56 protein-coding genes (1 of these 56 cut by a window edge) are annotated in these 55,183 nt (G+C 72.6%); 28 read left to right on the plus strand and 28 right to left on the minus strand.

Translation table 11 applies throughout. The features are described from left to right. Positions 1 to 608: 608 nt before the first annotated feature. Positions 609 to 1,184, minus strand: coding sequence for a peroxiredoxin-like family protein (locus O4J56_RS02660; RefSeq protein WP_270683438.1), 576 nt, complete (start codon positions 1,182 to 1,184; stop codon positions 609 to 611). Between the two features lie 73 nt (positions 1,185 to 1,257). Between O4J56_RS02660 and O4J56_RS02665 the strand changes: the two genes are divergently transcribed. Next, positions 1,258 to 1,926, plus strand: a complete 669-nt coding sequence (locus O4J56_RS02665; RefSeq protein WP_270683439.1) for a TetR/AcrR family transcriptional regulator — start codon at positions 1,258 to 1,260, stop codon at positions 1,924 to 1,926. Between the two features lie 461 nt (positions 1,927 to 2,387). Here O4J56_RS02665 and O4J56_RS02670 read toward each other — a convergent pair whose 3' ends face one another. Both O4J56_RS02670 and O4J56_RS02675 read right to left on the minus strand, forming a co-directional pair. After that, entirely contained in the window at positions 2,388 to 3,263 is an 876-nt protein-coding gene (locus tag O4J56_RS02670) for a prolyl oligopeptidase family serine peptidase (RefSeq protein ID WP_270683440.1), read from the minus strand. Between the two features lie 83 nt (positions 3,264 to 3,346). After that, positions 3,347 to 3,913 carry a TetR/AcrR family transcriptional regulator gene (locus O4J56_RS02675; protein WP_270683555.1) on the minus strand — a complete coding sequence of 189 codons (567 nt, stop codon included), beginning with the start codon at positions 3,911 to 3,913 and terminating at the stop codon, positions 3,347 to 3,349. A gap of 232 nt (positions 3,914 to 4,145) precedes the next feature. On the opposite strand from O4J56_RS02675, the gene O4J56_RS02680 reads away from it, so the two are divergent. Together O4J56_RS02680 and O4J56_RS02685 are read left to right on the plus strand one after the other, a co-directional pair. Then, complete coding sequence (locus O4J56_RS02680) at positions 4,146 to 5,612, plus strand: GH1 family beta-glucosidase (RefSeq protein WP_270683441.1); 1,467 nt, start codon at positions 4,146 to 4,148, stop codon at positions 5,610 to 5,612. Next, a complete protein-coding gene (locus O4J56_RS02685; RefSeq protein WP_270683442.1) occupies positions 5,609 to 7,063 on the plus strand; it encodes an aldehyde dehydrogenase (NADP(+)) in 1,455 nt (484 codons plus the stop codon). Before O4J56_RS02680 ends, O4J56_RS02685 begins: the two co-directional genes overlap by 4 nt. Before the next feature lie 130 nt (positions 7,064 to 7,193). Here the strand turns inward: O4J56_RS02685 and O4J56_RS02690 are convergent, their stop codons facing one another. The 6 genes from O4J56_RS02690 to O4J56_RS02715 all read right to left on the minus strand — a co-directional run bounded on the left by O4J56_RS02690 (position 7,194) and on the right by O4J56_RS02715 (position 12,203). Next, positions 7,194 to 7,919 carry a helix-turn-helix domain-containing protein gene (locus tag O4J56_RS02690; protein WP_270683443.1) on the minus strand — a complete coding sequence of 242 codons (726 nt, stop codon included), beginning with the start codon at positions 7,917 to 7,919 and terminating at the stop codon, positions 7,194 to 7,196. Between the two features lie 95 nt (positions 7,920 to 8,014). Further along, on the minus strand, positions 8,015 to 8,632 hold the full coding sequence (locus tag O4J56_RS02695) for a stage II sporulation protein M (protein WP_270683444.1): 618 nt from the start codon (positions 8,630 to 8,632) through the stop codon (positions 8,015 to 8,017). A gap of 295 nt (positions 8,633 to 8,927) precedes the next feature. Next, positions 8,928 to 10,559 (minus strand): ASCH domain-containing protein, encoded by a 1,632-nt coding sequence (locus O4J56_RS02700; RefSeq protein ID WP_270683445.1) that lies wholly within the window; start codon positions 10,557 to 10,559, stop codon positions 8,928 to 8,930. Further along, complete coding sequence (locus tag O4J56_RS02705; protein WP_270683446.1) at positions 10,519 to 10,995, minus strand: hypothetical protein; 477 nt, start codon at positions 10,993 to 10,995, stop codon at positions 10,519 to 10,521. The genes O4J56_RS02700 and O4J56_RS02705 overlap by 41 nt, the downstream gene beginning before the upstream one ends. Next, positions 10,992 to 11,474 (minus strand): hypothetical protein, encoded by a 483-nt coding sequence (locus O4J56_RS02710; RefSeq protein ID WP_270683447.1) that lies wholly within the window; start codon positions 11,472 to 11,474, stop codon positions 10,992 to 10,994. The genes O4J56_RS02705 and O4J56_RS02710 overlap by 4 nt, the downstream gene beginning before the upstream one ends. A 213-nt stretch (positions 11,475 to 11,687) precedes the next feature. Continuing rightward, positions 11,688 to 12,203 carry an ATP-binding protein gene (locus O4J56_RS02715; RefSeq protein ID WP_270683448.1) on the minus strand — a complete coding sequence of 172 codons (516 nt, stop codon included), beginning with the start codon at positions 12,201 to 12,203 and terminating at the stop codon, positions 11,688 to 11,690. A 175-nt stretch (positions 12,204 to 12,378) separates the two neighbouring features. On the opposite strand from O4J56_RS02715, the gene O4J56_RS02720 reads away from it, so the two are divergent. Both O4J56_RS02720 and O4J56_RS02725 read left to right on the plus strand, forming a co-directional pair. Further along, the gene (locus tag O4J56_RS02720) at positions 12,379 to 13,218 is read left to right on the plus strand and encodes a helix-turn-helix domain-containing protein (protein ID WP_270683449.1); all 840 of its coding nucleotides are present in this window, start codon (positions 12,379 to 12,381) and stop codon (positions 13,216 to 13,218) included. A gap of 9 nt (positions 13,219 to 13,227) precedes the next feature. Then, positions 13,228 to 13,410 carry a DUF397 domain-containing protein gene (locus tag O4J56_RS02725; RefSeq protein ID WP_270683450.1) on the plus strand — a complete coding sequence of 61 codons (183 nt, stop codon included), beginning with the start codon at positions 13,228 to 13,230 and terminating at the stop codon, positions 13,408 to 13,410. Between the two features lie 71 nt (positions 13,411 to 13,481). Here the strand turns inward: O4J56_RS02725 and O4J56_RS02730 are convergent, their stop codons facing one another. Continuing rightward, positions 13,482 to 13,682: a DUF397 domain-containing protein gene (locus O4J56_RS02730; RefSeq protein ID WP_270683451.1), complete on the minus strand. Its 201-nt coding sequence runs from the start codon at positions 13,680 to 13,682 to the stop codon at positions 13,482 to 13,484. Further along, positions 13,679 to 14,242: a DUF6879 family protein gene (locus O4J56_RS02735; RefSeq protein ID WP_270683556.1), complete on the minus strand. Its 564-nt coding sequence runs from the start codon at positions 14,240 to 14,242 to the stop codon at positions 13,679 to 13,681. Before O4J56_RS02735 ends, O4J56_RS02730 begins: the two co-directional genes overlap by 4 nt. A 134-nt stretch (positions 14,243 to 14,376) precedes the next feature. Here O4J56_RS02735 and O4J56_RS02740 point away from each other — a divergent pair, with 134 nt between their 5' ends. From O4J56_RS02740 to O4J56_RS02770, 7 genes are all read left to right on the plus strand, one after another. After that, a complete protein-coding gene (locus O4J56_RS02740; protein ID WP_270683452.1) occupies positions 14,377 to 15,222 on the plus strand; it encodes a helix-turn-helix domain-containing protein in 846 nt (281 codons plus the stop codon). 172 nt (positions 15,223 to 15,394) lie between these two features. Next, positions 15,395 to 15,535: a lasso RiPP family leader peptide-containing protein gene (locus tag O4J56_RS02745; protein WP_270683453.1), complete on the plus strand. Its 141-nt coding sequence runs from the start codon at positions 15,395 to 15,397 to the stop codon at positions 15,533 to 15,535. A 177-nt stretch (positions 15,536 to 15,712) separates the two neighbouring features. After that, the gene (locus O4J56_RS02750) at positions 15,713 to 17,383 is read left to right on the plus strand and encodes an albusnodin/ikarugamycin family macrolactam cyclase (protein WP_270683454.1); all 1,671 of its coding nucleotides are present in this window, start codon (positions 15,713 to 15,715) and stop codon (positions 17,381 to 17,383) included. 44 nt (positions 17,384 to 17,427) lie between these two features. After that, positions 17,428 to 17,652: a PqqD family protein gene (locus O4J56_RS02755; protein ID WP_270683455.1), complete on the plus strand. Its 225-nt coding sequence runs from the start codon at positions 17,428 to 17,430 to the stop codon at positions 17,650 to 17,652. Between the two features lie 59 nt (positions 17,653 to 17,711). Beyond that, positions 17,712 to 18,065 (plus strand): lasso peptide biosynthesis B2 protein, encoded by a 354-nt coding sequence (locus O4J56_RS02760; RefSeq protein WP_270683456.1) that lies wholly within the window; start codon positions 17,712 to 17,714, stop codon positions 18,063 to 18,065. Positions 18,066 to 18,084: 19 nt separating this feature from the next. Continuing rightward, the gene (locus tag O4J56_RS02765; protein ID WP_270683457.1) at positions 18,085 to 19,098 is read left to right on the plus strand and encodes a protein-L-isoaspartate O-methyltransferase family protein; all 1,014 of its coding nucleotides are present in this window, start codon (positions 18,085 to 18,087) and stop codon (positions 19,096 to 19,098) included. A 149-nt stretch (positions 19,099 to 19,247) separates the two neighbouring features. Then, complete coding sequence (locus O4J56_RS02770; RefSeq protein WP_408639073.1) at positions 19,248 to 20,438, plus strand: DUF418 domain-containing protein; 1,191 nt, start codon at positions 19,248 to 19,250, stop codon at positions 20,436 to 20,438. 69 nt (positions 20,439 to 20,507) lie between these two features. Here O4J56_RS02770 and O4J56_RS02775 read toward each other — a convergent pair whose 3' ends face one another. Then, the gene (locus O4J56_RS02775; RefSeq protein WP_270683458.1) at positions 20,508 to 21,929 is read right to left on the minus strand and encodes an MFS transporter; all 1,422 of its coding nucleotides are present in this window, start codon (positions 21,927 to 21,929) and stop codon (positions 20,508 to 20,510) included. Between the two features lie 406 nt (positions 21,930 to 22,335). On the opposite strand from O4J56_RS02775, the gene O4J56_RS02780 reads away from it, so the two are divergent. Continuing rightward, the gene (locus tag O4J56_RS02780) at positions 22,336 to 22,767 is read left to right on the plus strand and encodes a YjdF family protein (RefSeq protein WP_270683459.1); all 432 of its coding nucleotides are present in this window, start codon (positions 22,336 to 22,338) and stop codon (positions 22,765 to 22,767) included. Positions 22,768 to 22,772: 5 nt separating this feature from the next. On the opposite strand, the gene O4J56_RS02785 is transcribed toward O4J56_RS02780, so the two are convergent. Further along, the gene (locus O4J56_RS02785) at positions 22,773 to 23,261 is read right to left on the minus strand and encodes a GNAT family N-acetyltransferase (RefSeq protein WP_270683460.1); all 489 of its coding nucleotides are present in this window, start codon (positions 23,259 to 23,261) and stop codon (positions 22,773 to 22,775) included. A 103-nt stretch (positions 23,262 to 23,364) separates the two neighbouring features. On the opposite strand from O4J56_RS02785, the gene O4J56_RS02790 reads away from it, so the two are divergent. Beyond that, positions 23,365 to 24,240, plus strand: coding sequence for a LysR substrate-binding domain-containing protein (locus O4J56_RS02790; protein ID WP_270683461.1), 876 nt, complete (start codon positions 23,365 to 23,367; stop codon positions 24,238 to 24,240). A gap of 5 nt (positions 24,241 to 24,245) precedes the next feature. On the opposite strand, the gene O4J56_RS02795 is transcribed toward O4J56_RS02790, so the two are convergent. The 5 genes from O4J56_RS02795 to O4J56_RS02815 form a co-directional block, all read right to left on the minus strand. Then, a complete protein-coding gene (locus O4J56_RS02795) occupies positions 24,246 to 25,646 on the minus strand; it encodes a GntP family permease (RefSeq protein WP_270683462.1) in 1,401 nt (466 codons plus the stop codon). Between the two features lie 129 nt (positions 25,647 to 25,775). After that, entirely contained in the window at positions 25,776 to 26,633 is an 858-nt protein-coding gene (locus O4J56_RS02800) for a fumarylacetoacetate hydrolase family protein (RefSeq protein ID WP_270683463.1), read from the minus strand. Positions 26,634 to 26,667: 34 nt separating this feature from the next. Then, positions 26,668 to 27,840 carry an L-rhamnonate dehydratase gene (rhmD, locus tag O4J56_RS02805; protein WP_270683464.1) on the minus strand — a complete coding sequence of 391 codons (1,173 nt, stop codon included), beginning with the start codon at positions 27,838 to 27,840 and terminating at the stop codon, positions 26,668 to 26,670. Positions 27,841 to 27,842: 2 nt separating this feature from the next. Beyond that, the gene (locus O4J56_RS02810; protein ID WP_270683465.1) at positions 27,843 to 28,874 is read right to left on the minus strand and encodes a zinc-dependent alcohol dehydrogenase; all 1,032 of its coding nucleotides are present in this window, start codon (positions 28,872 to 28,874) and stop codon (positions 27,843 to 27,845) included. Between the two features lie 112 nt (positions 28,875 to 28,986). After that, entirely contained in the window at positions 28,987 to 29,775 is a 789-nt protein-coding gene (locus O4J56_RS02815) for an IclR family transcriptional regulator (RefSeq protein ID WP_270683466.1), read from the minus strand. 163 nt (positions 29,776 to 29,938) lie between these two features. Here O4J56_RS02815 and O4J56_RS02820 point away from each other — a divergent pair, with 163 nt between their 5' ends. Beyond that, a complete protein-coding gene (locus O4J56_RS02820) occupies positions 29,939 to 30,586 on the plus strand; it encodes a dihydrofolate reductase family protein (RefSeq protein WP_270683467.1) in 648 nt (215 codons plus the stop codon). Here the strand turns inward: O4J56_RS02820 and O4J56_RS02825 are convergent. Further along, positions 30,558 to 31,436: an MBL fold metallo-hydrolase gene (locus tag O4J56_RS02825; RefSeq protein ID WP_270683468.1), complete on the minus strand. Its 879-nt coding sequence runs from the start codon at positions 31,434 to 31,436 to the stop codon at positions 30,558 to 30,560. The genes O4J56_RS02820 and O4J56_RS02825 overlap by 29 nt on opposite strands. A gap of 360 nt (positions 31,437 to 31,796) precedes the next feature. Between O4J56_RS02825 and O4J56_RS02830 the strand changes: the two genes are divergently transcribed. After that, positions 31,797 to 32,741, plus strand: a complete 945-nt coding sequence (locus O4J56_RS02830) for a fatty acid desaturase family protein (protein WP_270683558.1) — start codon at positions 31,797 to 31,799, stop codon at positions 32,739 to 32,741. Positions 32,742 to 32,796: 55 nt separating this feature from the next. On the opposite strand, the gene O4J56_RS02835 is transcribed toward O4J56_RS02830, so the two are convergent. Further along, positions 32,797 to 33,390 (minus strand): dihydrofolate reductase family protein, encoded by a 594-nt coding sequence (locus tag O4J56_RS02835; protein WP_270683469.1) that lies wholly within the window; start codon positions 33,388 to 33,390, stop codon positions 32,797 to 32,799. 269 nt (positions 33,391 to 33,659) lie between these two features. Between O4J56_RS02835 and add the strand changes: the two genes are divergently transcribed. After that, positions 33,660 to 34,718 (plus strand): adenosine deaminase, encoded by a 1,059-nt coding sequence (add, locus tag O4J56_RS02840; protein WP_270683470.1) that lies wholly within the window; start codon positions 33,660 to 33,662, stop codon positions 34,716 to 34,718. Between the two features lie 11 nt (positions 34,719 to 34,729). On the opposite strand, the gene O4J56_RS02845 is transcribed toward add, so the two are convergent. Continuing rightward, positions 34,730 to 35,800 carry a CapA family protein gene (locus O4J56_RS02845; RefSeq protein ID WP_270683471.1) on the minus strand — a complete coding sequence of 357 codons (1,071 nt, stop codon included), beginning with the start codon at positions 35,798 to 35,800 and terminating at the stop codon, positions 34,730 to 34,732. 359 nt (positions 35,801 to 36,159) lie between these two features. On the opposite strand from O4J56_RS02845, the gene O4J56_RS02850 reads away from it, so the two are divergent. Beyond that, positions 36,160 to 37,608 (plus strand): catalase, encoded by a 1,449-nt coding sequence (locus O4J56_RS02850; protein WP_270683472.1) that lies wholly within the window; start codon positions 36,160 to 36,162, stop codon positions 37,606 to 37,608. A 114-nt stretch (positions 37,609 to 37,722) separates the two neighbouring features. On the opposite strand, the gene O4J56_RS02855 is transcribed toward O4J56_RS02850, so the two are convergent. Next, positions 37,723 to 38,382, minus strand: coding sequence for a TetR/AcrR family transcriptional regulator (locus O4J56_RS02855; protein ID WP_270683473.1), 660 nt, complete (start codon positions 38,380 to 38,382; stop codon positions 37,723 to 37,725). Between the two features lie 137 nt (positions 38,383 to 38,519). Here O4J56_RS02855 and O4J56_RS02860 point away from each other — a divergent pair, with 137 nt between their 5' ends. The 5 genes from O4J56_RS02860 (at position 38,520) to O4J56_RS02880 (ending at position 43,250) form a co-directional block, all read left to right on the plus strand. Beyond that, complete coding sequence (locus O4J56_RS02860) at positions 38,520 to 39,113, plus strand: NADPH-dependent FMN reductase (protein WP_270683474.1); 594 nt, start codon at positions 38,520 to 38,522, stop codon at positions 39,111 to 39,113. A 60-nt stretch (positions 39,114 to 39,173) separates the two neighbouring features. Then, positions 39,174 to 39,500 carry a VOC family protein gene (locus tag O4J56_RS02865; protein WP_270683475.1) on the plus strand — a complete coding sequence of 109 codons (327 nt, stop codon included), beginning with the start codon at positions 39,174 to 39,176 and terminating at the stop codon, positions 39,498 to 39,500. 47 nt (positions 39,501 to 39,547) lie between these two features. After that, positions 39,548 to 40,783 (plus strand): MFS transporter, encoded by a 1,236-nt coding sequence (locus O4J56_RS02870; protein ID WP_270683476.1) that lies wholly within the window; start codon positions 39,548 to 39,550, stop codon positions 40,781 to 40,783. Between the two features lie 470 nt (positions 40,784 to 41,253). Beyond that, positions 41,254 to 42,378, plus strand: coding sequence for a chaplin (locus tag O4J56_RS02875; protein WP_270683477.1), 1,125 nt, complete (start codon positions 41,254 to 41,256; stop codon positions 42,376 to 42,378). A gap of 74 nt (positions 42,379 to 42,452) precedes the next feature. Then, a complete protein-coding gene (locus O4J56_RS02880) occupies positions 42,453 to 43,250 on the plus strand; it encodes an SURF1 family cytochrome oxidase biogenesis protein (RefSeq protein WP_333563779.1) in 798 nt (265 codons plus the stop codon). 213 nt (positions 43,251 to 43,463) lie between these two features. Here the strand turns inward: O4J56_RS02880 and O4J56_RS02885 are convergent, their stop codons facing one another. From O4J56_RS02885 to O4J56_RS02900, 4 genes are all read right to left on the minus strand, one after another. Next, positions 43,464 to 44,888, minus strand: a complete 1,425-nt coding sequence (locus tag O4J56_RS02885; RefSeq protein WP_270683478.1) for an MFS transporter — start codon at positions 44,886 to 44,888, stop codon at positions 43,464 to 43,466. Beyond that, entirely contained in the window at positions 44,885 to 45,544 is a 660-nt protein-coding gene (locus tag O4J56_RS02890) for a DsbA family oxidoreductase (RefSeq protein ID WP_270683479.1), read from the minus strand. Before O4J56_RS02890 ends, O4J56_RS02885 begins: the two co-directional genes overlap by 4 nt. Continuing rightward, positions 45,541 to 46,491, minus strand: coding sequence for a quinone oxidoreductase family protein (locus O4J56_RS02895; RefSeq protein ID WP_270683480.1), 951 nt, complete (start codon positions 46,489 to 46,491; stop codon positions 45,541 to 45,543). The genes O4J56_RS02890 and O4J56_RS02895 overlap by 4 nt, the downstream gene beginning before the upstream one ends. A 138-nt stretch (positions 46,492 to 46,629) precedes the next feature. Beyond that, positions 46,630 to 49,374, minus strand: a complete 2,745-nt coding sequence (locus O4J56_RS02900) for an AAA family ATPase (RefSeq protein ID WP_270683481.1) — start codon at positions 49,372 to 49,374, stop codon at positions 46,630 to 46,632. A 119-nt stretch (positions 49,375 to 49,493) separates the two neighbouring features. Between O4J56_RS02900 and O4J56_RS02905 the strand changes: the two genes are divergently transcribed. Genes O4J56_RS02905 through O4J56_RS02925 form a run of 5 tightly spaced genes read left to right on the plus strand, consistent with a single transcriptional unit; the run spans position 49,494 to position 54,065 of the window. Continuing rightward, positions 49,494 to 50,102 (plus strand): TetR/AcrR family transcriptional regulator, encoded by a 609-nt coding sequence (locus O4J56_RS02905; protein WP_270683482.1) that lies wholly within the window; start codon positions 49,494 to 49,496, stop codon positions 50,100 to 50,102. A 4-nt stretch (positions 50,103 to 50,106) separates the two neighbouring features. Continuing rightward, complete coding sequence (locus O4J56_RS02910) at positions 50,107 to 52,461, plus strand: excinuclease ABC subunit UvrA (RefSeq protein WP_270683483.1); 2,355 nt, start codon at positions 50,107 to 50,109, stop codon at positions 52,459 to 52,461. A 24-nt stretch (positions 52,462 to 52,485) separates the two neighbouring features. Further along, positions 52,486 to 53,298, plus strand: a complete 813-nt coding sequence (locus O4J56_RS02915) for a class I SAM-dependent methyltransferase (RefSeq protein ID WP_270683484.1) — start codon at positions 52,486 to 52,488, stop codon at positions 53,296 to 53,298. Between the two features lie 17 nt (positions 53,299 to 53,315). Further along, complete coding sequence (locus O4J56_RS02920) at positions 53,316 to 53,765, plus strand: GNAT family N-acetyltransferase (RefSeq protein ID WP_270683485.1); 450 nt, start codon at positions 53,316 to 53,318, stop codon at positions 53,763 to 53,765. Between the two features lie 48 nt (positions 53,766 to 53,813). Next, positions 53,814 to 54,065 (plus strand): Smr/MutS family protein, encoded by a 252-nt coding sequence (locus O4J56_RS02925; RefSeq protein ID WP_270683486.1) that lies wholly within the window; start codon positions 53,814 to 53,816, stop codon positions 54,063 to 54,065. 34 nt (positions 54,066 to 54,099) lie between these two features. On the opposite strand, the gene O4J56_RS02930 is transcribed toward O4J56_RS02925, so the two are convergent. Next, entirely contained in the window at positions 54,100 to 54,330 is a 231-nt protein-coding gene (locus tag O4J56_RS02930; RefSeq protein WP_270683487.1) for a hypothetical protein, read from the minus strand. 77 nt (positions 54,331 to 54,407) lie between these two features. Continuing rightward, positions 54,408 to 55,183, minus strand: the 3' portion of a protein-coding gene (locus O4J56_RS02935; protein ID WP_270683488.1) for an alpha/beta fold hydrolase. The gene runs 82 nt beyond the window's last position; the window shows 776 of its 858 coding nt (coding positions 83–858); its start codon lies beyond the right edge, outside the window; the stop codon is at positions 54,408 to 54,410.

Below are 55,183 nucleotides of genomic sequence, written 5' to 3' on the forward strand. Positions count from 1 at the left end.
GGGCTTATCGTGTCCGTTTTAACCCCGGGTTCCCCGAGATCATCGCGGAGGGGCCTCCCGGGCGGCGTATACCGGGCATAACGGGCAGTGGGAGAGGGGTGCGGGCATCCTGTGTCGTGAAATCGACGCTTTTGGGCTGATCAGGCGTCGGTTTCACGACGCAAGATGGACCGGGGCCGCCCGAAGGCCCGGGAGCGCGCCCCCCTGCCCGCCGATCGGCGAACGGGGCCGGGGAACCGCCCCGCTCGGTCCGTCGCCGCCTCCTCCGCCACGCTCTGGCGGCCTGCCGCCCGGCCGGGGCCTTGAGCGGGGGACCTGCTGTGCCGTTGCTGCTCATGACGGCGACCGCCCGCACGCGCCGCGGCCGACAACGCTGCAGGTGGGGCCGCCTACCTTCGTCGTCGCCGCCTCCTTCCTGATACCCCGCCGACCTGGCGGACGGCCGGCATCCGTGAGCGGGGGACCTGCCCGGCCGTCCACCTGCACCGGGAGGGGCCTGCCACCCGGCAAGCAGGGCCGGGGAACCGCCCTGCTCGGGCCGTCGCCGCCCCATCGGGTCGGGTGGGCCAGGGCGGACCAGGAGGGCTTCCGCTCGGATGTCCTGGTGTTCAGGGCTTGGGAACCCGGGCGAGCACTTCGTCGACCGACCACTGGTCATTGGCGTGGGCGCCGTACTTCGCCGCCAGGATCCGTCCGTCCGGGGCGATGAGGAAGTCGGCGGGCAGGCCCAGCTTGCCGCCCGGCGGGCGGCGCTCCGGTGTGGGCCAGGGGCGCTTCTGTAGCAGCAGCCGGACGGCGCGGAAGACCCCGCGTGCGATCCCCGGCCAGGCACCCGGCGAGAGCAGTGAGCGCGGGCCCGCCTCCACGCCGTAAGCCTGGTAGAGCCCCATCCCGGGGTCGGCCACGAGGTCGAACGGGGCGTTCTCGGCGTACTCGCGCAGGCCGTCGGCGGTCGAGTGGAACACGGCGACCGCGCGCACCCCCGCCGCCTCGATGTCGGCGTGGCGGCGGGCGAACGAGTGCAGGTGCAGGTGGCAGATCGGGCACCCGGCGAACCGGCGGAACTGCAGGTGGACGATGCGGTCGGGGTCGGGGAGCGACAGGCGTTCGCCGGTGGCGGTGGTCGGCGCTGCCTCGGGGGCGGTGTCGCCGACCTCTAAGCGGGCGGTACGGGAGGCGGTCATGGGGAGGGTCCTCACGTAGGAGTATCGCGTACGCCAACGAACGTATGCGCGTACCTTGTACGCTGTCAACGCCATGCCACGACCACGCTCCCTCACCGAGGACCGGATCGCCGACGCCGCCCTCGCCGTCCTGGACCGGGACGGCACCGACGGCCTGAAGATGCGCGCCGTCGCCGCCGAGCTCGGCATGGGCACGATGTCGCTCTACCGCTACGTCAGCGGGCGCGAGCGGCTGGAGGGCCTGGTGGTCGACCGGATGCTCGCCGCCGTGGACACCGGCACCGGGGAGCTGGAGCGGTGGACCGACCGCGTCCTGGCCCTGGCCGAGCGCGTGCGGTGGGTGGTCCAGGCCCACCCGGCGGCCGTCCCGCTGCTGCTTGGGCGGCGGCACTCCGCTCCGGCGTCGCTGCGCTGGGGCGAGGCGGTGCTGGAGGTCCTCGCCGAGGCGGGGTTTGGGCCCCGCCACCGCGCGTTCGCCTTCCGCGCGATCCTCGGGCAGGTGATGGGGGCGCTGCAGGCCGAGCACTTCGGCCCGCTGATCGGCGAGGGGACCGAGGCGCTGGCCGCCCTGCCCCGCGAGAGCCACCCCTACCTGGCGGAGACGGCGGCCGCGGCCCGCGGCCTCACCGCCGAAGAGGAGTTCCGCAGGTGTGTGGGCCTGCTGCTGGAAGCCCTCGACCGGGAGGCCCGAGAGGACCGGGAAGGCGCCGACGGGAGCCGCCCGGGCACCCGCGGCAGGTAGGGGACGAGGCCGGATCGGCGGATCGTCGGCGACGGCACGGCAGGTACCCCGTTCACACTCCCCGGCCGGGTGGCCGTCCGCCAGGGGACGAGGGAGAAGGCGGCGACGGGGAAGGTCCGCGGCCCTTGCGGCACCGCTGCGGCGTTCGGCGAGGAGCTTGACCGTCATCCATGTCGCGCCCGGGTTAGTACCCGGCGCGGGTCGTGGACCGCATCGTCGCCGTCTCGTAGGCGAAGCCCGCCGCCTCGGCCTCGGCCTTGTTCAGGCCGGTCCTCGCCACCTCCAGGTCGCACCCCACCCCGAGGAGGCGGGTACCCCGCTTCGGGGCCCCGGCCGGGCGGCTGTCCGCCGGAATGCGGGGGCGGGGGCGGTGACGGCAGGGGGGAGCGGAGCCGGGCGTCCTGGTCGGTGAACGCCGCATCGCCGGGCTGACGCCCGCCGCCTCGCGGCCGCTCCCGGGGCTACTGCTCCGACAGGTGCCGGTGGAACCACTCCGTCAGCGCCCGGTCGGCCAGGACGCCGCCCGGGGTGGGCGGGCCGGGCTGGAGGCCGGGCTCGGGGCCCAGAGTGTGGGCGAGGTCGGGGACGACCGCGTGCCGCACCCGCTCAGGGCCGGTGTAGGGGGCAAGGGCGCTACAGAGCCCGCGGCCGTGGTCCGGCGGGACCACCTCGTCCTGGCCGCCGCTCACCACCAGGACCGGGGGGACCTGCCTGCGGGCCGCCATGTCGGAGACGCGGCCGGCGACGTCCAGCCGGACCGCCGCGTCGCGGGCCTCCTCGGTCCAGACGTAAGGGGCTCCGGTGCGGCGCTCGCGGGCGGCGATCACCCGCTGCGGCGCGGTCACCGGGTTGACCAGGCCCACCGCGGCCACGGGGAGGTCGGACTCGGCCAGCGCCAGCATCGCCGCCGCGCCGCCCGCGCCCACCCCCATCAGCCCGACCGGGCCGTCGACCACGGGGAAGCGCGCGGCGAGCTCCGCGGCGGCCGCGTGCAGCTCGTTCCCGGCCTGCTCCACCACCGGCGCGTACAGGTGCAGGAGGTAGTCGGCGCGCCCCAGCTCGTTGACGGCGGCGACGCCGCCCTCGGGCAGGCGGGCGCCGAACATCGGCAGGCCCAGGTAGACGCGCCACGCCGGGAGTGAGGCCATCGGCAGCGTCCCGGCCAGGGCGGTCTCACCGCGCGGCGGCTCGAACGCGTGCAGCGCCAGCACCAGAGGGGCGCGCGGCCCACCGATCGCGGGCGGGACCGCGAGGAACGGCACCCCGGCCGCGGTGCCCGCCACCGGGCCCGGGGCCGGTTCGGCCGCGGGTGATACTGCGGTTTCGGTGTGCGTCAACGAGGGCTCCTCCCGTCGGTCTGCGCCGCCCCGTGTCCTCGGCGCCGGTGCACCGCGGACCCCGGCCCCGCCTCCGCCCCGGCTCAGGCGAAGTGCCGGCCCAGGTAGCACCGGAGCATCAGCTTGGCTTCGGAGATCAGGTCGGGGTCCCCGTCGGGGTCGGCGCGGAAGGCCAGTTTGAGCACCGCGTCGGCGGCCTCCACGGCGACGGTGACGGCGCGGTCCAGGCGCTCGCTCTCCTCGGCCCCGGCCACGGTGGTGAGCAGCTCGCGCAGGCGGGCGGCGATCACGCCGTTGTTGTCGGAGGAGGTGTCGAGCAGGCGCACGTCCACGATGTCGCCGAAGTGCAGGCTGCGGAAGCCCGGGACGCTGCGGTGCATGTCCAGGTACTCGTCGATGATGACATCGACGGCCTCGCTCCAGTGATCGAACCCCCCGTTCTTCAGGCGGTCGGCCACGCGGTGGCTGAACATGTCGAGGTAGCGCAGGACCAGCGCTTGGGTGATGGCCTTCTTGTCCGGGAAGAACTGGTAGACCGATCCGATGGCGACGCCCGCGCGTTCGGCGATGCGCGTGGTGGACAGTCCGCTGTACCCGCCCTCGTCCAGGAGTTCGGCGCAGGCGTCCAGCATCCGCTGGACGCGCGCCATGCTGCGCTGCTGGGCGGGCCGCCGGCGCAGCGGAGCGTGCGCGAGCGCGGGCTCGACGGCGATGGAACTGCGGGAAGTAGTCATCACATCCTTATGATGCCTTTCCGGAATCAAATGGTTCCCGTAATATTCCGGGTTCGTGCCCTGCGAATGCTGAGGCGGCGAATTGGCCGAATCCGGCCGCCGAGGAGGGGTGTGCTCGCCCGTGGCGGCTGGTAGAGGGGGTGGTCCGGTGCAGGCAGGCGTTCCCGGTGGGGTGCCCGTGTTCCCGCCCGGCTTCCTCTGGGGCGTCGCGACCTCCGCCCACCAGGTCGAGGGCGGCGCCGACGCGCGCGGCCGGTCGGTCTGGGACGCCTTCGCCGCCGAGCCCGGCAGGATCCGCGACGGCGCGACCGGTGCCGTGGCGTGCGACCACTACCACCGCTGCGACGAGGACACGGAGCTGTTGCGGGCGCTCGGGGTAAGCGCTTACCGACTGTCGCTCTCCTGGCCCCGGATCCAGCCCGACGGGCGCGGCCGGATCGACGCCGCGGGGCTGGACTTCTACGATCGGCTCGTCGACGGCCTCCTCGCCGCCGGCATCGAGCCGGTCCCCACGCTCTACCACTGGGACCTGCCGCTTGCCCTGGAGGAGCAGGGCGGATGGCTCGCCAGGGAGACGGCCGACCGCTTCGCCGACTACGCGCAGGCGGCGGTCGACCGCCTCGGGGACCGGGTGGGGCGGTGGATCACGCTCAACGAGCCGTTCGTGCACATGGCCTTCGGGTACGCGTTCGGTGTGCACGCTCCCGGCAAGGCCCTGATGACCGGCGCACTGCCCGCCGGACACCACCAGCTCCTCGCGCATGCGCGCGCGGCGGCGGTCCTGCGCGAGGCCGGCCGCACGGTGCTGCTGACCAACAACCTGACGCCGGTCGAACCGCTCCGGGAAGGCGAGGACGCGGGCGCGGACGCGGACCGAGAGGCGGCGCGCGCCTACGACGCCCTGCACAACCGCATGTTCCTCGACCCGCTCCTGCTGGGGGAGTATCCCGACCTGGGCGCCTACTCGCCCACCGGCCGTTCACCGCTGGACGGGGCGGTGCTGCCCGGCGACCTCGACGAGATCCACGGGTCGGCGGACGCGCTCGGGGTGAACTACTACAACCCGACCGTCGTCGCGGCCCCCGAGCCGGGCGACGGGCTACCGTTCGCCCTGCCGCCCTACACCGACCGCCACCCCGGCACGCCGACCACCGCCTTCGGCTGGCCGGTCGTCCCCCGAGGGCTGTACGACCTGCTCACCGGCCTGCGCCGCCGGTACGGCGACCGGCTGCCCCCGCTCTACATCACCGAGAACGGCTGCTCCCGCGACGACGCCCCGGACGCGTCGGGCCGCGTCGCCGACCCCGAGCGCTGCGCCTACATGGAGGGCCACCTGCGCGCGCTCGCCGATGCCGTCGCCGACGGGGTCGACGTGCGGGGCTACTTCGCGTGGTCGCTCATGGACAACTTCGAGTGGGCCGAGGGCTATACGCAGCGCTTCGGCCTCGTCCACGTCGACTTCGACACGGGACGGCGGACGCCCAAGGATTCCTACGCCTGGTACCGGGCGTGGATCGAGGGCCGACGGGGCAGCGACAGCACCGACACCCATTCCGGCACCCACACCGAAACCGAGCAGAGCAACCCGACCCCGACACGAAGGAATCAGCCATGACGGGGATGCCCGAGGACACCACCGAGGCGGAGCTCGACCGCGTGATGGAGGCGGCGGCCGAGGCCGCCCCCGACTTCGCGGCGATGCGCCCGGCCGACCGCGCCGCCGTGCTGCGGGCGGCCGCCGACGCCCTCGACGGGGCGGCCGAGGAGCTGGTGCCCATCGCCATGGAGGAGAGCCGCCTGCCCGAGGCGCGCTGCCGCAACGAGCTCGGGCGCACCACCTTCCAGCTGCGCTTCTTCGCCGACCACATCGAGGAGGGGCGGTACCTGGAGGCGTCCATCGACCGGCCCGACGGGCAGTGGGGCATGGGGCCGCGGCCGGACGTGCGGCGGATGCTGGTGCCGCTGGGGCCGGTCGTCGTGTTCGGCGCGAGCAACTTCCCGTTCGCCTTCAGCACCGCCGGCGGGGACACCGCGTCGGCGCTGGCGGCCGGGTGCCCCGTCGTCGTCAAGGCGCACCCCGGGCACCCGCGCCTGGCGCGCCGCACGGGTGAGGTCGTCGCCGACGCGCTGACCAAGGCGGGCGTGCCTGAGGGCGTCTTCGCGGTCGTCTACGGGCAGGAGACGGGGCGCAGGGCGGTGCTGCACCCGCGGGCGCGCGCGGTCGGCTTCACGGGGTCGATCCCGGGTGGGCGGGCGCTGTTCGACCTGGCGGCGTCGCGGCCCGACCCGATCCCCTTCTACGGGGAACTGGGCAGCGTCAACCCGGTGTTCGTGACGCGCGCGGCCATGACGGCGCGCGGCGGGGAGATCCTTGAGGGCTACGCCGGGTCGTTCACCATGGGCGCGGGGCAGTTCTGCACCAAGCCGGGCGTGCTGCTGGTGCCGAGCGACGCCGACGTGTCGCCCCTGGTGGACGACGTGCGCGGGCGCGCGGCGGCGGAGCTGCTGAACGACCGGGTGGAGTCGGGGTTCAGCTCCGGGCTGGAGCGGCTGAGCGGGCGCTCGGACGTGGAGGTCCTGGTGGAGGGGGCGCAGCGGGGGGACGGGTGGACGCCGTCGCTGCTGCGGACCGACATCGATGCGCTGCTGGCCGACCCGGAAGGGCTGCTGGAGGAGTGCTTCGGCCCGGCGTCGCTGGTGGTGACCTACGACGACGAGGAGCGGCTGCTGGAGGTGGCCGGGGCGCTTCAGGGGCAGCTGACCTCGACCGTGCAGGGCGAGGAGGAGGACGCGATCGCGCCGGGGCTGCTGGCGTCGCTGTCCGAGCACGCGGGACGGGTGCTGTGGAACGGGTGGCCGACGGGGGTGTCGGTGACGCACGCGATGCACCACGGCGGGCCGTACCCGGCGTCGACGTCGCTGCACACGTCGGTGGGGACGACGGCGATCCGCAGGTTCCTGCGGCCGGTGGCCTATCAGTCGGTGCCGGACGCACTGCTGCCCGAGGCACTGAAGGACGAGAACCCGCTGGACATCCCCCGCCTGGTGGACGGCAAGCCCGAATAACCGGACGATGCGCGGCGGGGAGGGGCTGCTCCCCGCCGACCGGCCCCTCCGTCGTTGATCTCGGGAAGAACGCCCCTAAAACCGCGCCGGTAGCGTCGCTTTTCCCGAGATCATCGGGGATCCGCAGGGCCTAGGCGCCGTCGCCGTCCTGTTCAAGGAGCTCGTTCGTGCGCTGCAGGACGCGGAGCTGTGCCGGGTTGTACAGCTCCACCGCCGCGTGCGCCAGGGCGCTCTTGGCGAGCTCGGAGCCTCGGGGCGAGTCCGCCGTCGGGTCGACCGCCGACGGATACCTCTCCCGCGCCCGGCGGACCACCGGCGCCATGCGTTCGGCGAGGGAGTCGACCGCGGCGTCGTCCGCATCCGCGGGGAGGTGGTCGAACTCGTCCTCGGTCTCGTCCCGGTCGGCCAGCGCCCGACGGAACGCCTCCAGGGACTCCTCACTGAAGATCGTCGAGTAGACCATGAGCAGCGACCGTTTGGCCTCGGAGAGGTCCCGGGAGACGGGGGCGAATGCGGGCGGTACCTCGGGCAGCGCCCGGTGGCGCAGGAGCACGGCGAGTTCCGCGCGTATGCGGGTGAGCCGTTCGATCGTCGCCTCCAGCTCGGCGTCCAGGACGCGGATCGCCTCGTCCGGCTCCTCGTCGGCGTGCTCCATGGCCGCGATCTGCGCGAGAGGGACCCCCAGGTCGCTCAGCCGCTTGATCTGCACCAGCCGGACCAGGTGTGCCACGCCGTACTGCTTGTACCCGTTGGAGGCGCGTTCGGGAACGTCGAGCAGCCCGGTCTCGTGGTAGTGGCGGACGGCCTTCACCGTCGTCCCGGCGAGTTCGGCGAGCTGCCGAGTGCTCCACGCCATTGCCTGCTCCCCCGTTCTCGGTCCTTCCCTGCCCCGCCCTGGAATGAGTCCACACCATGCCCCGAGGGCAGGGGCAAGCGGTGGGCCCTCTGAGGTCAGTCGGCGACCAGCGGCGGAACCAGGTAGAGGATCTCGAAGGCCTCGTAGAAGGCGCCGACGACGAACAGCACCAGCGCGGGCAGGCATACCCAGCCGAGCTGGCGGAGACCGAGGATGTACCCCTGGCGGCGGTTCCGGGCACCGACGGCCGCCGGGCGGAGCCAGGCCCTTCCCAGGAGGTAGACGCCGAGCATGACGAGGGCGTAGGCCTGGAACTCGATGAGGAGCGTCAGGGAGTGCGGGATCAGGGTCTTCGCGACGGTCGCATCGACCGGGGCGAGGGCCACGCCGAAGAGGAACGCCCTATAGGCGAAGAGGGCGATGCCGGCGAAGGGCACGATCAGCGAGGGCAGCAGGATGGTCGGGGCGGCGGCCGTGAGCGTGTTGACGGCGAGGATGGTCAGGCTGAACAGCCAGAAGTCGTCCAGCAGCGACGTGACGTGATCCGCCGTCCCGTCTTCCTGCATGGACGCCATGTGCGAGGCGTGCAGGTCGGGGAAGAGCAGAGCCGCCCCCATGCCGAGGAAGAACGGGCCGAAGATGATCGCGTTCATGACGAGGTAGGCGCCGAGGTGCGCGCGGACGATCCGGAGGGGTTCGCGGAGGACGTGCATGGGGGGTCCCGTCTGTCGGTCGGGGCGGGTCGCGACCCACTTCAGGCCATGCCCCAAGGGCAGGGTCAAGCGGTCGGCGGCGCGGCCCGGCGGCCCCGCATTGGCCGAGGTGGCGCCCTGGCTTTAGGAGCTGTGGCGGACGCCAGGACGCCATGCGCCGTGCACCATGGGGCCGGCGCGGATCCTGCGCGGGTCCGGGCGTCTCGAGGACGAGCCGCCCGGACCTGTGCCCAGGGCTCCACCCCCGAACGCGCCGCTGTGGTGCACGGCGGGCGGTCGTCCGTCCTCCCTGTACTCACGGGCCTTCGGCATGCGCCTCGACGAGTTCGATTCCGATCGCGACCACGCCCAGTGCTTCGCGTTCGGGCGGGTAGATCTCCGGGATGTTGCGGAGCTGGTCGGCCTTTGAGGCGTTCGGGTCGACCGACGAGACCGGCTCGTGCTCGAACATCTCGTCGAAGGTGTCGTAGCGCGCGATCCGTGTGATCCGGGTGAGTACTTCCTCGCTGCGGCATTTGAACCGGAGGAGGTCGCCTTCCTTCAGCCGTTTGCGGCTGATGTCGTCGACCCTGACCTCGGTCGTCTTCTCACCCGAGGCGATCAGGTCGAAGTAGCGTTTGTAGATGCCCATCCCGTGCGCGCGAGGGCGCTGGTCGAGGTCGGCGGGCCGGTTGGTCATGAGCCGTCCGAGTTCCTTGACGGTGGAAGCTCCGGAAGGAGTGCGTCGGGTCGATGAGCGGTCCGCCGACGAGTCGGCCAGGGGCCACCAGCGGTCGCCGACCGGCGAGCCCTGCCAGATGACGTGACTGTCAGGTGAAACCGTCAGCCCGAAGGTGTCGCGCGCCGGTTCGCCCAGCTCGATCCACTCCGTGTACAACGCCGCCACTTCATCGAAGAGGCGGCGGCCGCCCCCCTGCCGAACCGTTGGGCGTCCGGCCTCCGTCGTCGCGAACGCCCACGACCCGTCAGGGGCGAGCAGCCATCGTTCGGCGGGGTGGTCCGGATAGCGGACGCCGAGCTCTTCGACATCACTGCGCAGCGCTACGAAGAACCGAATGTCCGGGGTGTCGAGGACCGCGTTCAGGTCGACGTCCGCCCTCTCGACGGTCGCCGCGTTCTCTTGATCCTCGCTGACCTGTCGGTAGAGGTGAAGGGCGGTGGGCGAGTGATGGGAACGCGTCGGCATGAAACCCGCCGACCGCGCTGAGAAGCGCCCCTCCCCCGTGCCGTTGCGGACCGTCAGGCGGGCGAGCGCGCCACCCCCGAGAGGGCGCGTGAGGTTGGCCAGGACGAGGCCGTTCTTCGAGGTCTGTTCGATCCAGGCGTGAGGAATCGAAGGGAAGGACGCCGTGGCCATCACCCGTGTGTAGGGGGCGGCGTCGGCGAACCCGAGGGCCCCGTCGACGGTGGCCAGTGTCGGCGTGTATCCGAGGACGCCCAATGCCGTGCGTGCCCGGTCGACGAGTACGGGGTCGATGTCGATGCTCGTGACGGCATCCGCGCCGAGACGCTCGCAGAGCAATCCGGCGTTGTAGCCCGTTCCGGTCCCCACTTCGAGGACGCGGTCGCCGTCGCCCGAAGTGAGTTCGTCCTCTTGAGAGGCGACCTCCCATGCCCGGTCGTCGCCGTCGAGCTGGGTGATGCAGATGTCGTCCCGGTAGACGTGGCGGAGCCATATGGAGCGGTTCTCCGGCCGGGTCCCGTCGAGCGGGCGGTACCGGCCGTCGTTGGCGGGGGACGGGAGGAAGACCCGCGGGACGAAGGGGTGCCGAGGCACGGCGGTGAAGATGCGGTGCCACTCCGGCCCGGTGAGGGCGCCGTCGTCGCGCAGCTTGTCCGCGAGCCTGCGCCGGAGTGCGCGGGCTTCGGTGTCGTCGGCGGTGTATTCAGTCATCCGGCCCCTTCTCCAGCGCGGTCGCCAGGGCATGGGCGATGTCAGGGGAGAGGTCGTCGATCCATGCCCATTGCCCGTTGGGGTTGATCTCCAGGAACACCCACTCGCCGGCCGGGGTGACGAGGAAGTCGAGTGCCCCGAAGCGCAGCCCGAGGTGGTTCATGAACGCACGCACAGCGTCTCGCACCTGCGGCGGAGGCGTCGTGGGTTCGTATGTCAGCGATGCGTAATCGCTGCGCCAATCGACATCCGCCGCCGGAGATCCGCTGTGGATCTCCGCGGTGAAGCATGCGCCGTCGACCACGGTCATTCGGATCGCGTGCGTGTGGGGGATCCACTCCTGCACCATGTGCGCTGTGAGCGCGAGCCCCGGGTCGTCGAACTGCTCGGGTGCGACCTCGTCGGGGAAGGGACGTGGAATTCGTTCCCTTGAAACTGGTCGGCCAAAGGGCGGTCTGGTCGTGGTCATCCGATGAGGCCGATGGCGTAGGCGGTCAGGAGCATGCCCAGGACTGTGCAGGCGTGGCGGGTGTTCTCCCAGCGGCGGGCGGACTCGTCGAGGGCGCGGGGGCGCCGGAGGCGCCCCCGAGAAAAGAGTCTCTTCCGCTTCTTGGCCGCTGGAGCGAGCCGGACGGGAGTGCCCTGCCTGGGAAGCGGCCCACGGACCTCGGATGAAGGGCGGGGAGAGGCTGGGTTCGGCTCCTGGGGTGCGAGTTCGGTGTGCACCCGAAGTAGCCAGGGTGGGAGTGCGCGCTCGTCGCGGGCTCCGTCCTCGGGTAGGCGCTCGACGGGTGCGGGGCGGCGTTCGGCCGGTGCGGGGGTGCGGGCGTAGGGGCGGGCGCGGTTGAAGCGTCGGCCTTTGGGGGCGGCCAGGACGGTCTGGATGCGCGGGTTGGGCTGGGTGGTGGACCCGGTGGTCGTGGGGGCGTGGGCCTTGTCGGTGTTCATGGCACCGGTTGTTCCTTGCGTTCGGTGTGAGCGGACGTGGGGAAGCGTGGGCGGCGGGTTCGTGGCCGCCCGCCGGTGGTGTGGTGGGGGTGCTGCGGCCGCCCCTGTGCTGTCCGGGGGCCGGTGGGGTGCGGTGCCGCCCCCTCGATTCGCGGCACCGATCCCCTGGTCGGCCGGGCGGCATCCCCTCCTGGGGGCGGCCGCAGCGGTCTTTCAGGTGGTGAAGATGAAGGGGTCCAGGCCGCGGGGGACCTGGTCGGGCGCCACGGGCAGGTCGGCCCATACGCACAGGCCCAGGTTCAGGCTGGGGTGGGGCAGGACGGGGAAGTAGCCCCACCTGCGGGCGACGGCGTCGACGAGGAACAGGCCGCGCTGGCCCTCGGCCTCGGCCCAGTCGCGCGCCGTTCGGTCGACCGGCACGGCGGGGCGGGTGGCGGTCCACCCGGAGTCGGTGACCTGGAGCCGGAGGATGTCGGGCCGGTGCAGACTCAGGCGGCGTACGACCTCGCCGCCCTCGTGTCCGGAGGCGGTGTAGGCCACGGCGTTGGCGAAGAGTTCGGAGCAGCACAGCTCGACGGTGTCCACGGCCTCGTCGGGGAAGCCTTTGAGGTCGGTGCGCACGTGGTGGCGCACACGCGGGGCGTGGGAGAGCGTGCCGGGGTAGATGCGCGGTTCCCACCGCACCGACCGGAAGGTGGGCGGGCGCGGCGTGCGGAACGAGGCGGACATGGGAGCCCCCACGGGGTTCGTGCGCCACCGGTGGCGGCGCGAGTACGACCAGTGAGGTTCAGCATGCATGCGCCATACTGAAATCGCAATACGTAAAAAGCAATGCGTGTAGTATGTGGCTGGAAATCCGAATTGCTCTCTGAGTCCTGTGCGGAAGCCTGGAAGGATGGGCGCCATGCCGAGGTACAGCCCGACAGTCCGCCGCCGACGGCTCAGTCTGGAGCTCCGCCGCCTCCGGGAGTCCGTGGGACTGACCGCGAGTCAGGCGGCCAAGCAGCTCGAGTGGGACACGAGCAAGATCACCAGGATGGAGCGCAACGAGTGGAAGCGCCCTAACCCCCGCGACATCAAGGACCTGCTCGACCTGTACCGCGTCGACGATCAAGAGCGGCGGGAGGCCTTGGTCGAACTGGCCCGGCAGTCTCGGCAAAAGGGCTGGTGGGCCGCTCATGACGACCTTCTCGGTAGCGGAACGTACATCGGCCTGGAGGCCGAGGCGTCGGCGATCCGTACGTTCCAACTGGGGGTCGTACCTGGACTTCTGCAGACGGCGCAGTACGCCGAGGCCATCACCCGGGGAAGCGGCATCACCGACGGTGAGGATGTCGCGCGCAGAGTGGCCATCCGCATCGAGCGGCAGAAGATACTCGAGGGAGAACGGGCGCCTCGGCTGTGGGCGGTCATCGATGAAGCCGCTCTTGTGCGCCCGGTGGGTGGTCAGGCCGTGATGCAGGCACAGATCGAGCACCTGATCGATGTCGGCCAACGCTTGGACAACGTCGATGTCCAGGTGCTTCCGCTCTCAGCAGGCGCCCACGCGGGTCTAGCCGGGCACTTCGTCCTGCTCGAGTTTCAAGACGATCCCGGGGTCGTGTACGTGGAGTCCGCCACAGACGGCCTGTACTTGGAGACCGCAGACGATCTCCGTCGCTATAGCTTGCTCTACGACCACGTGCATGCGTCTGCGCTGTCGGTGCAGCAGTCCCGGGACTACATGAAGAAGATGCTCCGATAAGGAGGGCCGATGGAATTTCGCTTTCGTAAGTCGAGCTACAGCCAAGGACAGTCCCAGGACTGTGTCGAGGTCGCCGATGCCCCCGGTGCCAGCGCTGTGCGCGATACCAAGCACCGGGAGCTCGGTGCCCTGATCTTCGCTTCCCCCGAGTGGAGCGCCTTCGTCGACGCCGCCAAGCGGGAAGCCTTCTAACCCCAGCGCCTCCCTGGCACTCGCCGGTGCGGCCGCCTTAACGGGGCCGCGCCGATGTCACTCGTGGATCGTCAGAGGCCCCGGCCCGCGTGGCGAATGAACGCAGCCCACTCGCCCGGCCGAAGGATGAGCACAGCGCCCTGTGGGTTCTTGGAGTCGCGCAGGCCGACCCGATCAGGAACACGGCGTGTGATAGCGGCTTCGACGCAGCCCTTGTCACCGCTTCCGCCGGACTTGAAGAACTCGGAGTCGGTGAACGGGTTCTCGGTCACTGTTGCTCCTGAGGGGTGAGAAGCGAACCGGGTGCAGGCTCCATCCCTGCGCCGGACAGATAGTCGAAGAGCGGAGTCGCCTCGGCTCGGACGAGCTCCCGCAGCCGCACATGCTCCTGCACGACCTGCGGATCGTCGGTCAGGTCGACATGGAGCCAGTGGCCGTCCTCGTCGTAGGCCATGCTCGCCGTGCGAGTGTCGTCGAGGAGCCAGAAATCCTCACAGGGCACGCCGAGCCGTTCGGCCGTGGAGCGAGGCAGGATGCGCACATCCTCCCCGGCCTGGACGCTCGCGGGGTAGGCGCACGTCATCTCAAAGGTCACGTACTCGGTCAGCGGCTCGGTGACCACGTGGACCCGTCCGATGGACGCGCCCCGGGCATTGATCGCCGCGATGGTGCCGGCCCACGGGCGGCGCCACGCCGGGTCCTGGGCAAGGCCCGCGCGGAAGCGTTCGAGCGGCTCCCGCTCGTTCTCGGCGATGTAGTGGTCCAGGGACTCCAGCCGGAACATCTGGTGCTCGAAGCTGTCGAAGACCTCGCGGAACTCAGATACGGACATGATCGTCACGGCCGTGCTCCTTGGGAAGGGGGTGGTCGGGGCACGCTAGTCTTGGTATTACCCCGATCGCACACAGACTATGATAGAAGTCGGGAATAATTCTCGACTTGATCGAGACTCGGACTGAGGGAGTCTTGGAAAGCGCCAGAACACAGGGGGCGCGTCGCCGCCTCGCCTCGCTCCTGCGCACCGCCCGCCTCGACCGCGGGCTGTCCGGCCACGAGCTGGCCCGGGACCTGGGCTGGTCGCAGTCGAAGGTCTCCAAGATCGAGAACGGCCGGACCCGCCCTTCGGTCGGCGACGTCGAGCAGTGGCTCGACGCCTGTCGAATCCCCTTGAACGCCCGGGAGCAGGCTGCGGAGCTGACAGAGGCGGCGCTGGTGGAGTCCCGCCACTGGCGTGCCGTTCACGCCCAGGGCCTCAAGGAGCGGCAGCAGCAGGTCGGAGCGCTCGAAGAGCGGAGCAGTGAGGTGCTGTCGTTCCAGCCCTCCCTCGTCCCGGGCCTGCTCCAGACGGCTGAATACGCCCGACAGGTCCTGACGCTGGCCGATGCCTCTGAGACCAAGGACGTGCCCGCCGCCGTCGCCGCGCGTATGCAGCGCCAAGAGGTCTTGTACCGCACGGACAAGCGCTTCCTCTTCGTGATCACCGAGGCCGCCTTGCGCTGGCACCCCTTCGACGCCGTGCTCCTCGCCGCCCAGGCCGACCGCCTACTCACCGTCGGTACGCTGGCCAACGTCGAGCTGCGCGTGCTTCCCCTCGTGAATGCGTTCGGGCAGGCTCAGGACAACGGCTTCCTGCTCTACGAGATCGCGGACGACTCGACGGTGATCGTGGAGACCTTCACCCGTGAACTCGTCATCACCGAGCCCGACGAAGTCGACCAGTACCGCTCGATCCACACCGTGCTGCGCGAGCACGCGCTGACCGAAGCCGACAGCCGCACCTTCATCGCGGACGTCGCTGCGGCCCTCCCGTAGTCGTCGCGAACCGACGGCAGGGACGGAGCTTGACTCGATCGTGAGTCGCACTTTAGTCTCAGTTAAGTCTTCGGTGAGTTGGGGGTGTTCCTCTCCACTCGCTGAGGGCGCCTGAGATCGATCGTTCACCGACCGATCGGCCATCCGAGGTTCCAGCATCGAGGAGGTCGGCATGGAGCCCGAGACCGCAGGATCCGCAGAACTGCCGCACGCCTACGAGCCGCCCATGGTGGTGGACATGGGATCGGTTCCGGAATCGACGCTCGGCAAGTTCGCCGAGGACACCAAGGACCAGAACCGCTACTTCGATTGACCCCTGTCGGGCCGCCGCCTTGCGACCGCTGTGGCAGCGACCCCGCCTATCGGCTTCTGTGGGGGATACGGCATGCATCTGACAGGGAGCGCCCTCGGCGGCCCCGCGATCGGGGGCACCCCAGTGTGGGAGTCGTCAATACCGGTGCGTGTGCACGGATCCGGCTCCGTGTGCACGGTGGGTGAGGGCACATTGCGGATCGCGGTGGTCGGCGACTGCTATGTGAAGGACGCCGTCCTCGCCGCCGCTTCGGCGGCGTTCGACCGCGACGACTGGGCGGCATTGACGCGATGGCCCGGTTCCTACTGGGTCATCGCCCACCGCCCTGGGCGGACCGTCGTCGTCGGTGACGCCGTCGGTGCCCGCCCCGTCTACTGGAGCAGTACCCGTGACGGCGTCGTCTGGTCGACATCGGCCCGCTGCCTCGCACGGAAGACGGGGGCCGAGGTCGACTACACGGCCTTGGCCGCACTTCTCACGTGTCCCCTTGTGCCCGAGGTGATCGTCGGCCGTTCCGCATTCACGGGAGTGAACCGCCTGCGGCCTGGGACGGTCTTGGTCATCGAGCGCCAAGGGGCCTCCGTGGTGGCCTATGAGAACGAGACGGCCGTCGTCGACTTCGGCGAGGCTGTGGACGAGTTCAGGGACGCCCTCTCCGAAGCGGTCGAGGTGCGTGTCCGCGAGGGCGGAACGGTGACCTGCGACCTGTCCGGCGGCCTCGACTCGACCACCGTCACTGCTCTCGCCACCCGATTCACGGACAAGGTCGTCGCATTGACCCGTGTGGGTCCGGCCGACCGCAGTGATGACTTCGACTATGCGCGACACGCCGCCGAGGAATTGGATGGGCTGGTCCATGAGACCGTCGGCATGGGGCGGTTCTTCGACCATCTGGAGACGGCCCCGGTGACCGACCAACCCTGTACGGACGCGCCCAGGTGGGCCATCCACCAGGAGGCCGCGCGCCGGTCGAGTGAGGTCGCCGCGAAGGCCCACCTCACCGGCTCAGGCGCCGACACCCTGCTCTCGCCGCCTCCCTTCTCCCTCGCCGAGCTGTGGAGGCTGCGCCGGAGGCGCGACTTCGCCGCGCATGTATCCGCTTACGCACGCCTACGCCACTTGTCTGTTCACAGCGTGGCGAGAAGCGCGGTTCGGCTGGCCCGCACCTCCTATGGCGAAGGGCTTCGTCTGTTGGCGGACCAGGTGGAGGGCGCTGACGCCGGGCGAGGGCCAAAGCGCGGCGCCGCTTCCCGCTTCACCTGGACCGGGGGAACGGGGGCCGCAGCGCTGCTGACCCCTTCGGCGCGTCGGGAGGTGGCCGAGCGGCTACGCACAGCCGCCGAGACCACACGCGTCCCCCGAGCCGAGGTCGCGCAGCGCAGGGCCTGGACCGAAGCCCGCGAATACGGTGCCTACCAGGCCGAACTGACCACACTTCAACGCGCGATAGGGCTTCCCGTCCACGCTCCTTTCCTCGATGGGCGAGTCGTGCGCGCCGCCCTGTCGATTCCCTCTCATCAGCGCGCGGATCTGCGGGCCCAGAAACCACTGTTGTGTGCGGCCATGGCCGGAACGGTCCCTCAGGCCGTTCTCCAGCGGACCACAAAAGGGGCCTATGACGGCATCGCCCTGGCCGGACTACGCGCCAACGCTCCCCGTCTTCGCGCCATACTCACCGATTCCCGGCTAGAGCAGAACGGGGTCGTCGAAGGTGCCGCCGCACGGGCGGAACTCGACCGCCTGGCGGCGGGCGCGCCCGGCAGGTTCGCCGCTTTGGAGGCCGTGATCGCCTTCGAGATGTGGATCCGTGGAGTCGAGAACGGAAGCGGAGGAGCGCATTGCGGGTGAGGCCGAGCCGTTACGTGTACGCGGTCGTCTGCGAGCAAGGAGCGATGCTCCTCGACGTTCGGGGCCGTGGGCGATGGACCTTTCTCTCCCCGACAGCCGCCTACATATGGGCCCACCTGTCCGCCGACGGCGACGTTAAGGAGGCCTCTGCGGCCGTCGCCGACCACTACCGGGTTGATCCGGCCATGGTGGAGATCGACACTCGGGCTTTGGCGGAAGACCTCCTCACCCGCGAGCTACTGGTCCTTGACGGTGGTGGGAGCCGATGAGAGTAAGGCGACTCGACTCTGCTCCGTCCCCCTCCACTCCGGGGTACCTTGCCGCCGCCATGGTCGGCTTCGTGATCGCGCTCGCCGTTCTCCGCCTGTTCCCATTGCGGGTCTGCCTGGCACTGGCCAGGGCAGGAGCGGTGGTCACGCCACGCTTTGTAGGAAGCGAAGAGGCCGAAGCGATACTGGCGGCGCTTGACCGCGTGGCACGCCATCACCCAGGTCGGGCGGCCTGCCTGGAGAACTCCTTGGCGGCGCACATGACAGGCGTCCTGCTGCGCCGCCGTTTCACCTGGTGTATCGGGTCCCGCTTCAGCCCCTGCGAACCCCACGCATGGGTCGAGGCCCAGGGCAGGCCGGTGAGTGAGGACGGGGCCACCGATCGGCCCCTATATGCCGCGATTCGTATCTGACACTTTCGGAGGAGCCGGGATGATCCACGCCCATGACGCCGTCGACGCCGCTGTCGAAGCGGTGGACGAGGTCCACTACCGCGGCCGGGACGGGCGTGCCGTCGTCCACACCACGCCTGCCGGGGTGATCGCCCGGCACCTCCGCGTGCTCGATGTCCGGCCTGGGATGCGCGTCCTGGAGATCGGGACCGGATCGGGGATGTCCGCCGCGCTGCTGGCCGAACTCGTCGGGCCTGACGGATCAGTGGTCAGCATGGACATCCGCGGCTCGCTCATCGAGCGTGCCGACGTGCTCCACCGGGAGGCCGGCTACGCCAACATCGCTTCCATCAGCGGCGACGGGATCTCCGGCGTACCCGAGTACGCGCCGTTCGACCGTGTCGTCGCTTGGACCACCCCCGACCGCATTCCTCGGACATGGGTCGGACAGACGGCGGAAGGCGGCCGTGTCCTCCACCCTCTCGCCATGGCGTCGATGACCTACTCCACGGCGATGGTCTCCTTTGTCGTCGAAGAGGGGCGGCCCGCGCACCTGAGCCTGCACCGGGGTGCGTACGTCCGGATGGCCGAGCCGGACAACGAGCGCTCCGAGGCCGACGACGCCGCTGCGCGGGACACCGAGGCCGACGCCTACCTCTCGGCGCCATGGCTGAGCGGCCGACCCGAGCGCGCCGCCGAGCTGCTCGGCACCCTCGTTCGCTCATCCCTGCATGACGCCGTCGATGGCCTGGACTGGCCGGTCACCGACCATCTGCGCATGTGGCTCATCGCCCGCAGCCCTGAGGGGCTCGTCTCCGCCGGTGTGGGGGACCGGGTCGGATACGGGGTCGTCGACGGCGACCACATCGCGGTGATGGGGGTGCTCCCCGATGCTCGGATCATCGCCGACGCCCCCGATTCACCGGCGCTGAAGCGTCTGCACGACCTCGTGGAGGAGTGGAATCAGGCGGGGAGTCCGGAGACGGAGAGCCTTCCCGTCGACACCGCTCCTGCGGAGGACGGATGGCGGGCGACGATCTGTCGCGTGTCCTGAGGCCCATGGCGGTCGGCTGGCTTCCCCGGCGGGGTGGTGATGGCCGTCACATCCCGTCATCTCTTTACCTTAATCGAGGTTCAGGTTCTAGCTTCGAGGGGTGTCAGCGTCCCCCAGGGGGCGGTCCCCCTCCTGAACGGAATTCCTCGATGTCCTCCATGGCACTGGCCCGACCCTCCGAGCGCGCGCCGGGGGGTACCGGCGCGCTCCCCTCCTCTCAGCGCTCCCTCGCTCCCGACCTGGCGCGGGGTGTCATGCTCCTCGTCATCGCCACCGCCCACGCCCACCTGTTCGCCGAGATCTCCACCGGTGTCGGCACCCAGATCAGCGGCCTATGGGACCGCCTGGCCACCGGCACCATGGCCGTCCTCGCCGACCTGCGCGGCTACCCCATGTTCGCCGCCCTCTTCGGCTACGGCCTGGCCCAGATCCACCGCCGCCGCACCGAGCAGGGCCGCGACTGGCCCTGGACACGCAAGCTGCTCAGACGCAGAGGCCTCTGGCTGCTCGCCTTCGGCGCCGTCCACGTCGCCCTGCTCTTCTTCGGCGACATCCTCTCCGTCTACGGCCTGCTCGCCCTCGTCTTCGTCGGGACCCTCCGGCTGTCCGACCGCGCACTCCTGCGCACCGCCTTCGCCGCCCTCGCCGTCGCGGCCGTGTTCGTCTTCGCCACCCGACTGGCCAGTGACGGCGCGGCCATGACGCCGGAGATCCCCGCCGGGATCGCCGGTGAGTTCCTCTTCCGCCTCACCATGTGGCCCTTCATGGTCGCCTTCATGGGGGCGGCCACCGTCTTCCCCTTCCTGATCGGCATGTGGGCGGCCCGGCGCCGCCTCCTGGAGAACCCGGACCGGTACCTGCCGCTGCTGCGCGGCACCGCCGCCATCGGCATCCCGCTCGCGGTCCTCGGCGGGCTGCCCGAGGCGCTCGTCCGCAACGGGATGTGGGCCGACCCCACCCCTCTGGCCGCCAGCCTGGTCGCCCTCCTGCACCAGGTGACCGGCTTCGCCGGAGGCTTCGGCTACGCGGCGCTCATCGCGCTCGTCGCGGTGCGTATCTCGCGCCGCCCCCGCCCCGGCCCGGTGGCGACCGCCCTGGCCGCGCTCGGCCAGCGGTCGCTCACCTTCTACCTGCTGCAGTCCGTCGCCTGGGCGGTCCTGTTCGCCTCCTACGGCCTGGGCCTGGAGGTCTCCACCGCGGTGGGCGTCGGCATCGGCATCGCGGTGTGGGCGGCGACGGTCGTCCTCGCCGACCTCATGCGCCGTGCGGACATGCGCGGCCCCGCAGAGGTGGCCCTGCGACGACTCACCTACGGCACCCGAGACCGGCAGGCCGCATAGCGCCCGCGGACAGGAGCGGCGCGCCGCCGCGACCACCGCCGATGGCGGTACGCGGCGGCGCGCCCCTGTCTACTCGGCCTCGGCCCGCACGCCCTCGGCCGTCGGTGTCGGCACGCGCCGGATCACCAAGGCGCCGACGGCCAGCCCGACGACGGCGAGCACCGCCGCGACCAGGAACGGGTCCGCCGAGTGCAGCGCGGGCGCGAACCCGAGCCCCACGTAGACGGCCACGCCGCTGGCGCCGCCGAGCTGGTCGGCCGCCCGCTGCACCCCCGAGGCGATCCCCGTGTCCTCGTCGGTCGTGCCGCTGACCGCGATGTACTGCAGCCCCACGATGCCGAGCCCCATCCCGGCGGCGATCAGCAGCATCGCGGGCAGCAGCCACGCCGCTCCGCCGCCGAGCACGGCCACCAGCGCGATCACCGCCATCGCGCCCGCGGCCGAGCCGAGGCCCGCCAGCACGCACGCGCGCACCCCCCACCGCCCCAGCAGCCGGGGGACGAGCACCGAAGCGCCGATCAGCCCGACCGCCAGCGGCAGCAGCGTGAGCCCCGCCCCCAGCGGGCCGACCCCGAGGCGGTCCTGCAGGTAGAACGTGAACAGCAGGAACGAGGTCGACAGCGCCCCGCTGAGCAGGGCCGTCGTCAGGTTCGCCCGGACACGGGCCCGGTCGGCGAAGAACCCCGGGGGCACGAGCGGGTGCGCGGACCGCGCCTCGACCCGCACGAACCCCGCACCCGCCAGCGCCGCGCCCGCCAGTGCCGACACGCTCACCCAGGCGCTCGTGCCGGGTTCACCGGCCTCCACCACGCCGTAGGCGAACAGCAGCGGGCACGCGGTGAGCAGGAACGAGCCCGGCAGGTCCAGGCGGGACCGGCCGTGCGGGGCGGGCCGGTCGTCCTCGACGAGGAGGAGGACGGCCACGATCACGGCCAGGATGAACGGCACCGCGACCAGGAAGATCCACCGCCACCCCAGGGAGGCGGTGATGACCCCGGACAGGGCGAACCCGAGCACCAGCCCGCAGCTCGCGACCGCGGCCCACACGCTCAGCGCCCGCGACCTGCGCGGCCCCTCGGGGAACAGCAGCACGATGGTGGACATCGCGGCGGGGAGGGCGACGGCCTCGCCCGCCCCCTGGAGCAGGCGCGCCGCCACCAGGACGGCGAACGAGGGTGCCAGCCCCGCCAGCAGCGAGGCCGCGCCGAACAGGGCGGTCCCGGCCAGCAGCGTGCGGCGGCGCCCCAGCAGGTCGCCCAGGCGGCCGCCGAGCATCAGCAGGCCGCCGCCGGTGATCGTGTAGCCGACCACGACCCAGGTCAGGGAGTGCCCGCCGACGCCGAGGCCGGCGCCGATCGAGGGCAGGGCGATGTTGACCACGGTCACGTCGACCGCGATGAGGAACTGCAGCATCGACATCGCGCACAGCACCAGCCATGCGCGCGCCGGGGACGGGCTCGGCCCGCGTGAGGGGAGGATGCCTGGAAGCATCGGGTGCTCCGTAACTCAGAAAGGATTCTGAGCAGCACAAAAGCGCCGCTCCGGACTGATCACGAAGCGGCCGGACGTTCCGGTGGGTGGTGCTGTGGCTCGGACGCCCCGCCGCTAGCGGGACATCCGGGTCACCGCCGCGCAAGCGGCCGAGCTCGAAGCGCCAGACATGCCGCGGATTCTAGCAACGGACCGCGGTGGTGGGCCCCGGGCGAGAGCGGCCCCCCGAAAACCGTGTGCCGGACCGGTCCCATGAGGGCTACCATCGGCGCCGCTGGTCGCACGAACCTCACGGCCCGGTCGGTAGTCCGGGCGGCCGCCCCCGTCGGCGGCCCGTTGTCCGGTCCGCTCGGCTCCGGAAACCAGATGCGCCAGGTCCGTATTACACGCGTGCCTGGAGGTCGTCATGGGAGCCCGGTTCACCGTTTATTTCGAGCACCCGTTCTGGGTCGGAGTCCTCGAACTCGACGACGCGGACGGCGTGCGCGCCGCCCGCCACGTCTTCGGCTCCGAACCGACCGGCCCCGAGCTGATGGAGTTCGTCCGCCGCGACTTCCTCGCCCTGCGCGAGCGCGCCCTCGCCTGCCCTCCGGTCCCCGCCGACGAGCTGCGCCGCGCCGACCGGTCCCGGGCCCACAAGGCCGCCCGCGCGGGGGCCAAGGACGCCCGGCGCTTCGGGGACCGCCCCTCGACCGCGGCGTTCGAGGCGATGCGGGAACGCCTCGAAGCCCGGAAGAAGGAGCGCACGGCCTCGGCCCGGGAGCGCCGGGCCAACGAGCAGGAGCACCGCAGGGCCGTGCGCGAGGCGAAGCGCAAGGCACGCCGCCGGGGCCGTTGACGCCGCTACATCAGCTCCATGAAGACGTCGGCGCGGTCGTAGTACTCGTCGTCCAGCGGCAGCCGGTCGCGGGAGACGTGCACGAATCCGGCCTCCTCGTAGAGGTGGATGGCCGGGGCCAGCGAGCTGTGCGAGCCGAGGAACAGGCGCGTGCAGCCCAGCTCCCGGGCGCGGTCGATCGCCGCCGCCACGAGCCGGCGGCCCAGCCCCCGCCCCTGCGCGGCCGGGAGCACGCCCATCTTCGTCAGCTCGAACACCCCGTCCGGGTAGCGCAGCAGGGCCACCCCTCCGAGGACGGTGCCGTCCTCGTCGCGGGCCAGGAGGACGTCGCCGCCCGGCTCGACGACGTGGCCGAACGGGTCCTCGAGGAGGACCCGGTCCCCCTTCTCCATGCTGAACAGGCGCGTGATCCACTCCTCGTTCAGCGCGCGGAAGGCGTCGGCGTCCTGCTGGGAGGCGATCGAGGAGATCTCGACCGAGGCGGTGTGAGGCATGAGGTGTTCCTTCGTGCAGTGCCGTTGGCGGTGCTGCCAGCCTCGCCCCGCGGCCACCCATATGTCCAATACAGTGTTCTTGCGTGATCGATAAGCTGTGCCGATGGATCAGCGCGTTGAACTCCGCCACCTCCGGTACTTCCTGGCCGTCGCCGACGAGCTGCACTTCGGCCGCGCCGCCGAGCGCCTGCACATCGCCCAGCCCGCCCTCTCGCAGCAGATCAGGCAGCTGGAGAAGCTCATCGGCGTCGAGCTGTTCACGCGCACCTCGCGCAGCGTGCGCCTGACCGACGCCGGGACGGCGTTCCGGCCGCGGGCCCGCGACCTGCTCGGGCGCCTGGCGGCCGACCTGCACGAGGCGGGCCGCGTCGGCCGCGGCGAGGCGGGGCGCCTCGACATCGGTTACATCTCCTCGGCCGTCGTCATCCTCAGCGAACGCCTCCGCGCCTTCGCCCGGCGCCGCCCCGACGTGCACGTCAAGCTGCACGACGGCTTCACGGTCGACGTGCTGGCGTCCCTGGAGCACGGCACGATCGACGTCGGGATCGTGCGCGACGCCGGAGAGCGGGACGACATGGACCTGCTCCCCCTGGCATCGGAGCGCTTCGTCGCCGTCGTCCCCGCCGACCACCCGGTCGCCGGGCGGGAGCGCGTGGAGGCGGGGGACCTCGCGGCCGACCCGCTGATCCTGTTCCCGCGCGCCTACGGCCCCCACGCGTTCGACGTGAACACGGCCCCGCTGCGCGAGGCGGGTGTGGACGTCCAGGTCGCGCAGGAGTGCTCGAACTGGCACACCATCATCATGTTCGTGGCGACCGGGCTCGGCGTGACGATCGCGCCGTACAGCGTGACGAACCGGCTCCCGGACGGCGCCCGCCGCCTCGAACTGGCCGGGCGGCCGACCGAGAGCCATATCCAGATGGCGACGCGGCGGTCCGACGACCGCCCGCTGGTGGAGGCCTTCCTCGGACGGCGGTGAGGGCGTCAGCCCATCGGGATCACCAGGGCGCCCGCCACGGACACCGCCAGGGCGAACACGGACGCGATGGTCTGCGCCAGCGTGTACGTCTTGAACCCGCCGGACACCGTGAACCCCGGGAGCTTCACGGCGATCCAGAAGCCGCTGTCGTTGAGCTGGCCCAGGGCCAGCGCGCCCGACAGGCACGACATGGCCACCCACACCGGGTGCACGCCGATCGCCCCCGCCACCGACGCCATGATCGTCATGGTCGTGATGGAGGCGACGGTCCCCGACCCCGTGGCCACCCGGAACGCCACGCCCACCGCGTAGCAGGTGAGCAGGGCGAGAACGACGTTGCCGCCGAAGGCCGACACCGAGTCCGCGATGAGGTCGCCGATGCCCGCCGCCTGGATGACCGCCCCGAACGCGCCGCCCGCGCCGGTCACCAGCAGCACGATGCCCGCCTGCTGCACGGCGGTCGCCGCCGAGGCGTCCCGGGCCTGCCGGTCCATGGTGCGCGCCGCCACGGCATAGGCCACCAGCACGCCCAGCAGCAGGGCCGTGGTCTTGTCGGTGGCGAAGGCGAGCCAGCCGGGCATCCCGCCGTCCAGCGCGGTCCACACCGTCCCCGTGAAGATCAGCAGGATCGGGGTGAGCAGCGGCAGCATCGCCAGGAGGAAGCCCGGCTCGCGTCCGTCGGCCGCGGCGCCGCCCCCGGCGCCGGCGGACGCCTCCGCCGCCCCGGAGGCGCCGCCCCCGGCGCCCCCGCCGCCCACCGCGGCGGGCACCGCCTCACGGTCCTCGTCCCACGCCGGGCGCCAGACCTTCGGCAGCACGGACGAGTACACCGCCACCGCCAGGACCACCGCGATCAGCGCGCCCACACCCCCGACGAGGAGCATCATGCCGGGGTCGAACCCCATGATCTCCCCGGCGGCCAGCGGGTTGGGCGTGGGCGGCACGAGCGTGTGCGCGGTGCCCGCCCCCAGCGCCACCACGCCCACCGCCAGCGGCAGGGGCTTGCCCGCCTCCCGGGCGATGGCCAGGGCCAGCGGCACCAGGATGACGAAGGTGACGTCGTAGAAGACCGGGATCGAGAGCAGGAACGCCGCACCGGCCACGCCGTACATCGCGAACCGCTCCGAGGTCGCGTTCACCAGGGTGCGGGCGATCCTCCGGGCGCCGCCGGAGTCGGACAGCAGCTGCCCGAGGATCACCCCGAAGCCGACCGAGAGCCCGATCCCGGCCATCAGCTCGCCGAAGCCCCCGGTCGCCACCCCCGCCAGGTCCGGCAGCGGGACGCGGGTGAGGACGCCGAGGACGAGGGTGCCGATCACGAGCGCGACGGCGGGGTGCAGCCGCATCCCGACGATCATCGCGACGATGAGCAGGATGCTGAGGAAGAGCCAGAGCAGGTCGATCACGGTCGCTCACCGCCGCCGCTCTGCCTGGGGGAATGCGTCGGCCATGGCCGACTCCTTTCTGCCGGGCCCGCGCGCGGGCCGCAGGAGGGTGCGGACGGCCCGCCGGGCCGGGGCCGGCGGGTCCTCCGGTCACAGGCGCGCGCCCACCAGGCGCTGCCGCTGGGCCTCGCCGAGGCCGTCGATGCCGATCTCCATGACGTCGCCGGAGCGCAGGTACGGGAACCGCCCCGAGAGGGCGACGCCCTGCGGGGTGCCGGTGTTGATGAGGTCGCCCGGCTCCAGGACCGTGTACCGGGACAGGTGCCGCACGATCTCGGCGACGGTGAAGATCATGTCCGAGGTGCTGGAGTCCTGCCGGGGCTCGCCGTTGACCCGCGACCACAGCCGCAGGTCCTGCGGGTCGACCTCGTCGGCGGTGACCAGCTGCGGCCCGACCGGGTTGAAGGTCTCGGCGCACTTGCCCTTGGACCACTGGCCGCCCGAGTGCGCGGTCTGGTACTCCCGCTCGGACACGTCGTTGCTGGTGACGTACCCTGCGATGTGCTCCAGCGCCTCCTGGGCCGAGTCCAGGTAGCGGGCCCGCCGCCCGATGACGACGCCCAGCTCCACCTCCCAGTCCACGCGCTCGGCGCCCGGCGGCACCGCCACGTCGTCGTAGGGGCCCACCACCGTGTTGGGGTGCTTGAAGAAGAGGATGGGCACCTCGGGCGGCGGGCTGTCCGACTCGGCCGCGTGCGCGGCGTAGTTCTGGCCGATGCACAGCACCGCCGTCGGCCGGGCGATCGGCGCGCCGACGCGCATGGCCTCGGCGCCCTCCAGCGGCTCCAGGGCACCGGACTCCAGGTCCTCGCGCGCCGCGGGCAGGCCGTTCGCCAGGAAACGGCCGTCGATGTCGCGGGTCACCGGGCGCAGGTCGAGCCTGCGGCCCTCGGCGTCCACCACGACGGGGATCTCCTCGCCGGGCTCTCCGAGCCTCATGAATCGCATGGTCGGTCTCTCCTCGTGCGGGGCTGGTGCGGGACTAGTGCGGGAAGGGGCGGTTCCGCTCGACGTCGGGGTTGAGCTCGACGCCGAAGCCTGGGGTGTCGGGAACGCGCAGCCGCCCGTTCTCCGGGACGGGCTCGTTCAGCAGCAGCGGCGAGAACATCGGCACGACCTGCTCGGCGGTCTCGTGCATCATCAGGAACTCGGCGAACGGGCTGTTCGTGCGGGTGACCACGAAGTGGTAGGAGTACACCGACGACCCGTGCGGGACGACCATCGCCCCGTGCGCGTCGGCAAGGGCCGAGATCTTCAGCAGCTCGGTGATGCCGCCGCACCAGCCCACGTCGGGCTGGATGACGTCGACCCCGGTCTCCAGGAGCTGCCGGAAGCCCCAGCGGGTCGCCTCGTGCTCGCCGGAGGTGACCAGCACCCCCGGCGGGACCCGCCGCTTGAGCTCGGCGTAGCCCCAGTAGTCGTCGGGGATGAGCGCCTCCTCGATCCACCGCAGCCCGTATTCGGCGCTCTCGCGCGCCAGCCGCACCGCGTAGTCGAGGTCCAGGGACATCCAGCAGTCCCACATCAGCCAGAAGTCGTCGCCGACGCGCCCGCGCATCTCCGCCAGCTCGGCGAGGTTGCGCCGCAGCCCCTCCTCGCCCTCGGCCGGGCCGTGGTGCAGGGGCATCTTGCCGCCGATGAAGCCCAGCTCTCGGGCGACGTCGGGGCGGCTGCCGGTGGCGTAGAACCGCAGCTCGTCGCGGACCGGCCCGCCCAGGAGCGCGTACACGGGCTCGCCGCGCAGCCGCCCCAGGAGGTCGTACAGGGCCAGGTCGACGCCGCTGATGGCGTTGAGCACTACGCCCCGGCGCCCGTAGAACAGGGTCGACCGGTACATCTGGTCCCAGATGCGCTCGATGTCGGTGACCGGCCGCCCCTCCAGGAAGCGCGACAGGTGCCGCTCGACGATCCAGGCGCCGATCTCCCCGGCCGTCGTCACCGCGAAGCCCACGGTGCCGTCGTCGGCCTCGACCTCCACGACCAGCGTGCCCAGCACGTCGATGCCGAAGCTGCGCCGGGACCGCCGGTACTCGGGGTAGACCGACATCGGTGTGGCGATGTGGTCGTCGATCCAGTGGTGGCCGTCCTGGTCGTGGTAGTCGGCGCCCTTCCCGCGCACGGTGAACGCGCGGACGTGCGCAATGGTGCGCTCCATGCTCACCCCTCCTCGTCGAGCCTGATCAGAACCTTGCCCGGGGTGTCGTCTCCGGCGGCGAGCGCGGCGAACTCCTCCGGGCCGCGCGACAGCGGGACCTGCCGGGAGATGAGCTCGTGCGCCTCGGGCGGGGCCGTGCCGATCCACGCGGCGGCGTCGGCGAAGTCCTGGGCCGTGTAGGTGAACGACCCCACGAGCGCGCGCTCCTGGGTGCTGAGGAGGAAGGCGTCCAGGGGCAGCGTCGGCGCGCCCATCCCCACCAGGCACACGGTTCCGCCGATGCGGGTCGCGCGCAGCGCCGAGCGGACGGTGTCCTCCACCCCCACCGCGTCGATCGCCCGGTCGGCGGCGCCGCCGAGCACCCGGGCGACGGCCTCCCCGGCGTCGTCGGCCAGGGCGTCCACCGCCGTCGCCCCGAGGCGTTCGACCAGGGCCCGCCGGGAGGGCAGCACCTCGGTCACCGCGATCCGCGTGACACCCAGCATCCGCAGGGCGAGCACGGCCGACTGCCCGATGGGGCCGCCGCCGAGGACGAGCACCGCGTCGCCGGGCCGCACGCCGGCGCGGCGCACCGCGTGGACGGCGACGGCCAGGGGCTCGACGAGCGCCCCCAGTTCGAGCGGCATCGTGTCGGGGAGGGGCACGACGTTGCGCGCCGGGACGGCCACGTACTGGGCGAACGAGGCCACGATGTCCGGGGCGACCCCGACGACCCGCTTGTTGGGCGCCAGCTGCTCGCGCCCCGCGTAGGCGTCGGCCTCCTCCTCGGGGACCACCACGGGGTTGAACGTGGCCGCGGTCCCCACGGCGGGGCCGTCGGCGTCTGGGCCCAGGGCGGCGACGGTGCCCACGGACTCGTGCCCCATGACCTGGCCGGGCGCCCGGCGTCCGTTCTCGCCGGTGAACCCGTGCAGGTCGGACCCGCAGACCCCGGTCGCGGCGATGCGCAGCAGCACCTCGCCGGGACCGGGCCGCGGGTCCGGGAGGTCGACGACCTCCATGCGTCCGAAGGCGGCGAGCCTGAGCGCCCTCATGGGCCATTCCCCCACTCCGACGGTGGTTCACATGTGTGAAACACGGTTCCTGGACTTGAAGCGGCGGGAGTATGGCAGGTTGACCCAGATCACACAAGAGGGTGTGCGCAGGTCAGGGGGACAGCGCCCCCGAAAGGCCCATCGCGCGGCGGATCCGCTGCGCCCCCTCGCGCAGCACCGGGTACATCGAGTGCGGCCACCGGCCGTCGGTGCGCGAGGTGGGCATGGTGACGCTCATGGCCGCGCACACCCCCGTCTCGGCCTCGGTGGTCACCGGCACGGCCACGCACCGGCAGCCCTCGATGAACTCCTCGTCGTCGACGGTGAACCCGAGCTCGCGGCCGCGCGCGACGATGCGCAGCAGTTCACCGACGTCGGTCACCGTGTTCGGGGTGAGGCGGGGCAGGGCCACCGCCTCCAGCCGGCGCCGGGCCTCCTCCGGGTCGAGCGTGCCCAGCAGGGCCTTGCCGATGCCGGTGGCGTGCGAGTGCAGCCGCATCCCCACCGTTGAGGCCATGCGCATGGGCTTGGGGGACGGCCGGATCGCGATGTAGACGTTCTCGATGCCCTCCAGGCGGGCCAGCTGCACCGTCTCCCCGACGCGCTCGACCATGTCGTCCATGACCTCGTGCGAGGCCTCCAGCAGGATCCGGTGGCCCTGGTAGGCGTGGCCGACCTGCCAGGCGCGCAGGCCGAGCCGGTACCGGCGGGTGCGGGGGGAGTGCTCCAGCCACCCGGAGTCGACGAGGGTGGCCAGCAGGCCGTGCGCGCTCGACTTGGGCAGCCCGGAGTCGACGACGTCCTGGAAGGAGACACTGCCCTTCTCGGCGACGAGATCGATGATCTCCAGGGCCCGCCCGGCGGACTTCACCCTCGCCGGCCCCTGCGCGTCCGCGGTCATCACCCGTCCTCCCCTCGCGCCCGTCGTGCCGTGCGAACACTCTAGGCGCGACGCCGGAGGGCGGCGGCGATGAGTTTCCCCGTCCGCGGGAGTCCCATCGGTGTCATCGCCCGGCGGTACCGTCGCCGGGCACGAAGGACGACCTCCACGGGGAGCGGAGCACATGGGACAGCTGCTGAAGGTCCAGAACTTCACCATCTCCAGCGACGGGATCGCTGCGGGTGAGAACCAGAGCCTTGAGAACCCGTTCGGGACGGACATCGACCCGCAGAAGCTGTTCACCTGGGCCGGTGCCACGGCCAGCTGGCCGAACCGCACCGACCCCGGCGGCAGCCGGGGCCTGGACGACTACTTCACCCGGGACTTCTCCCGCAACATCGGCGCCGAGATCATGGGGCGCAACAAGTTCGGCCCCCAGCGCGGGCCCTGGGAGGACCACGAGTGGCAGGGCTGGTGGGGAGACGAGCCGCCGTTCCACACCCCCGTCTTCGTCCTGACCCACCACCCGCGCCCGTCGTTCACCCTGTCCGACACCACGTTCCACTTCGTCGGCGGGGAGCCGGCCGAGGTCCTGGAGCGGGCGAAGGAGGCCGCACAGGGCAAGGACGTCCGACTCGGCGGCGGGGTGACCACGATCCGGGAGTTCCTGGAGGCGGGGCTCGTCGACACCCTGCACGTGGTCGTCAACCCGGTGAAGATCGGCGAGGGCCTGCGCCTGTGGGACGCCCCCGAGGACCTGGAGGACCGCTACCACCACGAGGCCGTCCCCAGCGCGAGCGGGGTCACCCACCACATCTTCTGGCGCGACTGAGGGGCGCCCCCCGCTGGGCGGGGCGCCCCTCGGCCGCACGGCTCAGAGGTCCAGTCCGAGGACCGGGGCCGTCCCGGGGCGTGCGCTGCTCGGGCATGGCCCCGGTCTCGCCCTGGAGGCCCTGCGGGGTCACCTCGAAGACGTCGCCGTCGTCGGGGAGGACGATGTTCGCGTGCTCCGCGCGCACCACGTCGTCGTCGCGGTGTGTGGCCATCAGCGTCGCCTCCGGCCACCGCCCCGCGATCGCCTCGACGTCCTCCAGGCCCATGTGGCCGAAACGCCCCTCCCGGGGGAACGACGTGTCCAGAACCAGCACCGGGCACTCGGAGGCCAGCCGGTCCACGGACGGGCAGCGGACCGTGTCGCCGGTGTATCCCAGCCGGGCGCCGTCGGCGGCGGTGATCCGGTAGCCCATGGTCGGCACGGTGTGCTCCATGGGCAGGGCCTCGATGCCGTAGCCGCCCTCCGTGCACGCCCCGCCCTCGGACGGGTCGAACTCGACGAACCGCGGCCGCACCTTGTCCCGAAGTCCGTCGAGGGTGCCCGGGTAGGCCGCCTCGAACAGCCGCTCCAGGCGCTCCTCGAACCCGGTGGGCCCGACCAGCACCAGGTCCTCGTCCCGGGACCGCCGCAGCCCCTGTTCCAGGATGAGGAAGACGGCGTCGAAGAAGTGGTCGGCGTGGAAGTGCGTGATGAGGCACAGGTCCACCGACCCCGGGTCGGTCCCGGAGCGCCGCATCGCCTTCATGCTCCCGTTGGGCGTGTCGATGAGGAGCCTGCCGTCGACGAGCGCCGAGGCGCTGGTCCGCTCCGACAGGATCGATCCGGTGCCGATGAACTGCAGCCTCACTGGTCAGGTCCCTTCTCGTGGTCCGCGTCGCCGTCGGTGTCGCCGACGGCCCGGCCAACGTAGGCGGATCGTGACGCAGTGTGCATCAGGAATGACGAATCGTCGTCGGATTCGGTCGGCCCTTAACGGTCCACCGCCGGTCGATGGTGGCGCCTACACCCCCATGGACCGGCGTACGTGCGCCATGTCCCCGGCCCGTGCCCGGCCCATAGGTTCGCCGTGTCATGAGACACGACGGTCGAACCCCGGGAGCAGCCCATGTCCGCGACGCCGACGGGAACGGTGCCCAAAGCCGACGGAGAGCGCAGGAGGGGCAGCGACTTCGCGCAGCTGTCCCGCCGGATCGAGCAGGCCGGGCTGATGGAGCGCACCCCGCGCTACTTCGCGGTCCGGCTCACCCTCACCGGTGCCGCCTATGCCGCCGCCTGGGCCGCCTTCGCGCTGGTCGGTGACTCCTGGTGGCAGCTGGCCACGGCGGTCGCCCTCGCGGCGGTGTTCGGCCAGGTCGCCCTGGTCGCCCACGAGCTGGCGCACCGGCAGATCTTCTCCGGGCGCCGCCTGAGCGAGAACGTCGGCCTGTTCGTCGGCAACCTCGGCATCGGCCTGGGGTACGCGTGGTGGCAGGACAAGCACACCCGCCACCACGCCAACCCCAACCACGAGGAGCTCGACCCCGACGTCCAGCCCGAGATCCTCGTCTGGTCCCAGGACCAGGCGCGCGCGGCGAAGGGGCTGCCCCGGCTCCTCGGGCGCTCCCAGGCCTACCTCTTCTACCCGCTGCTCCTCCTGGAGGGCCTGAACCTGCACGTCGGCAGCGTGCGCGCGCTGTTCCGGCCGGCCACCAAGCGCAAGGGCGCCGAAGCGGCCCTGCTCGCCGCGCACTTCGTGCTCTACCTGGCCGCCGTGTTCCTCGTGCTCGACCCGGTCAAGGCGGTCGCCTTCATCGCCGTCCAGCAGGGCCTGTTCGGCGTCTACCTGGGCTGCATCTTCGCCCCGAACCACAAGGGGATGCCCACCCTGAAGAAGGGCGAGAAGCTCGACTTCCTCCGCAAGCAGGTGCTGACCTCGCGCAACGTCCGCGGCGGGTGGTTCACCGACATCGCCCTGGGCGGCCTGAACTACCAGATCGAGCACCACCTGTTCCCGAGCATGCCGGGCCCCAACCTGCGCCGCGCCCAGCCCATCGTGCGGGCCTACTGCGAGGAGATCGGCGTCCCGTACCACGAGACCGGCTTCATCCGCTCCCACGCCGAGGCCCTGGCCCACCTCCACCGCGCCGGGGAACCGATCCGGGAGGCGGCCTGACCGGCACCGGCGGGGACGGCCCAGCGGCCGTCCCCGGCCCGGGGTGCCGCGCGGACTACTTCTCGGCGCGGCGGTAGACGCTCGCGATCGCGCCCTTGGGGTTGGTGGTGGTCGACACCAGCTCGAAGGCCTGCATCCCGCCGTCCTCGGGGAAGATGCTCTTCCCGCCGCCGAGCAGCACGGGCATCTGCACCAGCCGCAGCTCGTCCACCAGGCCCTCGTTCAGCAGCGCCCGCACCAGGCTGGGGCTGCCCATGACGACCAGGTCGCGGCCCTCGGACTCGCGGAGCTTGCGGATGTGCGCGACGGCCTCCGACCCCGGGATGCGCGTCGTGTTGTTCCAGGTGAGGTCGGACTCGCCCAGGGTGTCGGAGACGACGTACTTCTTGATGGCGTTCAGCTTGTCGGCGAACGGGTCGCCGGCCCGCTCCGGCCAGGCGGCGGCCATGGTCTGCCAGGTGCGGCGGCCGTAGAGCAGGGCGTCCGCCTCGGCCACGGCCCTGTCGAACGCGCCGCCGGCCACCTCATCGTCGAAGAAGGACATGGACCACCCGCCGTTGGCGAAGCCGCCGTCGGTGTCCTCCTCGGGGCTGCCGGGGGCCTGCACGACGCCGTCGAGGCTGATGAACTCGGTGACCAGGATGCGCATGGGGTTCGCCTTTCCTTCGTTCGGAGTGTCGACAGTGAAGACCGCGGGGCGGACCGGAACTCATCGCATCCGGCGCGCCCGATTCTGTCGATTCGTCGGGTGATGCCGTTGTGACCTGGGGTGATGTGGCGAAGGGCGGTGCCGGGGGAGCCTACGGCCATGCGCCCGGGCGCCGAAACCCCCCCGGTCGCGCCGGGATTCTGACGAACCTCCGTCAAGAACAGCCGTCCGGCGTTGGCCGCCGCCGGGTGCGGGGCTACCGTTCACGCATGGACCACCCCGCCGCCGAACGGCACCGGCCGTTCGCCCCCCTGCCCGAGCCCGCCGAGGCGTTCATCCGCGACCTGCCCAAGGTCGAGCTCCACGTGCACCTGGAAGGCTCCATGAAGCCCGAGACGCTTCTGGAGCTGGCGCGCCGCAACGGTGTCGAAGGGGTGCCCGCATCCCTGGACGCGGTCCGCGACTGGTACGCCTTCACCGACTTCCCGCACTTCATCGACGTCTACCTCGCCTCCGTCGCGACCCTGCTGACCGAGGACGACTTCGCCCTGCTCGCCGGGGACGTCGCCGACACGCTCGCCGCCCAGAACGTCCGCTACGCCGAGGTGCACGTCAGCCTGTACGCGCACCTGATGCGCGGCGTCTCCGCCGAGACGGTGTTCGCCGGGATCGAGCGCGGGCGCGCGCGGGCCGCCGCCGACCACGGCATCGAGCTGCGCTGGATCCCCGACTTCCCCGGGGACTTCGGGGTGGAGAGCGGGGAGCGGACCCTGGAGGCGACGCTGGCCCACGGCCCGGACAGCGTCGTCGGGTTCGGTGTCGGCGGCATGGAGGTCGCCCGTACCCCCTTCGCCGACCTGTTCGCCCGCGCGCGCAAAGCCGGTCTGCACAGCCTCCCCCACGCCGGGGAGGTCGGCGGCGTCCAGCGCGTCCACGAGGCCCTCGACGAGCTGGCGGCCGAGCGCATCGGGCACGGCATCCAGGCGATGGCCGACCCGGAGCTGGTGGCGCGCCTGCGCGACGAGCGCGTCCCGGTGGACGTGTCACCGACCTCCAACCTGCGCACGCGCGCCATCGACGCCATCGGGGACCACCCGCTGCCCCGGATGCTCGACGCCGGGCTGCTGGTCACGCTCAACAGCGACGACCCGACGATGTTCGGCACCGACCTCACGGGCGAGTACCGCACCGCGCACCGCCTGGGGCTGGACCTGTCCACGCTCGCGCTCCTGGCCCGCAACGGCGTGGACGCCTCCTACATGGACGGCACCCGAAAGGCGGGGCTGAAGGCGGAGATCGACGCGGTCCTCGCGCGCCACACGGCCTGAGGGGGCGGCCGTCACCCGGAGGGGACGGCGGACAGCCCCACCATGCAGGTGGTCCTCAGCTCCTCCCACTGGGCGAGGGCGGTGTCGGCGGCATCGTCCTCATAGGGCACCGGGACGCCGCCCTCCAAGCGCGCGGGCGCCCACTCGTCGCCGATCACCTCGCCGTCCTGCAGCGTCAGGGTGAGCACCCCGCTCTGCGCCGTCGGTCCGTCGTGGTTGTAGAAGACGAAGTTCCCCAGGCCGTAGTGGACGTAGCCGCCGGGTGCGTACCCGCCGGGGGACAGCACGTGCGCATGCCCGCCGACCACGGCGTCGGCGCCCGCCTCCAGGAGCCGCTGGGCCAGGTCGGGCGCGTGCGGCAGGGGGCAGTGGTCGCCCTCCCGTCCCCAGTGCAGGTAGACGACGACGGCGTCCGCCGCGTCCGCGGCCTCGGAGACGGCGCGCACCAGCCGGTCCTGCATGCCGTCCTTCGCCGACGCCAGGCCGGGCCGGTCGCCCCGGGCCGTCCACTGCTCCATCAGGTGCGCGTCCAGCACGTCCGTGGCGCCGAGCAGGGCGACGGTGTCGCCGCCGAGCTCGACGGTGTGCGGGGCGTACGCCCCGTCCTCGTCGCGGCCCGCCCCCACCAGGGGGAATCCGGCGGCCTCGGCGTTGGACAGGGTGTCCTCCAGCCCGTCCGGGCCGAAGTCCATGCCGTGGTTGTTGGCGACCGTCGCCGCGTCCACCCCGGCCGACTCCAGGGCGTCGAAGGCGGTGGCCGGGGCGCGGAACCGGAACTGCTTGCCGGGGGCGGGGGTGCCGCCGCCGGTGACGGCGGTCTCCAGGTTCACCATCGCCAGGTCGGCCTCGGACAGCCGGGAGGCGATCGGCCCGAGCGCCGTCGCGGGGGAGGCGTCCAAGCGGTCCCGGAGCGCCCCTTCGAAATGCACATCGCCGCCGAAGGCGATGGTGTAGGGCTCCTTGGCCGCTTCCGGCCCGGCAGAGGGGGTGGAGTCGGCTCGTTCCAGGTCGCCGGCCGCGGGGCCGCACGCCGTGGTGAGGGAGGCGGACAGGAGGAGGGCGGTTGCCGTCGTGCGCTTCATAAGCGGTCCACACTTCGTGAATCTCGGGCGGGACGCCGGCGGGGCCCACGTGCACCGCCCCTGGCCCTTCACCCGGTGGGACGTGCACGGGCGGGCCGGGGTGCGCGGCCGGTCGCGGCCACCGGCGGTGCGGGAACCGTATGCAGTAGGTGATGATGCTGCTACATAGAGTGGTAGACCGTGTTCAAGTCTTCACGCGGTGGAGTGCCGACCGTTACTGGGGGGCGGGGCCGCCGCCGGGTGTGCGCGCCGCTTATCTGGATGGATTCATTTTCTTGAACTACTCAAGATCGTGTCCTAGAGTGGGACCGCCCGGCCCCCCCCGGCGAGACCCGGACGAACGTCGAAAGGTGTGAGCAGTGACCGCTCCCTACAGCACGGACGACGCCGGCCACCCGATCCCGAGTGACGGCCTCTCGCAGTCGGTGGGCCCCAACGGCCCGCTGCTGCTCCAGGACCACTTCCTGATCCAGAAGATGGCCCACTTCAACCGCGAGCGGGTGCCGGAGCGGGTCGTGCACGCCAAGGGCGGCGGCGCCTTCGGGGAGCTGGAGGTCACCGAGGACGTCAGCCGGTACACCAGGGCGGACCTGTTCCAGAAGGGGAAGAGGACCCCGCTGCTGCTGCGCTTCTCCACCGTCGCCGGTGAGCTGGGCAGCGCCGACACCGCCCGCGACCCGCGCGGTTTCGCGCTGAAGTTCTACACCGAGCACGGCAACTACGACATCGTCGGCAACAACACGCCGATCTTCTTCATCCGCGACCCCTCGAAGTTCTCCGACTTCATCCACTCGCAGAAGCGCCGCGCCGACAACCAGCTGCGCGACAACAACATGCAGTGGGACTTCTGGACGCTGAACCCCGAGTCGGCGCACCAGGTCGCGTTCCTCATGACCGACCGCGGCACCCCGCGCACCTGGCGGCACATGCACGGCTACGGCAGCCACACGTTCATGTGGTACAACGCCTCCGGCGAGCGCTTCTGGGTCAAGTACCACTTCAGGTCCGACCAGGGCGTGGAGAACCTGACCGCCGGCGAGGCCAAGCGCATGGAGGCCGAGGACCCCGACGCCCACCGCCGCGACCTGTGGCGCTCCATCGAGCGCGGCGAGTACCCGTCCTGGACGGTCAGGGTCCAGGTCATGCCGTTCGAGGACGCCGAGGACTACCGGTTCAACCCCTTCGACCTGACCAAGGTGTGGCCGCACGAGGACTACCCCGAGATCACGGTCGGCCGGATCACCCTGAACCGGAACCCGGAGAACTACTTCGCCGAGATCGAGCAGGCCGCGTTCGAGCCGAGCAACCTCGTCCCGGGCATCGCCATGAGCCCCGACAAGATGCTGCAGGGCCGCCTGTTCTCCTACCCGGACACCCACCGCTACCGCATCGGGCCCAACTACAACCAGCTGCCGGTCAACGCGCCGAAGTCGCCGGTCCGCAGCTACAACCTGGACGGCCCGATGGCCGTCCGGAACCAGCCGGACCCGGTGTACGCGCCGAACACCGCCGGCGGCCCGACCGAGGCCCCCGAGCTGTACGCGGGCGAGGCCTTCGAGGTGGGCGGCGAGATCGTCCGCTCGGCCTATGAGCTCCACAAGGAGGACGACGACTTCTCCCAGGCGCGCACGCTGTGGGAGAAGGTCCTGACCGCGTCGGAGCGCGCCAACATGGTCGCCAACATCGTCGGCCACGCCTCGGCCGAAGAGGTCACCGGCGACATGAAGAAGCGCGTGGTCGAGTACTGGACCAACGTCCACCCCGACCTGGGCGCCGGTGTGGCGGAGGGGCTGGGCGTCCAGGCCTGACCCCGCCCGCGGAACCCCCGGCGGCCCCTCCACCTGCACCTGGGGCGGCCGGGTCGGCCCCGGGACACGGATCCGCGTCCGTGCCCCGGGGCCCATCTCTGTCCCCCGCCCGCCTCACCCGGCGGGCTCGGCGCGCGGCGCGTAGGCGCGCAGGAACGCGTCGACGCCGTCCTCCGCGCTCGCCCTGATCTCCTCCCAGTCCATGGGCAGCGCACCGTGCAGGGTGCGGTTCACCGTCTCGGCCGTGGCCAGCACCAGCAGGTGCACCGCCGCCCGGCGGCCGTCGCGCAGGTCCAGCAGCCCCCGGCCGGCCAGCCCCTCCAGCCGCCGCCGCAGGTCGGCCTGGACCACGCCCGGCCCCTCGCGCTGCCACTCGGCGAGCAGTTCGGCCGGCAGGTGCCCGGCCTCGGCCTGGACCTGGCGCACCAGCGCGAAGTGGTCGGTGAACCGGTTCGGCAGCAGGCACCAGTCGAAGGTCAGGTCCACCAGGTCGGCGCGCAGGTCGGCGACCTTGCGCAGGTGCTTGTCGAGCAGCGCGAGCTGGGCCTCGCGCACCCGCACCGTGCTGGACCGGATCACGTCCTGGAACAGCTCCTCCTTGCCGCCGTAGTGGTTGTAGATGGTGCGGGTGGAGACCCCCGCCTCCTTGGCGATGGTGTCGATCCCGGCCCGTTTGAAGCCGTCCCGGCCGAACACCGTGAGCGCCGCCGCGTGGATCGCGGCCCGCTTCTCCGCCGATCCGCGCCGCGGCCGGGGTGCATCGTCGCTGGTCACTGCCGCTCCTCTCGAAAAAAGTACAACCACTGTTGTACTTATTGCCATACATGTTGTACTTTACCTGATGTCGCCGACGGCGCCCACCGGAACCCCGGTGCGGTACGGCGGCACCCGCGATCAGGAGGGAGCCCCCCATGCTGGAGACCGTTCACAACGCCCCGCTGGCCCTGACCGTCGTCACCGGCAGCACACGCGCCGGGCGGTTCGGCCCGACCGTCGCCGACTGGTTCGCCATGCAGGCCCGCCGGTTCGGCGACATGGACGTCGACGCCGTGGACCTGGCCGACCACGACCTGCCCGAGGCGGGCGGGGACGGCACCGGGGAGCAGGCCGCCGAGGCGGCCCGCCTCGGCGGGCGGCTGGCGGCGGCCGACGCCTACGTCTTCGTGACCCCCGAGTACAACCACAGCTTCCCGGCTCCGCTGAAGAACGCCATCGACCTGTACCGGGAGGAGTGGCGGGCCAAACCCGTCGGCTTCGTCTCCTACGGAGGCATGGGCGGCGGCCTGCGCGCGGTGGAGCAGCTCCGGCTGGTCTTCGCCGAGCTGCACGCGCCCACCGTGCGCGACACCGTCAGCTTCCACATGGCCTGGGAGCGGTTCGACGAGCAGGGCGAGCCGTACGACGCGGAGGGGTGCTCCATGGCCGCCAAGGGCATGCTCGCCCAGCTCGACTGGTGGGGCCGGACCCTGCGGGCCGGGCGCGCCGCGGTCCCCTACACCTGCTGACCCCCGCCGCTCCACCGCCGCTCCACCACCTCGATCGACCACCCCTGGAAGGACACGCCCATGTTCGGCGCACTCACCGTCACCAAGATCCACACCTCCGACGCCTCCGCCGCCACCGCGTTCTACCGCGACCGCCTCGGCCTGGAGGTGATCGAGGCCCACGGCACGCACACCACCGTGTTCGCCACCGGCAACGGCGGCGAGCTCATCGTCACCGAGCAGCCCTCCGAGCGGCCCGTCGACATCGCCTTCACCGGCGTGGACATCCCCGCCGCGCACGAGGCGCTGTCCGACCTCGGCGCCACCGACGTCGTCCCGCACAAGACCGGGGAGCGCTTCGAGCTGACCGACCCGGACGGCAACAAGGTCATCTTCGTCAACGCCTGAGCCCCCGGCCCCCGTCGGGGCCGGGCCGACCACGATCGGAGCCGGATATGCACGCGCAGTCCGCACCCCCGGCGGGGACCGCCGGCGGCGCCCCGGCGGGCGCCCCGCCCGGGGCCGCGCCGATGGCGGTCCTGCTGGCCGCCTCCACCTTCACCGTGATGGCCGGGGCGATCATCAGCCCGGTGGTCGAGGTCATCCGCGGCGACCTCGGGGTCACCGGGACCGCCGCCGGGCTGGTGATCACCGGCCACGCCCTGGGGATCGCCCTGGCCAGCCCGCTCATCGGGCGCGCGATCGACGGCTGGGGGGCGCGCCGCGTCCTGGCGGCCGGGCTGGCCCTGTTCGGCGCGGCCGGCGGGGCGGGCATGGCCACCGGCGACTCCTACGCCGCCCTGCTCGCCACCCGGCTGGTGTTCGGCGTCGGCGCGGCCGCGGTGTTCAGCGGGACCACCGTCGGCCTGCTCGCCCTGTACCGCGGCGCCGCGCGCGACCGGGCGATGGGCTGGCGCGGCACCGCCTCCAGCCTGGGCGGGGTGGTCTGGCCGCTGCTCGGGGGCGCGCTCGGCGGGCTCAGCTGGCACGCCCCCTTCGCCATCTACCTGCTCGGCATCCCGCTGGGCCTGGCGGTGCTGTACTTCCTGCCCGACGACGCCCGGAGCGCGGGGGACCGGGCCGGGGCGCCGCGCATGGGTGCGTTCGCGCTGCTCGCCCGCCATCCGGTGCTGCTGGCCCACTACGGCCTTCTCGCCTCCTCGGCCGTGCTGCTGTACGTGATGATGGTCTTCCTGCCGCAGCGCCTGGCGCAGATCGGTGTGGAGGCGCCGCTGGCGGTCTCGCTGTACTCGGTCTCCATGACAGTGGCGATGAGCGTGGTCGGCCTGGCCTACGCCCGGGTGCGGGCGCGGCTGGGGTACGCCCGGCTGCTGCGGGTGGCCGCGGTGAGCTGGGTGGCGGCCTTCGTGCTGATGGCGCTGGTGGACGTGCCCGCGGTGCTGGTGGCCGCGCCCGTCCTGCTCGGGTTCGGGCAGGGGGTGGTCAACCCGGCCGTCACCGTCCTGATCGGCGAGGCGACCCCCGAGGAGCTGCGCGGGCAGGCCACGGCGCTGTCGGGCACGGCGGTCTTCGCCGGGCAGTTCGCCTCCCCGCTGCTGCTGGGGCCGCTGGTGGAGGCGGCGTCGGTGCGGACGGGCTTCCTCGTCTCGGCGGGCTTCGCGGCCCTGGTCCTCGCGGTGCTGCTGGCGACCCGTTTCGGCTCCGGGGCCGACGCGGCGGCCCGGCACTGACCCGGGCGGGCGGATCGCCGCCCCCGGAATGCGGAGGGGATTCGCATTCCGGGGGCTTTTCCTGTTCTCGGGCGACAATGGCCGTTCGTCGGGAAAGTCTGTTTCGGTGGGCGGGTTCCCCGGGAAAGCGGGGGTAAAGAATTCGGCTCCTGCCGGATTCGGGCGTGCCCGAAAAGCGGGGCCGTACCCTGCGGTTTGTTGCTGAGGGTAGTAACGGACATACGGTGTGTGCGCGCGGCAACCTCGTCAATTCATGAAAACCCCCGCGCGTGCGAAGCGCCCTCCTCTAGCGTTGCCAGGCAACGAAAAGGGCGGCCCCGCCCGTCGTCCGCATCCACCCCGCACGGAGGATCGCGTCGCGGACGGGCCTGCGGGCCATCGTGTCGACGGTTCATCGCACCCGCTACTGCGTGCACTGCGGCAAGGAACTTTTACTCTGTGTAGTCACTCGTGAAAGGCCATCCCTCGATATGCGCAAGCGGCTGACCACCACGACCACCCTCGCGCTGCTCACCGCCGGCTTCGCGGCGGCCCCGCTCACCGCCGCGTGGGCCGGGCCGGTGACCGACGGCTCCGGCGGCGCCGCCTCGGGGAACCAGATCAGCGTCCCCGCCGACGTGGAGGCCGACCTCTGCGGCAACGCGCTGTCGGTGCTGGGCATCTCCAAGGCGGAGTGCACCGAGGTCGCCAAGGCGGTCTACTCCGCCTCCGACAAGGGCTCCGGTGGGCCCACCACGGACGGCTCCGGCGGCGTGGCCTCCGGCAACCAGATCAACATCCCGGTGGACGCGGCGCTCGACATCTGCGGGAACTCCGCCGCGATCGGCGGCGTGTCCAAGGCCGACTGCACCAAGGTCGTCGAGAGGCTGGCCGACGAGTCCGGGGGCGGCTCCGGTGGGCCCACCACGGACGGCTCCGGCGGCGTCGCCTCGGGCAACCAGATCAACATCCCCGTGGACGCGGCCATCACGGTGTGCGGCAACTCGGTCGCGGTGCTGGGCACCTCGAAGGCCGAGTGCACCACCGTGGTCAACGTGATCACCACGTCGCCGGAGAACGAGGAGGCGCCGCAGACCGACGGGTCGGGCGGCGTGGGCTCGGGCAACCAGATCAACATCCCCGTGGACGCCGCCGTGGAGATCTGCGGCAACGCCGTCTCCGTCCTCGGCGTCGCCAAGGCGGAGTGCATGGACAAGGTCGGCCACGGGGACCACGGCGGCGGTTCGGACGGCGACGACGGATCCGACGGCGACGGTGGCGGGGACGACGGCAAGGACCACCAGAACGGCGGCGACGACGGCGCGGACGACGGCGGCGACGGCCCCGGCGACGGTGGGGACGAGGGCGACGGCGGCTCCGACGGCGGGAAGGACGGGGGCTCCGGCGCGCCGGGCAAGGACGGCGACGGCGGCTCCGGCGACGCCCCGAAGAAGGAGCTGGCCTCGCAGGTCTCCTCTGAGGAGGACCTGCTGCCGGTGACCGGTGGCGCACTCGTCGGCCTGATCGCCGCCGCGGTCGCGGCCGTCGGCGGCGGCGGGGCCGCGATGGCGGTCGCGCGCAAGAAGCGCCGCGCCGCCGCGCACGCCGCCGACTAGGCGCCGCGGGCGGACCAGCGCCGCAACCCCGGGCCGATGCGCGTCGGCCCGGGGTATCTCATAGCCTCGAAGACGTGCACCGAGTCCTGTTGTCCAAGCGCATGCTGGCGTTCCACGCGCTGGTACTGGTCGTCGTGCCCTCCTTCATCTGGCTGGGGTTCTGGCAGCTGGACCGGTGGGAGGAGAAGTCGGCGGCGGCTCGGCTCCAGGAGGAGAACCTCGCCGCCGATCCCGTGCCGGTGGAGGAGCTGGACGCGGTCGGTGCGCGGATCGACCCGCAGGACCGGTGGCGCCGGGTGACCGCGACCGGCACCTACGACTCCGACAACGAGCTGCTGGTGCGCAACCGGGACGGCTCCCAAGGGGTGGGACTGCACGTGCTGACCCCCCTGGTGACCGAGGACGGCACGGCGCTGCTGGTGAACCGGGGGTGGATCGCGCAGCCCCCGTCGTCGACCGCCGACCCCGAGGTGCCGCCCGCCCCTGAGGGCGAGGTCACCGTCACCGCGCGGCTGCACTACAGCGAGACACCGGAGAACACGGGCGTCCGCGAACGGGAGGGCCTGCCCGAGGGGCAGATCATGCTCATCGACGTCGACGCGCTCGCCGAGGACCTGCCCTACCCGGTCTATGGCGGGTACGGCGACCTGACCGAGCAGGACCCGCCATCGGACCCGGCACCGGAGAAGCTGGAGGCCCCGGAGACGAACACCGGGATGAACCTGTCGTACGCGGTGCAGTGGTGGGTGTTCACCGTGACGGCGATCGTGGGATGGGTGTTCCTGATGCGCCGGGAGATCCGCGACGCCCGCGAGGGGGACCCGCCCCGGCCGGCGGGGGACCGGCCGGAGCGCATCGACCAGCCGGCCTGAGGCCCGGGCGCCCCGCACGCGCCCCCCTCACGGTTCTTCAGGATCCGCTGCTTGTTCGCGCCGGGCCCGCCTGAGGATTTCGCGCTTGCGGTGAATCTCCTCCTCGCCTATCGGTCCGTGCTCGGCTTCGATCGCAGCTATGAGTTCGCGCAACCTGGTCCGCTCTCGCTGACGTGCGACGGAGTCCTCCGGGGTTCCCTCCATATCGCCTATTCAACCCCTGCCGTCGTCTCCGCGTAGGGAGATCCTCCGAACTGCCATGGGGAGCACCACCAGGGGGACCAGCGCGCTTGCGGCGAGGACGCCGCCCGCCGCCAGGAAGGCCGTGCCGATGGACCGCTCCAGGTCCGCCCCCGCGAACGCCACCGTCCCCAGGGCCACCGTGCCGACCGTTCCGCCGATCTGCCGGAAGAACGTGAACAGCCCGCTCGCAACGCCGATGTCGTCCGGCGGCACCCCGTCCTGCAGAGCGACCATCACCACCTGGAAGAACACCCCGGTTCCCAGGCCCATCGCGGCGGCGATCGCCCCCACCGCCCACAGCGGGGTGCCGGTGCCGATGAAGGCGAACCCGGCGGTCGCCGCCGCCATCACGGCCAGCGCCCCCGTCAGCAGCTTGCGATGGTCCCACCCCCGCACCGCCAGTGGCCCCACGACGCGGCCCGCGACGATGATGGCCGCCGTCTGCGGCACCAGCATCAGCCCGGCCCCCGTCGGGCCCATGCCCCGGACCTCCTGAAGGTGCAGGGGCAGCAGGAGCAGGCCGCCGAAGATGCCGACGCCCGCCGCGAGATTCACCGTGTTCACCGCGGTGAACACAGGGGCGCGGAACAGGCGCGCGGGCAGGAGGGCGTCATCGCCCATCGCCCGCTCGGTCCGGACGAACAGGACCGTGCCGACGGCGGCCGTGCCCAGGGCCGCGAGCGTCGGCGCGGACGCCCACCCCCACGCGCCCCCGAACTCCAGCGCCAGCAGCCCGGGGACCACCGCCAGGATGAGCGCCGCGCCGCCCCGCACGTCGACCCGCCGCCCCCTCCGCCGGGACCCCGGCCCCCGGAGGGCCGTTCCGACCAGGGCGAGCGCCGCCAGGCCCACGGGGAGGTTCACCAGGAACGCCCACCGCCACCCGGCGAGGCCCAGCAGGGTCGGCGCGTCGGCGAAGAAGCCGCCCAGGACCGGCCCGGCCACGCTCGCCACCGCGAACGATGCGCCGAGCCACGCCTGGTGGCGCACCCGGCGCTCGGGCGGCAGCAGGTCGGCCAGTATCGCCAGGGCCAGCGCCATGAGCCCGCCCGCCCCCACCCCCTGCACGGCGCGGAACACCGCCAGCCACGGCATGCTCGTCGCGAGCCCGCACAGCAGCGACCCGAGGAGGAAGACCCCGACCGAGGCCAGGTACAGGGGGCGCCGCCCGTACATGTCGGACAGCTTGGACGAGACCGGGGTGGCGACGACCGACGTCACGAGGTAGGCGGACATCGCCCAGGCCTGCATCTCGGCCCCGCCGAGGCGGTCGGCGATCGTGCGCAGCGAGGCGGCGATGATCATCTGGTCGAGCGCCGACAGCAGCACCCCGAGCATCAGGCCGAGCGAGACGGCGGCGACGGTGCGCCGCGACGGGTCCCGGGGCACGGTCATGTCCGCGCGCCATCGTGCAGGCCCTCGTTTAGGCCTTCGTGCAGGAGCGACAGGAGGTCGTCAGGGGAGAGCGCGCCGGATACGGCCCGTCGGCCGCCCACCCGGTAGGACGGGACGGCGGTGACCCCGGCCCGGGCGGCGAGGGAGCGGTCGTTCCGCACGTCGTCCGCGCGGGTACCGGTGCGCCACATCTCCTCGATGGCGGCGCGGTCCAGCCCGGCCTCGGCGGCGGTGTCGGTGAGAGCGCCGCGCACGCCCAGGTCGGCGTGGTCCACGTGGTAGGCGCGGAACAGGCGTTCCAGCACGGGTTCGGCGACTCCCCGCTCGGCCGCCAGGCGCACCACCCGGTGGGCGTCGAACGTGTCGAAGGGGCGCACGTTCTCCGGGTCCAGCTCCAGGCCGACGGCGCGGCCCCCGGCGGTCACCCGCTCGACGACGGCCTCGGCCTGCGCGTCGTCGAACCCCCACTCGGTCCGCATGACCTCGGCCAGGCGCAGACCGGGGGTGTCCGGGCCGCCCGGCCGGAGCTCGAACGCGCGCGGGCGCACCTCCACCTGGTCTGCGGCGGGGAAGCGCTCCAGGGCGGCGGCCCAGTTGCGGGTCCCGATCCAGCACCAGGGGCAGACGATGTCGAACCAGATGTCGACGCGGATCATGCCCGTGCCTCCCGCGCTCCCCGAAGGGCGTCGGTGGTCAGGACGATCTTTCCCTGGACGCCGCCCTGCTTGTAGAAGCGGTGCGCGTCGGCCGCCTTCTCCAAGGGGAACTCCGCGTGGATGTGGACGTGCAGCCCGCCCCGGGCGTACAGGTCGGCCAGCTCGGCGAGCCGGGCGGCGGAGCGCTTCGGCGGGACGGTGCGGATCCCCAGGCCGGGGGCCTTGGCGTGGTCCACGAGGGTGAAGATCCGCGACCGGTCCTCGACCAGTTCCAGCGTGGCGTCCAGGGCGTGCCCTCCGACCCCGTCGATGGCGCCGTGCACGGTGCCGTCCGGCGCCAGGGCGCGGACGCGGTCGGTGAAGCCCTCGCCGTAGGCGACCGGGACGGCGCCGAGCGAGCGCAGGTAGTCGTGCCGTGCCTCGCGCGCCGCGCCGATGACGGTGGCGCTCCGGTGGCGGGCGAGCTGGACGGCGATGGTGCCCACCGCGCCTGCGGCGCCGTGCACCAGGAGCGTCTCGCCCTTGGACAGGCCCATGTCCTGGAGGGCGATGTGCGCGGTCTGGGCGGGGGCGGTGAAGCCTCCGGCGACCTCCCAGGGCATCGACGGCGGCTTGGCGGTGATCTGGTCGGCGGGCATGGCGACGTGCTCGCGGTAGGAGCCCAGCACGTTGAAGCCCAGGACCTCGTCGCCGGGGGCGAACCCGGAGACGCCCGGGCCGACCTCCTCGACCACCCCGGCGTACTCGTTGCCCGGCGTGCGCGGGAAGTCGGGGCCGTCGGCCGCCGCGGGCAGCCATCCTTCGACGACGGCGATGTCGAAGGGCTGCACACCGGCGGCCATGACGCGGATCAGGACCTCCCCGGGCCCGGGGGAGGGGGTGGGGGCGTCGACGACCGTCAACCTCTCCGGCCCACCCGGCTCGTGGAACACGACGGCCTTGCTCATGGCCGATCCCGCCTCTCTGCCGTGCTCCCCGGCCCGGCGCCGGGGAGGCGATGACGAGGAGATTAGGGAGGCGGGCCACGGGGCCGAATCCGTATCGCCACGGGGGCGGGCACGGGGGTGCCCCTCAGTGGGCCGGCTTCAGTGATCCGTGAGGTCGAGCCGGGACAGCTCGGTACGGGTGCGCACGCCGAGCTTCGGATAGGCCTTGTACAGGTGGTATTCGACGGTCCGGTGGCTCAGGAACAGGCGCGAGGCGATCTCCCGGTTGCCCGCCCCGCCTGCGGCCATGCGGGCGATCTGCAGTTCTTGCGGGGTGAGGAGCGACGCCGGGGTGCCGCCGTCCGCGCGCTCGGGCGTGGTGTCGCCCGCCGCCCGCAGCTCGGCGCGGGCGCGGTCGGCCCACGGCCCGGCCCCGAGGCGCTCGAATTCCCGCAGCGACGACCGCAGGTGCGTGCGCGCCTCGCCCTTGCGCTTGCGGCGGCGCAGCCATTCCCCGTAGAGCAATGCGGTGCGCGCCTGTTCGAAGGGGCGGCCGCCTTGTTCATGGATGGACAGCGCCTCCGCGTACAGGCCGCCCGCGCGGTCGGCCGTCTCCAGCAGCGCGCGGCAGCGCAGTGCGAGGGCCCGGGCCCAGGGTCGGCCGGATGCCTGGGCCCACGCGGCGAACCGGGCGGCGTCCTCCTCCGCGCGCTCGGCGCCGGAGAGGACGGCCGCCTCGACGAGGTCGGCGGAGGAGGCGACGGCGAGGCCCGTGAGCCGCCCGGGGCCGTCGGCCGCCTCCGCGAGGTGCCGCACCGCGCCGTCCGCGTCGCCCGTGGTGAGGGCGAGCAGGCCGAGCGCGCACGCCGCCGCCGCGTCGGCCTCGGCGGTCCCGGTCGACCGGGCGGCCGCCTCGCGGCACCGCTCGGCGTCCCCGGCGATCGCGGCGGCCCGCGCCTCCAGCGCGCTGAGGCGGGCGGTGGTCCGCACCTTGCCGGTGGCGTGCGCGAACCCCCGCGCCTCCTCCGCCGACAGGGCGGCGTCGCGGTGGCGCCCCGTCATCAGCTGCCCCTGTGCCTGGAACTGCAGGGCCGCGGGGAGCGCGCCCAGCAGTCCGCGCCGGCAGGTCGCGGCGGCGTCGGCGCCCGCCAGCTCCATGGCGGTCTCGTCGTCGCCGATCGTCAGCGCCACGGAGCACAGGTGCAGCCGCACGATCAGGCTCTCCGGCGGCTCCGTGCGGGCGCGGTCGACCACGGCGGCGAGCCGGGGCAGGCCCGCGTCCAGGTCGTCGTCGGCCAACTCCCCCAGCCCGGCCACGGAGTCGGCGGCGATGCCGGGCGGCGGCAGGAAGGCGCCCTCGTCCCCAGGGGGCGGACCAGGGGGCGGGACGGCGCGGATCAGGCGGGCGGCCTCGCGCACGGCGGGCAGGTCGCCCGCGGCCCAGGCGTTGTCCGCGGCCATCACCAGCAGGGTGTGCGCGAGCGCGGGGTCGGACCGGGTGACGGGTTCGGCGCGTCGGATCAGCAGTCCCGCGGCCTTCGAGGCGACGCCCCGTTCGAACTCCACGGTGCCGAGGACCATCGCCGTGCCCGCCAGCAGTACGGGGTCCGACGTGAGGCCGTCGGCGCGCTCGGCCAGGTCCCGGGCGCGCTCGGTACGGCCGACCGTCACCGAGGACTGCGCGGCTCGCATGAGGCGGTGCGCGCGCTGGGCGCCGTCCTCGCTCAGGTCGGCCGCGCGCTCGTAGAACGGCACCGCGGAGGGGAGCGCGCCGCGCGCGCGTGCGCGTTCGGCGGCCTCTTCGAGCTCGCGCGCGATCCCGTCGTCGGGTCCGGTGGCGGCCGCCGCGAGCTGGAGGGCGCGGCGGTCGCCGTCGAGCACGGCCGCCAGCGCGCGGTGCACGGCGAGGCGCTTCGAGGGAGGGCACGCCTGGTAGGCGGCCGAACGGACGAGCGGGTGCCGGAACGCCACCGTGACGCCGGAGAGGGTCAGCAGGCCCACCCGGTCCGCGGGGTCGAGGTCGGACTCCGCGCAGCCGAGGGCCTGGGCGGCCTGGAGGACGACGCCGAGCTCGCCCGTCCCCTCGGCGGCGGCGACCGCGAGCAGGAGGCGTGTCGCCTCGGGGAGGCGGTCGATGCGCGCCCCGAGGGTGTCCAGCACCCGCCGCCGGACCGGGAAGGCGGCGGGCGGCGCGGTCCGGCCCGCGCGCTGCTCCTCGGACAGGCCCGCGGGGAGCTCGATCAGGGCCAGGGGGTTGCCTTCGGACTCCTCCAGGACGCGGTCGCGGATGTCGCGGGCGAGCCCGGGGAAGCGTTCGCGCAGCAGCGCGGCGGCGGTCGGGCGGTCGAGGGCCGCGGGGACGACCTCGTCGAGGCCCGGCGCGTCGAACCCGTCGCGCGCGGCGAAGAGGAACGCGATGCCTTCGGCCTGGAGCCGGCGCGCGGCGAACAGGAGCACGTCGGAGGAGGCGGGGTCCAGCCAGTGGGCGTCGTCGACCAGGCACAGCAGCGGCCGCTCGGCGGCGAGGTCGGACAGGAGGGTGAGCAGCGCCAGGCCCACGAGGTAGCGCTCGCCGTTCCCGCCCCCGTCGGTCAGGCCGAGCGCGGAGCGCAGCGTGTGGGCCTGGTCGTCGGGCAGGCCGCCGACGGCGGGCAGGACCGGGCGGAGCAGCATGTGCAGGGCGGCGAACGGCAGGTCGGACTCGGCCCCCACGCCGGTGGCGCGCAGGACGCGCATCCCTTCGGCGGCCTCCGCCGCGGCGTCCAGGAGGGCGGACTTGCCGATCCCGGCGTCGCCGCGCAGGACGGCGGCGCCGCTGCGCCCCTCGCGCGCGCTCCGAACGAGGCGCGTGACCGCCGCCAGTTCCTCATCCCGCCCGACCAACCGGACACGTCCGACCACCACGACAGCCAACGTAGCGCCCCTGGGGGAATGCATGGGAGCACTTGCCCCGGACATGCCCACGTGGGGACGGCGGTCCGATTAGAGTGTCCGCGTACCTGCGGCTTCGACGGAGGAGGGCCATGGGCGAGACGCACGCTCCCGGGACGGTGCGCCCCGGAGGCCGGACCGCCCGCACGCGCGCCGCCGCCCTCAGGGCCGCCTCGGACATCCTGGTCGAGAAGGGCTTCACCGGACTCGACCTGGCGGAGGTCGCCGGGCGTGCGAAGGTGGGGCGGACCACCGTGTACCGGCGCTGGGGGAGCGCCGCCGGGCTCGTCGTCGACCTGCTGGCCGACCTGTCCGTTCCGCCCCTGCCCGATGGGCCCGCCGACACCTTCGAGGACGCCCTGCGGGCCAACGCCCTGACCGTGCGCGAGCGCCTCGCCGACGCCCGGCAGGGGCCCCTGTTCAAGGCCGTCGTCGCCGCCGCGACCTGCGACGCGCGCGCCGCCGAGGCGCTGCGCCGGTTCCACCGCGTGCGCGTGGCCGAATGGAGGCCGTGCGTGAGACGGGCCGCCGAGCGGGGTGAGGTGCCGCACGGCACCGACGCCGGGGAGGTGGCGGTGGCGGTGTCGGCGCCCCTGTACCACCGCCTGCTGGCGGGGTTCGGACCGTTGGACGAGGCGGCGGCGGACCGCTCCGCGCGGGCCGCGGCCGCCGCGGCCAGGGCGGGGGCCTACGTACGATGAACCGGTGACGCATGACCCGTTCGTCCGAGTCCGCGGCGCGCGCGTGCACAACCTGCGCTCCGTCGACGTCGCCGTCCCGCGCGACGGCCTGGCCGCCTTCACCGGGGTGTCCGGGTCGGGCAAGTCCTCGCTCGCCTTCGGCACGCTCTACGCCGAGGCCCAGCAGCGCTACCTGGAGTCGGTCGCGCCGTACGCGCGCCGCCTCCTGCAGCAGGTCGGCGCGCCCGACGCGGACGCCATCACCGGGCTGCCGCCGGCGGTGGCCCTGAGCCAGCGGCGCGCCGCGCCCTCGGCCCGGTCGTCGGTCGGCACCATCGCGCTGCTGTCCAACTCGCTGCGGATGCTGCTCTCCCGGGCGGGCACCTACCCGGAGGGCGCCGAGCGCCTGGACTCCGACGCCTTCTCGCCCAACACCGCCGCGGGCGCCTGCCCGAACTGCGAGGGCATGGGGGAGGTGCTGGACGCCACCGAGGGCTCCCTGGTGCCCGACGCGTCGCTGAGCATCCGCGAGGGCGCGGTGGCCGCCTGGCCCGGCGGCTGGATGGGCAAGAACCTGCGGGAGATCCTGGAGGCGCTCGGGTACGACGTCGACGCGCCGTGGCGGGACCTTCCGCAGGAGGCGCGCGACTGGATCCTGTTCACCGAGGAGCAGCCGGTCGTCACCGTGCACCCGGTCCGGGAGGCGCATCGCATCCAGCGGCCCTACCAGGGCACCTTCTCCAGCGCCAAGCGCCTGGTGATGAAGGCCTACGCGGCGTCCAAGAGCGAGGCACGGCGCGAGAAGGCCGCGCGGTACCTCACCCGGTCGGCCTGCCCGGTGTGCGGGGGCCGCCGCCTGCGGGCCGAGGCGCTGGCCGTGACGTTCGCCGGTCGCACCATGCCCGAACTCGCGGGGCTCGCGCTGTCCGAGCTCGCCGACCTGCTCGACCCCCACGCGCGCGAGGGCGACGGCGCGGTCGCGGTCCTGGCGGGGGACGTGGTGGCACGCATCCGCGTGCTGGAGCGGCTGGGGCTGGGCTACCTGAGCGTCGGCCGCCCGGCGCCGTCGCTGTCCGCCGGGGAACTGCAGCGCCTCCGTCTGGGGACGCAGCTGCGGTCCGGGCTGTTCGGCGTCGTCTACGTGCTCGACGAACCCTCGGCGGGGCTGCACCCGGCCGACACCGAGGCGCTGATGGAGGTGCTCACGGGGCTCAAGGAGTCGGGCAACAGCGTCTTCCTCGTCGAGCACGACATGGACGTGGTGCGCAGGGCCGACTGGGTCGTGGACGTGGGTCCGGGCGCGGGGAGCCGCGGCGGCCGCGTGCTCTACAGCGGGCCGGTGGAGGGGCTGGCCGGGGCCGAGGAGTCCGAGACCCGTCCCTACCTGTTCGCGCCGGGGCGCACGGCGCCGCGCGGGCGGGCGCCGTCGGGGTGGCTGAAGTTGCGCGGCGTGCACCGCAACAACCTGCGCGGGCTGGACGCCGACGTTCCGCTGGGCGTGTTCACCGCGGTCACCGGGGTCTCGGGGGCGGGCAAGACGTCGCTCCTGCGCGAGCTGGCCGACGGCGGCGAGGGCGTCGACCGGGTCGTGGAGGTCGACCAGCGGCCCATCGGGCGGACGCCGCGGTCGAACCCGGCCACCTATACGGGCATGTTCGACGCGGTGCGCAAGCTGTTCGCGTCGACGGAACAGGCGCGCGGCCTGGGGTACGGGGCCGGGCGGTTCTCGTTCAACGTGGACGGCGGCCGGTGCGCCACCTGCCAGGGCGAGGGGTTCGTCTCCGTCGAGCTGCTGTTCCTGCCGAGCAGCTACGCGCCGTGCCCGGAGTGCAAGGGGGCGCGCTACAACCCGGACACGCTGCGCGTCACCTACCGGGGCAGGAGCATCGCCCAGGTGTTGGAGATGACGGTCGAGGAGGCGGCCGGGTTCTTCGCCGACGTGCCCGCGGCGGCGCGCCCGCTGCGCGCGCTCGACGAGGTCGGGGTCGGGTACCTGAGGCTGGGCCAGCCCGCCACGGAGCTGTCGGGCGGGGAGGCGCAGCGGATCAAGCTGGCGTCGGAGCTCCAGCGCGCGCGGCGCGGGCACACGCTCTACCTCCTGGACGAGCCGACCACCGGGCTGCACCCCAAGGACAGGGACCTGCTGGTCGCCCGCCTGCACGAGCTGGTGGACGGCGGGGCGACGGTGGTCGTCGCCGAGCACGACATGTCCGTGGCGGCCGGCGCGGACCACGTGATCGACCTGGGCCCCGGCGGCGGGGACGCCGGCGGGACGGTCACTGGGCAGGGAACGCCCCGGGAGGTCGCGGAATCCGGTGAGGGAAGGACGCCTCCCTTCCTGAGGGCCCACCTCTCACCCGAGGCGCCTTCCGCCCCGTGACGCCGACTCTGTGAGGATGGCGCCATGAGCGACGAGGCGAGCCGGGTGACGCGGAGAGCGGCGGGGCCCGAGGAGAGTGCCCGGGCCAGCCGGATCTGGTGGGAGAGGTCGGCCGACGAGTACCAGGGGGAGCACGGGGACTTCCTGGGGGACAGCGCGTTCGTGTGGGGGCCGGAGGGCCTCACGGAGGACGAGGCGCGGCTCCTCGGCCCTCGCGAGGAGCTGAAGGGAGCCCGCGTCCTGGAGGTGGGCTGCGGCGCGGCCCAGTGCGCGCGGTGGCTGCGGGCGCAGGGGGCGCACGTGGTGGGCGTGGACGTGGCGTTCAGGCAGCTGCAGCACTCCCACCGCATCGACGAGAACGAGGGGACGCCGCGGGTCCCGGTCGCCCAGGCCGACGTGCAGCACCTCCCCTTCGCCGACGCCTCCTTCGACGCGGTGTGCTCCGCTTTCGGAGGCTTCCCCTTCATCCCCGACGCGGCGGCGGCCGTCGCCGAGAGCGCGCGCGTGCTGCGCCCCGGGGGCCGCCTGGTGTTCTCGGTGACGCACCCGGTGCGGTGGATGTTCCCGGACGACCCGACGGCGGCGGGGATGACGGTGGTGCAGCCGTACTTCGACCGGAGGGCCTACATCGAGGAGGACCGGTCGGGCCGGGCGGTGTACGTGGAGCACCACCACACGATGGGCGACTGGGTCGCGGCGATCGCCGGGGCGGGCCTGCGCCTGACGGGTCTGACCGAACCCGAGTGGCCCGAACACAACACGTCCACCTGGGGCGGCTGGGGCCCACACCGCGGCCGCTACGTCCCGGGCACCGCCATCTTCACCGCCGAGAAGTGACGAACGGGAGCCCCCTTGTGACCGACATCCGGATCCGGGCCGCCCGCCCCTCCGACCACGCGCGCATCCTCGCGGTCTGCGACGACTGGTGGGGGCGGCCGGTGGCGGACCTGCTGCCGCGCCTGTTCCTCGACCACTTCCATGCCACCAGCCTCACGGCCGAGGCGGGGGAGGAGCTTGCGGGCTTCCTCGTCGGGTTCGGCTCGCCGTCGGACGTTGAGGCGGCCTACGTGCACTTCGCCGGGGTGGCCCCCGAACACCGGCGTTCGGGGCTGGCCGGTGAGCTGTACCGGCGGTTCACCGACGCGGCGCGGGCGCAGGGGCGCTCGGTGGTCCGCGCGATCACGTCACCGGCTAACGAGCGCTCGATCGCCTTCCACCGGGCGATCGGCTTCACGGTCACCGGCCCGCACAAGGACTACGACGGGCCGGGCGTGGACCGGATGGTGTTCGAACTGCGGCTGTGAGCCCGGGGCCCGTATCATCCGGAACCCACCGGGCACGGAGGAGACGCGATGCGGCTGAAGCTGGACCTGCACGACATCTTCAACAAGGGCCGTGACATCGACCGGGCCCTCAACGAGATCATCGACGAGGCGCTCCGTAAGAAGGCCAAGACGGTGGAGATCATCCCGGGAAAGGGCTCAGGCCAACTGAAGAAGCGCGTCCTGAGATTCCTGGACCAAAAGGAGATCAAGGCCAAATACCACCGCGTGGAAAAAGACGGAAAGAACTTCGGCCGGTTGTTCGTCCATTTCAAGCACTGACGGTGCCGTGGCGGAGGACGGTCGGAGGCATGGATCAGCGGTGATCGGCCTTGAAGGCCCGGAGATCGTCCTCTGTGTAGTGGATCGGCTCGTCCTCGGCCATCCGTGCCATCACTTCGGCGAGCTCCGGCCGGGATGCCTCTTCCAGGAGTAGCCCGCGAATGTAGGCGGCCAAGGACAGGTCTCTGGCCTCGGCTCTCCCCTTGAGAATCTCCACGACTCCAGTCGGTACGCCCTGCACCTCGATCACCGTCGTATCGGCCACGAGATCAGCGTGCCATACCGAGTCATGCGGGTGGCCCCGGACCGTGCCAGGGGGCCGGGGCCACCGCGCGGGAGGGGCTACTCGGTGAAGAAGTCGATCAGTGCGCTTGCGACCGTCTCCGGGGCGTTCTCCATGGGGATGTGGCCCGCCCCCTTGATCCTTACGAGGGTCGTCTCGGGGATCTCCGCGTCCAGGCGTTCCGCGAACTCCACCCTCTGGAACCCGTCGTCCTCGCCCCAGACCAGCAGCTTGGGCACCGTGGACTCCCGCAGGGCCGGGAGCAGGTCGAGGGTGTACCGGCTGTCCGCCGCACCCGCCAGCGCCATCCAGGAGCGGCGCACCCGCTCCTCCGTCCACGGGTCCAGGTACTCGTCGATCAGGTCCTCGGTCGCGGCACCCGCCAGGGCCGACGTCACGACCCGCCGGCGCGCGGACAGGAACTCCTCCGCCGTGACCGACGCCGCCACCTCCGGATCCCGGAACCGCGCCACCGCCGGCACCGGCCACGAGTCGTAGGTGACCGAGTTGGCCAGGGCCAGGCGGGAGACCTCCAACGGCCCGTGCACCAACAGGTGCTGCGCGACCGCGCCCCCGATGTCGTGGCCCGCCACGGCCACCGGCCCGGACACGCCCAGCGCCGACGCCGCCTCCGCCACCCGCCCGGCGAGGGCGGGGACCGACGCGGTCTCCAAGGTCAGCTCACCGCCCGAGCGCCCCAGGCCGGGCAGGTCGAGCGCCAACGGCCGCAGCCCCGCCCCCGCGAGACGCGACAGGACCGGCTGCCACACCCGGCTCCAGTACGTGCCGTGCAGCAGGAGCACCGGACGGCCGTCGCCCCGCCCCGCGGTCAGGT

Source organism: Nocardiopsis endophytica, assembly GCF_027706725.1.
Classification (GTDB): domain Bacteria; phylum Actinomycetota; class Actinomycetes; order Streptosporangiales; family Streptosporangiaceae; genus Nocardiopsis_A; species Nocardiopsis_A endophytica.

Coding starts and splice junctions, on each gene's coding strand:
- O4J56_RS02705 (WP_270683446.1), bottom strand. CDS start 10,995: ATGACCACGACCAGACCGCCCTTTGGCCGACCAGTTTCAAGGGAACGA.
- O4J56_RS02905 (WP_270683482.1), top strand. CDS start 49,494: ATGGGCGAGACGCACGCTCCCGGGACGGTGCGCCCCGGAGGCCGGACC.
- O4J56_RS02835 (WP_270683469.1), bottom strand. CDS start 33,390: ATGCGCATCCTGGTCACCGAGTTCATCAGCCTCGACGGCGTCGTGCAG.
- O4J56_RS02665 (WP_270683439.1), top strand. CDS start 1,258: ATGCCACGACCACGCTCCCTCACCGAGGACCGGATCGCCGACGCCGCC.
- O4J56_RS02675 (WP_270683555.1), bottom strand. CDS start 3,913: ATGGCGCGCGTCCAGCGGATGCTGGACGCCTGCGCCGAACTCCTGGAC.
- O4J56_RS02890 (WP_270683479.1), bottom strand. CDS start 45,544: ATGATCCGCGTCGACATCTGGTTCGACATCGTCTGCCCCTGGTGCTGG.
- O4J56_RS02660 (WP_270683438.1), bottom strand. CDS start 1,184: ATGACCGCCTCCCGTACCGCCCGCTTAGAGGTCGGCGACACCGCCCCC.
- O4J56_RS02815 (WP_270683466.1), bottom strand. CDS start 29,775: ATGACCGCGGACGCGCAGGGGCCGGCGAGGGTGAAGTCCGCCGGGCGG.
- O4J56_RS02780 (WP_270683459.1), top strand. CDS start 22,336: ATGGGAGCCCGGTTCACCGTTTATTTCGAGCACCCGTTCTGGGTCGGA.
- O4J56_RS02845 (WP_270683471.1), bottom strand. CDS start 35,800: ATGAAGCGCACGACGGCAACCGCCCTCCTCCTGTCCGCCTCCCTCACC.
- O4J56_RS02925 (WP_270683486.1), top strand. CDS start 53,814: ATGCGGCTGAAGCTGGACCTGCACGACATCTTCAACAAGGGCCGTGAC.
- O4J56_RS02790 (WP_270683461.1), top strand. CDS start 23,365: ATGGATCAGCGCGTTGAACTCCGCCACCTCCGGTACTTCCTGGCCGTC.
- O4J56_RS02710 (WP_270683447.1), bottom strand. CDS start 11,474: ATGAACACCGACAAGGCCCACGCCCCCACGACCACCGGGTCCACCACC.
- O4J56_RS02700 (WP_270683445.1), bottom strand. CDS start 10,559: ATGCCCTGGCGACCGCGCTGGAGAAGGGGCCGGATGACTGAATACACC.
- O4J56_RS02800 (WP_270683463.1), bottom strand. CDS start 26,633: ATGCGATTCATGAGGCTCGGAGAGCCCGGCGAGGAGATCCCCGTCGTG.
- O4J56_RS02860 (WP_270683474.1), top strand. CDS start 38,520: ATGCTGGAGACCGTTCACAACGCCCCGCTGGCCCTGACCGTCGTCACC.
- O4J56_RS02810 (WP_270683465.1), bottom strand. CDS start 28,874: ATGAGGGCGCTCAGGCTCGCCGCCTTCGGACGCATGGAGGTCGTCGAC.
- O4J56_RS02785 (WP_270683460.1), bottom strand. CDS start 23,261: ATGCCTCACACCGCCTCGGTCGAGATCTCCTCGATCGCCTCCCAGCAG.
- O4J56_RS02725 (WP_270683450.1), top strand. CDS start 13,228: ATGGAATTTCGCTTTCGTAAGTCGAGCTACAGCCAAGGACAGTCCCAG.
- O4J56_RS02695 (WP_270683444.1), bottom strand. CDS start 8,632: ATGCACGTCCTCCGCGAACCCCTCCGGATCGTCCGCGCGCACCTCGGC.
- O4J56_RS02875 (WP_270683477.1), top strand. CDS start 41,254: ATGCGCAAGCGGCTGACCACCACGACCACCCTCGCGCTGCTCACCGCC.
- O4J56_RS02870 (WP_270683476.1), top strand. CDS start 39,548: ATGCACGCGCAGTCCGCACCCCCGGCGGGGACCGCCGGCGGCGCCCCG.
- O4J56_RS02865 (WP_270683475.1), top strand. CDS start 39,174: ATGTTCGGCGCACTCACCGTCACCAAGATCCACACCTCCGACGCCTCC.
- rhmD (WP_270683464.1), bottom strand. CDS start 27,840: ATGGAGCGCACCATTGCGCACGTCCGCGCGTTCACCGTGCGCGGGAAG.
- O4J56_RS02745 (WP_270683453.1), top strand. CDS start 15,395: ATGGAGCCCGAGACCGCAGGATCCGCAGAACTGCCGCACGCCTACGAG.
- O4J56_RS02765 (WP_270683457.1), top strand. CDS start 18,085: ATGATCCACGCCCATGACGCCGTCGACGCCGCTGTCGAAGCGGTGGAC.
- O4J56_RS02690 (WP_270683443.1), bottom strand. CDS start 7,919: ATGGCGTGGAGCACTCGGCAGCTCGCCGAACTCGCCGGGACGACGGTG.
- O4J56_RS02685 (WP_270683442.1), top strand. CDS start 5,609: ATGACGGGGATGCCCGAGGACACCACCGAGGCGGAGCTCGACCGCGTG.
- O4J56_RS02830 (WP_270683558.1), top strand. CDS start 31,797: ATGGAGCGCACCCCGCGCTACTTCGCGGTCCGGCTCACCCTCACCGGT.
- O4J56_RS02885 (WP_270683478.1), bottom strand. CDS start 44,888: ATGACCGTGCCCCGGGACCCGTCGCGGCGCACCGTCGCCGCCGTCTCG.
- O4J56_RS02715 (WP_270683448.1), bottom strand. CDS start 12,203: ATGTCCGCCTCGTTCCGCACGCCGCGCCCGCCCACCTTCCGGTCGGTG.
- O4J56_RS02770 (WP_408639073.1), top strand. CDS start 19,248: ATGTCCTCCATGGCACTGGCCCGACCCTCCGAGCGCGCGCCGGGGGGT.
- O4J56_RS02820 (WP_270683467.1), top strand. CDS start 29,939: ATGGGACAGCTGCTGAAGGTCCAGAACTTCACCATCTCCAGCGACGGG.
- O4J56_RS02720 (WP_270683449.1), top strand. CDS start 12,379: ATGCCGAGGTACAGCCCGACAGTCCGCCGCCGACGGCTCAGTCTGGAG.
- O4J56_RS02735 (WP_270683556.1), bottom strand. CDS start 14,242: ATGTCCGTATCTGAGTTCCGCGAGGTCTTCGACAGCTTCGAGCACCAG.
- O4J56_RS02775 (WP_270683458.1), bottom strand. CDS start 21,929: ATGCTTCCAGGCATCCTCCCCTCACGCGGGCCGAGCCCGTCCCCGGCG.
- O4J56_RS02915 (WP_270683484.1), top strand. CDS start 52,486: ATGAGCGACGAGGCGAGCCGGGTGACGCGGAGAGCGGCGGGGCCCGAG.
- O4J56_RS02895 (WP_270683480.1), bottom strand. CDS start 46,491: ATGAGCAAGGCCGTCGTGTTCCACGAGCCGGGTGGGCCGGAGAGGTTG.
- O4J56_RS02760 (WP_270683456.1), top strand. CDS start 17,712: ATGGTCGGCTTCGTGATCGCGCTCGCCGTTCTCCGCCTGTTCCCATTG.
- O4J56_RS02755 (WP_270683455.1), top strand. CDS start 17,428: ATGCTCCTCGACGTTCGGGGCCGTGGGCGATGGACCTTTCTCTCCCCG.
- add (WP_270683470.1), top strand. CDS start 33,660: ATGGACCACCCCGCCGCCGAACGGCACCGGCCGTTCGCCCCCCTGCCC.